This window comes from Streptomyces niveus (assembly GCF_001723055.1).
GTDB lineage: Bacteria > Actinomycetota > Actinomycetes > Streptomycetales > Streptomycetaceae > Streptomyces > Streptomyces niveus.
This window is the reverse complement of the sequence record NZ_MDCR01000138.1, coordinates 1-53,602: the sequence shown is the minus strand read 5'-3', so window position 1 is coordinate 53,602 and position 53,602 is coordinate 1. Positions and strand designations below refer to the sequence as shown.

The 53,602-nt window shown below is 70.2% G+C and carries 51 protein-coding genes and 3 pseudogenes; 18 read left to right on the top strand and 36 right to left on the bottom strand.

The features are described from left to right. Positions 1-1,083, bottom strand: a 1,083-nt coding sequence (locus BHU15_RS17660; protein WP_069628063.1) for an aldehyde dehydrogenase family protein, incomplete at its 3' end; no start/stop codon positions are given. Between the two features lie 222 nt (positions 1,084-1,305). Here BHU15_RS17660 and ybiA point away from each other — a divergent pair. After that, on the top strand, positions 1,306-1,866 hold the full coding sequence (gene ybiA / locus BHU15_RS17655) for a riboflavin biosynthesis intermediates N-glycosidase (protein WP_069628072.1): 561 nt from the start codon (positions 1,306-1,308) through the stop codon (positions 1,864-1,866). 30 nt (positions 1,867-1,896) lie between these two features. Here ybiA and BHU15_RS17650 read toward each other — a convergent pair whose 3' ends face one another. Further along, positions 1,897-2,649: a DUF4190 domain-containing protein gene (locus BHU15_RS17650; protein ID WP_069628062.1), complete on the bottom strand. Its 753-nt coding sequence runs from the start codon at positions 2,647-2,649 to the stop codon at positions 1,897-1,899. 161 nt (positions 2,650-2,810) lie between these two features. On the opposite strand from BHU15_RS17650, the gene BHU15_RS17645 reads away from it, so the two are divergent. Both BHU15_RS17645 and BHU15_RS17640 read left to right on the top strand, forming a co-directional pair. Next, positions 2,811-3,836: an adenosine deaminase gene (locus BHU15_RS17645; protein WP_069628061.1), complete on the top strand. Its 1,026-nt coding sequence runs from the start codon at positions 2,811-2,813 to the stop codon at positions 3,834-3,836. Further along, complete coding sequence (locus BHU15_RS17640) at positions 3,833-4,558, top strand: glycerophosphodiester phosphodiesterase (protein ID WP_069628060.1); 726 nt, start codon at positions 3,833-3,835, stop codon at positions 4,556-4,558. The genes BHU15_RS17645 and BHU15_RS17640 overlap by 4 nt, the downstream gene beginning before the upstream one ends. A 122-nt stretch (positions 4,559-4,680) precedes the next feature. On the opposite strand, the gene BHU15_RS17635 is transcribed toward BHU15_RS17640, so the two are convergent. Together BHU15_RS17635 and BHU15_RS17630 are read right to left on the bottom strand one after the other, a co-directional pair. Continuing rightward, positions 4,681-5,226: an HXXEE domain-containing protein gene (locus BHU15_RS17635; RefSeq protein WP_247748711.1), complete on the bottom strand. Its 546-nt coding sequence runs from the start codon at positions 5,224-5,226 to the stop codon at positions 4,681-4,683. A gap of 180 nt (positions 5,227-5,406) precedes the next feature. Further along, positions 5,407-6,855, bottom strand: a complete 1,449-nt coding sequence (locus BHU15_RS17630; RefSeq protein WP_023538334.1) for a gamma-aminobutyraldehyde dehydrogenase — start codon at positions 6,853-6,855, stop codon at positions 5,407-5,409. Positions 6,856-7,031: 176 nt separating this feature from the next. On the opposite strand from BHU15_RS17630, the gene BHU15_RS17625 reads away from it, so the two are divergent. From BHU15_RS17625 to BHU15_RS17605, 5 genes are all read left to right on the top strand, one after another. Then, a complete protein-coding gene (locus BHU15_RS17625; RefSeq protein WP_031229364.1) occupies positions 7,032-7,544 on the top strand; it encodes an Lrp/AsnC family transcriptional regulator in 513 nt (170 codons plus the stop codon). After that, on the top strand, positions 7,529-8,908 hold the full coding sequence (locus BHU15_RS17620; protein WP_079128207.1) for an aspartate aminotransferase family protein: 1,380 nt from the start codon (positions 7,529-7,531) through the stop codon (positions 8,906-8,908). The genes BHU15_RS17625 and BHU15_RS17620 overlap by 16 nt, the downstream gene beginning before the upstream one ends. Positions 8,909-9,167: 259 nt before the next feature. Next, the gene (locus tag BHU15_RS17615; protein ID WP_069628059.1) at positions 9,168-9,896 is read left to right on the top strand and encodes an ABC transporter ATP-binding protein; all 729 of its coding nucleotides are present in this window, start codon (positions 9,168-9,170) and stop codon (positions 9,894-9,896) included. Further along, positions 9,878-11,035: a hypothetical protein gene (locus tag BHU15_RS17610; RefSeq protein WP_069628058.1), complete on the top strand. Its 1,158-nt coding sequence runs from the start codon at positions 9,878-9,880 to the stop codon at positions 11,033-11,035. Before BHU15_RS17615 ends, BHU15_RS17610 begins: the two co-directional genes overlap by 19 nt. A gap of 58 nt (positions 11,036-11,093) precedes the next feature. Then, the gene (locus BHU15_RS17605) at positions 11,094-12,272 is read left to right on the top strand and encodes an LOG family protein (RefSeq protein ID WP_079128206.1); all 1,179 of its coding nucleotides are present in this window, start codon (positions 11,094-11,096) and stop codon (positions 12,270-12,272) included. Between the two features lie 30 nt (positions 12,273-12,302). Here BHU15_RS17605 and BHU15_RS17600 read toward each other — a convergent pair whose 3' ends face one another. The 9 genes from BHU15_RS17600 to rpsB all read right to left on the bottom strand — a co-directional run bounded on the left by BHU15_RS17600 (position 12,303) and on the right by rpsB (position 22,417). Next, positions 12,303-13,370, bottom strand: coding sequence for an ABC transporter ATP-binding protein (locus BHU15_RS17600; RefSeq protein ID WP_171908386.1), 1,068 nt, complete (start codon positions 13,368-13,370; stop codon positions 12,303-12,305). After that, positions 13,370-14,983 (bottom strand): ABC transporter permease, encoded by a 1,614-nt coding sequence (locus BHU15_RS17595; protein WP_069628057.1) that lies wholly within the window; start codon positions 14,981-14,983, stop codon positions 13,370-13,372. Before BHU15_RS17595 ends, BHU15_RS17600 begins: the two co-directional genes overlap by 1 nt. Before the next feature lie 143 nt (positions 14,984-15,126). Continuing rightward, positions 15,127-16,221: a thiamine ABC transporter substrate-binding protein gene (locus BHU15_RS17590; RefSeq protein ID WP_069628056.1), complete on the bottom strand. Its 1,095-nt coding sequence runs from the start codon at positions 16,219-16,221 to the stop codon at positions 15,127-15,129. Between the two features lie 257 nt (positions 16,222-16,478). Further along, a complete protein-coding gene (rlmN, locus tag BHU15_RS17585; protein WP_069628055.1) occupies positions 16,479-17,591 on the bottom strand; it encodes a dual-specificity RNA methyltransferase RlmN in 1,113 nt (370 codons plus the stop codon). A gap of 175 nt (positions 17,592-17,766) precedes the next feature. Beyond that, entirely contained in the window at positions 17,767-18,837 is a 1,071-nt protein-coding gene (locus tag BHU15_RS17580) for a phosphatidate cytidylyltransferase (protein WP_079128205.1), read from the bottom strand. Further along, the gene (gene frr / locus BHU15_RS17575) at positions 18,837-19,394 is read right to left on the bottom strand and encodes a ribosome recycling factor (protein ID WP_031229369.1); all 558 of its coding nucleotides are present in this window, start codon (positions 19,392-19,394) and stop codon (positions 18,837-18,839) included. Before frr ends, BHU15_RS17580 begins: the two co-directional genes overlap by 1 nt. A 127-nt stretch (positions 19,395-19,521) precedes the next feature. After that, positions 19,522-20,301: a UMP kinase gene (pyrH, locus tag BHU15_RS17570; RefSeq protein WP_023538346.1), complete on the bottom strand. Its 780-nt coding sequence runs from the start codon at positions 20,299-20,301 to the stop codon at positions 19,522-19,524. 199 nt (positions 20,302-20,500) lie between these two features. Continuing rightward, positions 20,501-21,361 (bottom strand): translation elongation factor Ts, encoded by an 861-nt coding sequence (tsf, locus tag BHU15_RS17565; RefSeq protein ID WP_023538347.1) that lies wholly within the window; start codon positions 21,359-21,361, stop codon positions 20,501-20,503. A gap of 87 nt (positions 21,362-21,448) precedes the next feature. Beyond that, a complete protein-coding gene (gene rpsB / locus BHU15_RS17560; protein WP_069628053.1) occupies positions 21,449-22,417 on the bottom strand; it encodes a 30S ribosomal protein S2 in 969 nt (322 codons plus the stop codon). A 222-nt stretch (positions 22,418-22,639) separates the two neighbouring features. Here rpsB and BHU15_RS38320 point away from each other — a divergent pair. Further along, positions 22,640-23,302, top strand: a pseudogene (locus tag BHU15_RS38320) (peptidoglycan DD-metalloendopeptidase family protein); the annotation flags it as partial. Between the two features lie 292 nt (positions 23,303-23,594). On the opposite strand, the gene BHU15_RS17555 reads toward BHU15_RS38320, so the two are convergent. The 21 genes and pseudogenes from BHU15_RS17555 to BHU15_RS17465 all read right to left on the bottom strand — a co-directional run bounded on the left by BHU15_RS17555 (position 23,595) and on the right by BHU15_RS17465 (position 40,645). Continuing rightward, positions 23,595-24,155, bottom strand: a complete 561-nt coding sequence (locus BHU15_RS17555; protein WP_069628052.1) for a TetR/AcrR family transcriptional regulator — start codon at positions 24,153-24,155, stop codon at positions 23,595-23,597. A 72-nt stretch (positions 24,156-24,227) separates the two neighbouring features. Continuing rightward, positions 24,228-25,076, bottom strand: a complete 849-nt coding sequence (gene whiG / locus BHU15_RS17550) for an RNA polymerase sigma factor WhiG (RefSeq protein ID WP_069628051.1) — start codon at positions 25,074-25,076, stop codon at positions 24,228-24,230. A 249-nt stretch (positions 25,077-25,325) separates the two neighbouring features. Beyond that, a complete protein-coding gene (gene dprA / locus BHU15_RS17545) occupies positions 25,326-26,495 on the bottom strand; it encodes a DNA-processing protein DprA (RefSeq protein ID WP_069628050.1) in 1,170 nt (389 codons plus the stop codon). Continuing rightward, a pseudogene (locus tag BHU15_RS17540) lies at positions 26,492-28,113 on the bottom strand (YifB family Mg chelatase-like AAA ATPase); the annotation flags it as partial. The gene dprA and the pseudogene BHU15_RS17540, both read right to left, overlap by 4 nt. Before the next feature lie 2 nt (positions 28,114-28,115). Next, on the bottom strand, positions 28,116-28,406 hold a 291-nt coding region (locus BHU15_RS38315), incomplete at its 3' end, for a YraN family protein (RefSeq protein ID WP_438284965.1). Beyond that, positions 28,364-30,661, bottom strand: coding sequence for a Cro/Cl family transcriptional regulator (locus BHU15_RS38310; RefSeq protein WP_079128204.1), 2,298 nt, complete (start codon positions 30,659-30,661; stop codon positions 28,364-28,366). The genes BHU15_RS38315 and BHU15_RS38310, both read right to left, overlap by 43 nt. Further along, entirely contained in the window at positions 30,658-30,984 is a 327-nt protein-coding gene (locus BHU15_RS17530) for a helix-turn-helix domain-containing protein (RefSeq protein WP_069628048.1), read from the bottom strand. The genes BHU15_RS38310 and BHU15_RS17530 overlap by 4 nt, the downstream gene beginning before the upstream one ends. A gap of 4 nt (positions 30,985-30,988) precedes the next feature. Beyond that, a complete protein-coding gene (locus tag BHU15_RS17525) occupies positions 30,989-32,008 on the bottom strand; it encodes a tyrosine-type recombinase/integrase (RefSeq protein ID WP_069628066.1) in 1,020 nt (339 codons plus the stop codon). 250 nt (positions 32,009-32,258) lie between these two features. Then, a pseudogene (locus BHU15_RS41375) lies at positions 32,259-32,394 on the bottom strand (YraN family protein); the annotation flags it as partial. Positions 32,395-32,574: 180 nt separating this feature from the next. Beyond that, positions 32,575-32,883, bottom strand: coding sequence for a DUF2469 domain-containing protein (locus BHU15_RS17520; RefSeq protein ID WP_003993268.1), 309 nt, complete (start codon positions 32,881-32,883; stop codon positions 32,575-32,577). 55 nt (positions 32,884-32,938) lie between these two features. Beyond that, positions 32,939-33,430, bottom strand: coding sequence for an NUDIX hydrolase (locus BHU15_RS17515; protein WP_069628047.1), 492 nt, complete (start codon positions 33,428-33,430; stop codon positions 32,939-32,941). Then, complete coding sequence (lepB, locus tag BHU15_RS17510) at positions 33,420-34,199, bottom strand: signal peptidase I (protein ID WP_069628046.1); 780 nt, start codon at positions 34,197-34,199, stop codon at positions 33,420-33,422. Before lepB (BHU15_RS17510) ends, BHU15_RS17515 begins: the two co-directional genes overlap by 11 nt. A gap of 60 nt (positions 34,200-34,259) precedes the next feature. Further along, positions 34,260-35,246 (bottom strand): signal peptidase I, encoded by a 987-nt coding sequence (lepB, locus tag BHU15_RS17505; RefSeq protein ID WP_069628045.1) that lies wholly within the window; start codon positions 35,244-35,246, stop codon positions 34,260-34,262. Next, positions 35,215-36,219 carry a signal peptidase I gene (gene lepB / locus BHU15_RS17500; protein ID WP_069628044.1) on the bottom strand — a complete coding sequence of 335 codons (1,005 nt, stop codon included), beginning with the start codon at positions 36,217-36,219 and terminating at the stop codon, positions 35,215-35,217. The genes lepB (BHU15_RS17505) and lepB (BHU15_RS17500) overlap by 32 nt, the downstream gene beginning before the upstream one ends. Continuing rightward, a complete protein-coding gene (gene lepB / locus BHU15_RS17495; protein WP_069628043.1) occupies positions 36,212-36,988 on the bottom strand; it encodes a signal peptidase I in 777 nt (258 codons plus the stop codon). The genes lepB (BHU15_RS17500) and lepB (BHU15_RS17495) overlap by 8 nt, the downstream gene beginning before the upstream one ends. A 58-nt stretch (positions 36,989-37,046) precedes the next feature. Continuing rightward, entirely contained in the window at positions 37,047-37,397 is a 351-nt protein-coding gene (rplS, locus tag BHU15_RS17490) for a 50S ribosomal protein L19 (RefSeq protein WP_023538359.1), read from the bottom strand. Positions 37,398-37,528: 131 nt separating this feature from the next. Beyond that, positions 37,529-38,350, bottom strand: coding sequence for a tRNA (guanosine(37)-N1)-methyltransferase TrmD (gene trmD / locus BHU15_RS17485; protein WP_069628065.1), 822 nt, complete (start codon positions 38,348-38,350; stop codon positions 37,529-37,531). A 14-nt stretch (positions 38,351-38,364) separates the two neighbouring features. Continuing rightward, positions 38,365-38,955 (bottom strand): ribosome maturation factor RimM, encoded by a 591-nt coding sequence (rimM, locus tag BHU15_RS17480; protein ID WP_069628042.1) that lies wholly within the window; start codon positions 38,953-38,955, stop codon positions 38,365-38,367. A gap of 168 nt (positions 38,956-39,123) precedes the next feature. Further along, positions 39,124-39,363 (bottom strand): RNA-binding protein, encoded by a 240-nt coding sequence (locus BHU15_RS17475; protein WP_003980229.1) that lies wholly within the window; start codon positions 39,361-39,363, stop codon positions 39,124-39,126. A 2-nt stretch (positions 39,364-39,365) separates the two neighbouring features. Further along, positions 39,366-39,812, bottom strand: a complete 447-nt coding sequence (rpsP, locus tag BHU15_RS17470; protein WP_023538362.1) for a 30S ribosomal protein S16 — start codon at positions 39,810-39,812, stop codon at positions 39,366-39,368. A 239-nt stretch (positions 39,813-40,051) separates the two neighbouring features. Then, positions 40,052-40,645 carry a hypothetical protein gene (locus tag BHU15_RS17465; RefSeq protein WP_023538363.1) on the bottom strand — a complete coding sequence of 198 codons (594 nt, stop codon included), beginning with the start codon at positions 40,643-40,645 and terminating at the stop codon, positions 40,052-40,054. Positions 40,646-41,416: 771 nt separating this feature from the next. On the opposite strand from BHU15_RS17465, the gene BHU15_RS17460 reads away from it, so the two are divergent. The 9 genes from BHU15_RS17460 (at position 41,417) to BHU15_RS17420 (ending at position 50,411) form a co-directional block, all read left to right on the top strand. Next, positions 41,417-42,364, top strand: a complete 948-nt coding sequence (locus tag BHU15_RS17460; protein ID WP_171908385.1) for a methyltransferase domain-containing protein — start codon at positions 41,417-41,419, stop codon at positions 42,362-42,364. Between the two features lie 164 nt (positions 42,365-42,528). Then, positions 42,529-43,467 (top strand): GntR family transcriptional regulator YhfZ, encoded by a 939-nt coding sequence (yhfZ, locus tag BHU15_RS17455; protein ID WP_069628040.1) that lies wholly within the window; start codon positions 42,529-42,531, stop codon positions 43,465-43,467. Between the two features lie 129 nt (positions 43,468-43,596). Further along, the gene (locus BHU15_RS17450; RefSeq protein WP_069628039.1) at positions 43,597-43,983 is read left to right on the top strand and encodes a transcriptional antiterminator; all 387 of its coding nucleotides are present in this window, start codon (positions 43,597-43,599) and stop codon (positions 43,981-43,983) included. A gap of 13 nt (positions 43,984-43,996) precedes the next feature. Beyond that, positions 43,997-44,353: a DUF2620 domain-containing protein gene (locus BHU15_RS17445; protein WP_023538367.1), complete on the top strand. Its 357-nt coding sequence runs from the start codon at positions 43,997-43,999 to the stop codon at positions 44,351-44,353. Between the two features lie 98 nt (positions 44,354-44,451). Further along, positions 44,452-45,831 (top strand): YhfT family protein, encoded by a 1,380-nt coding sequence (locus tag BHU15_RS17440; RefSeq protein ID WP_069628038.1) that lies wholly within the window; start codon positions 44,452-44,454, stop codon positions 45,829-45,831. 56 nt (positions 45,832-45,887) lie between these two features. After that, complete coding sequence (locus tag BHU15_RS17435; RefSeq protein WP_079128202.1) at positions 45,888-46,886, top strand: phosphotriesterase family protein; 999 nt, start codon at positions 45,888-45,890, stop codon at positions 46,884-46,886. A gap of 1 nt (position 46,887) precedes the next feature. Next, positions 46,888-47,991 (top strand): aminotransferase class V-fold PLP-dependent enzyme, encoded by a 1,104-nt coding sequence (locus BHU15_RS17430; RefSeq protein ID WP_069628037.1) that lies wholly within the window; start codon positions 46,888-46,890, stop codon positions 47,989-47,991. A 2-nt stretch (positions 47,992-47,993) separates the two neighbouring features. Next, positions 47,994-49,154 (top strand): alanine racemase, encoded by a 1,161-nt coding sequence (locus tag BHU15_RS17425; protein WP_069628036.1) that lies wholly within the window; start codon positions 47,994-47,996, stop codon positions 49,152-49,154. A 12-nt stretch (positions 49,155-49,166) separates the two neighbouring features. Then, positions 49,167-50,411 (top strand): phosphopentomutase, encoded by a 1,245-nt coding sequence (locus tag BHU15_RS17420; RefSeq protein ID WP_069628035.1) that lies wholly within the window; start codon positions 49,167-49,169, stop codon positions 50,409-50,411. A 42-nt stretch (positions 50,412-50,453) separates the two neighbouring features. On the opposite strand, the gene ffh is transcribed toward BHU15_RS17420, so the two are convergent. Further along, the gene (ffh, locus tag BHU15_RS17415) at positions 50,454-52,004 is read right to left on the bottom strand and encodes a signal recognition particle protein (RefSeq protein ID WP_023538373.1); all 1,551 of its coding nucleotides are present in this window, start codon (positions 52,002-52,004) and stop codon (positions 50,454-50,456) included. 180 nt (positions 52,005-52,184) lie between these two features. Next, positions 52,185-53,602: HD domain-containing protein (locus tag BHU15_RS17410; protein ID WP_141726834.1), on the bottom strand; the 1,418-nt coding region annotated here is incomplete at its 5' end.

The following is a 53,602-nucleotide window of genomic DNA, read 5'->3' as shown; positions in this document are numbered from 1 at the left end:
GCCGCCGGTGACGACGCGGGCGTAGCCCCGTGCCCGGTCGACGATGCCGGCGACCCGGTCGCGGTGGGCGTACGAGATCAGCGGCCCCATGTCCGTCGACGGGGCGAACGGGTCGCCGAGGCGCACCGTCTCCATCAGGGCGGCGACGGCGCTCACGAAGGCGTCGTAGAGCGGACGCTGGACGTAGGCGCGGGTGGCGGCCGTACAGTCCTGCCCCGTGTTGATGAGCGCGCCCGCGACGGCGCCCTGGACGGCCGCCTCCAGGTCGGCGTCGTCGAAGACCAGGAACGGGGCCTTGCCGCCGAGTTCCAGGTGCAGCCGCTTGACGGTGGCCGTGGCGATCTCGGCGACGCGCTTGCCCACGGCGGTGGAGCCGGTGAACGAGGTCATCACGACGTCGGGGTGGCCCACGAGGCGCTCGCCCGCGTCGGCGCCCGCGCCGTTGACGATGTTGATCACGCCGTCGGGGATGCCGGCCTCCTGCGCCGCCTGGGCGAACATCAGTGAGGTGAACGGCGTCAGTTCGGACGGCTTCAGCACGATCGTGTTGCCTGCCGCGACCGCCGGGAGGATCTTCCATGCGGCCATCTGGAGCGGATAGTTCCAGGGGGCGATGGAGCCGACCACGCCGATCGGTTCGCGGCGTACGTAGGAGGTGTGGTCGCCGCTGTACTCACCCGCCGACGCGCCTTCCAGATGACGCGCGGCGCCGGCGAAGAAGGCGGCGTTGTCGACGGTGCCCGGAACGTCGAACTCCGTGGACAGTTTGATCGGCTTCCCGCACTGGAGAGACTCCGCCGCCGCGAATTCCGCGGCCCGCTCGGCGAGTACGGCGGCGAAACGGTGCAGCGCGTCGGATCGCTCCCCCGGCGTCGCGCCCGCCCAGCCCGGGAACGCGGCGAGCGCCGCGGCCACGGCCGCGTCGACGTCGGCCGCCCCCGCCAGCTCGTACGTGAGCAGTTCGTCGCCCGTCGCCGGGTCGACCACGGCGTGCGTACGGCCCGAGGTGCCGGGACGGAGCCGGCCGTCGATGAACTGCGCACCGTCCGCGAAGCGATCCCGTGCGGGGAAGCGGTTGCCCATGGCGCCCTCCGTGTTGCCGGCTGTCGCCGCGGTTGATCCGAAGCCGGGAGTGTTGTTCTGGCTTGAATTGAGTGCCGATACTGACAGAGCACCGGGCGTCCAACAAGTGATTCCGTTGTTGCCTTTTGGTTACGCGACGGAATCGGTTGACCATGTGTCGCTGCATCGCCTGGATCGGCATACGGACTGTCAGTGGTGACTGGCAGACTCCCGTGCATGGGGATGATCACGGTTGCCGAGCTGATCGACCGTACGGGTCGTGGCGTGAAGGTCAAGTATCTGCACTTCTGGGGGCACACCCCGCGGCCGGACGGTGTCATCGGCGCGAGCTGTCTCAGCCAGTGGTGGCAGTCGCCGTTCACGGTCGACGGTGTCGAGTACGCGACGGCGGAGCACTGGATGATGGCCGCGAAGGCCCGGCTCTTCGACGACGAGGAGGCCGAGCGGAAGGCGCTGACCGCGTCAGGTCCGGCATTGGCCAAGAAGGCGGGCCGGCTGGTGCGAGGGTTCGACGAGACCGTCTGGGAGCGGGAGCGCTCCGGCATCGTCGTGGAAGGCAGCGTCCACAAGTTCCGGCAGGACAGCCGGCTGCGCGACTACCTGCTGGGCACGGGTGACCGGGTGCTCGTCGAGGCCAGCCCGATGGACCGGATATGGGGCATCGGACTGGCCGCGGACGACGAACGGGCGCAGGATCCCGCGCGCTGGCGCGGGCTCAATCTGCTGGGCTTCGCCCTCATGGAGGCGCGTGAGCGGCTCCGCGCGGAGGCGACAGGCGCCTGACGCCGCGCGCTCCGCAGGCTGTCCGCGGGTTCAGCGGTCGGCTTCCACGAGGAGCATGGCGGAGTAGCCGTCGGTGCCGCTGTCGTAGTCGAATTCGTTGTTGTCGTCGTTGTTGATGGCGTCGGTGATGCCCCAGATGAGGAGACCGATGACGACCGCGCCGACGACGATCCCGATGGTGCCCATGATGATCCCGGAGAGTGCCTGACCGCTGTTGGTGGCCTCACCCCGCTCGGCACGCTTCCTGCCGACGACGCCGAAGATCACGGCGAGGATGCCCAGGATGATGCCGACGACGCCGTACAGGCAGAAGAGACAGATCGAGAGAATGCCGAGCGTCATCGCGGCGACGCCCATGCCGTTCGCCGGGCCGGGCTGCCAGCCGGTCTGCCCGTATCCCGGGTAGCCGGGGTAGCCCGGGTATCCGGGATAGGACGCGCCGGGGTACGAGGACGCGGCCGGCGTGCCGGGATACGAGGATCCCGTCGGCGTGCCGGGATAGCCGTACGGACCGGAAGTGGTCGAGGCCGGTCCCCCGGGGGCTATCGGCGGTGGCGGTACGGCTCCGGAGGCCGGCCCGGCACCGGCGGAGCCCGGCTCCGGCTGCCCCACGCCGGGCATGGCCGTGACGGTCGACTGGTCGTGGACGGGCCAGGCGGGCGGCTGGTCCTGGACGGGCCCCGGCGGCTGCGCCGGCTTGTCCAACGGCACCCTGCGCTCCGGCGGCGCCCAGGGATCGTTCGGCTCGTGGGCGCTCGGCGGCTGCGCGCTGCTGTCTGACATGGTCCTCCCCCATCGTGATTCCGTCATGCTAAGGCCTCTGCCGAACGCGTTCTCCGCCCCGCCTACGATGGCCCCTGTCCGATAAAGCCCTGGGCAGGGGGACGTCCTGCCCGGCGGACGGCGACACCCTTTACGCCGCCGCTCAGCACGCGGAGGACCCGATGACCGACCTTCATCCCTTCATCGCAGGGCTGCCCAAGGCCGAGCTGCATGTCCATCACGTCGGCTCGGCCTCGCCCCGTATCGTGTCCGAGCTGGCCGCCAGGCACCCCAGCTCCAAGGTGCCGACCGACCCCGAAGCGCTGGCCGACTACTTCGACTTCACCGATTTCGCGCACTTCATCGACGTCTACCTCTCCGTCGTGGATCTGCTGCGCACCCCGGAGGACGTCCGACTGCTCACGTTCGAGATCGCCCGCGACATGGCCCGGCAGAACATCCGCTACGCCGAGCTGACGATCACCCCCTTCAGCTCGACCCGGCGCGGCATCCCCGAGGACGCCTTCATGGAGGCGATCGAGGACGCCCGTAAGTCGGCCGAGGCCGAGTTCGGGGTCGTACTGCGCTGGTGCTTCGACATCCCGGGCGAGGCCGGGATGGAGGCCGCGGACGAGACCTTGCGGCTCGCCGTGGATCTCCGGCCGGAGGGACTGGTGTCGTTCGGTCTCGGTGGGCCGGAGATCGGCGTACCGCGGCCGCAGTTCAAGCCGCACTTCGAACGGGCCGTCGCGGAAGGGCTGCATTCGGTGCCGCACGCGGGCGAGACGACCGGGCCCGGCACGGTGTGGGACGCGCTGAAGGAGCTGCGCGCCGAACGGATCGGGCACGGCATCAGCTCCGCCCAGGACGCGGAGTTGATGGCGTACCTCGCCGAGAACCGCATCCCCCTGGAGGTCTGCCCCACCTCCAACATCGCCACGCGGGCGGTCACCGACATCGAGCTGCACCCGATCAGGACGCTCGTGTCCGCGGGTGTGCTCGTGACGGTCAACAGCGACGACCCGCCGATGTTCGGGACCGATCTCAACAACGAGTACGCGGTGGCGGCGCGGCTGCTGGAGTTGGACGAGCGGGGGGTGGCGGGGCTCGCCAAGGGCGCCGTCGAGGCCTCGTTCCTCGACCAGGCGGGCAAGGACCGGCTGAACAACGAGATCGACACGTACACGGCTCAGTGGCTCGCCAAGTGACGGCCCTACGGGGCGCAGTCGTGGCCGTGGGGCACCGGGGCGATCCGTACCGCGTTCGCGAGAACACCCTTCCGTCGGTGCGCTCCGCCGTGGAACGGGGCGCCGACGCCGTGGAGATCGACGTACGCGTCACCCGTGACGGGGTGCCCGTCCTGCTTCACGACTCCTCGTTGGGTCGGCTGTGGGGGCACGACCGACAGGTCGCGAAGGTCACCCACGACGAGTTGAACACCTTGACGGGGGGCGGCGTGCCGACCCTCCGGGAGGTGCTGCTGGCGCCGGGGCCGGTGGCGGACACGCGCCTCATGGTCGATCTGCCGGACGCCGCGACGGAGACGGTGCGCACGGTGGTCGCGACGGTGCGCGAATGCGGCGCGGCGGATCGCGTGTACTACTGCGCGGGCGCCGACGCGATGCTCGCCGTACGCGCCTGCGATCCGAACGCCGAAATCGCCATGACGTGGCAGTCGTTGGCCCCGCCGCGCCCCTCGCTGCTCGAAGCGGTACGGCCCCGCTGGCTCAACTACCGCTTCGGTCTGGTGAGTCGGGAGCTGACGGAGCGGGTCCACCGGGACGGTCTGCTGGTCTCCGCCTGGACGGCCGACACCGCGCGGAGCATGCGGCGGCTGGTCGGTGCGGGGGTGGACTCGATCACCACCAACCGCATCGACGTGCTGGCGACTCTGCTCCGCGACGACCGGCCGGGCGAGCCGCAGGCGTAGGGAAGGCCATACGGAGCGGGGCCGTACAGGGCGGGGCGAGTCGGCCACGACGGGACCGGCCCTCCGGCGCCGCCGCAAGGCCCGGGGGCCCGCCCCCCAACTGCCATGTACGGTGCCGGAGTTCAGCGGCTTCCGACGACCCTGCGCGCGACCGCGTGGGAGACGGTGGTGGCGCCCGCGGCCACGGCCAGCCCCATCGCGACGTCGCGCGCCCGCGCCGGCTTCAGCACCCCCGCCTTCCGCAACCGCCCCCGCGCCCACAGCGTGAACGGCACGACGACGAGCGGCGACGTGACGGACCCGGGGGTGTATCCACGTACGGCGGCGGCCTGGGCGAGATGCACCAGGCCGTGCAGTCCGAACCCGTCCAGCGCGCCCTGGTAGAAGCCGGACCGGCCCCCCGTACGGTGCCCCGCGACGGCGGCGCAGCCGACGAACGTGGCCATCACCCCGACGGCCACGGCGAACTCTCGCGGCTCGACGACTTCCATGGCATCCCACACCGGCTCCGGTACACCGGGGAACCGCTCACGCAGGGTCGGCAGATTCTCGCTGATCCAGCGGGGTCCGGTGGCCAGCTCCTCGGCATCGTGCAGCGCCCAGGCCACCAGCAGCCCCAGAGTCACGGCAGGGCCCACCCGGTCGCCACGTACCCCCATGTCCGTCATGGCTCCGACCCTCTCAGACGCGCACCACGACGGACGGGGCGGGGCACGGACACCTGGCGTGTCCGTGCCCCGCCCTGGGGAGAGCAACTCAGGCGGCATAGTCGCGAGTTGGCGAGCCCATCGCACAGCCGCGACGCCAACGACGCGACTCGCCCGAGCGGCCGGCGCGCCCGCCGTACCTCACGCGTCGAGCGACGTCATCACGTGCTTGATACGCGTGTAGTCGTCGAAGCCGTACGCGGACAGATCCTTGCCGTAGCCCGACTTCTTGAAGCCGCCGTGCGGCATCTCGGCCACCAGCGGGATGTGCGTGTTGATCCACACGCAGCCGAAGTCCAGGTTCTTGGACATGCGCATCGCACGCCCGTGGTCCTTCGTCCACACCGAGGAGGCGAGCGCGAACTCGACCCCGTTCGCGTACTCCAGCGCCTGCGCCTCGTCCGTGAACGACTGCACCGTGATGACGGGCCCGAACACCTCGTTCTGGATGATCTCGTCGTCCTGCTTGAGACCCGAGACGACGGTCGGCGCGTAGAAGTACCCCTTGTCGCCGACCCGGTGACCACCCGCCTCGACCTTGGCGTGGGCCGGCAGCCGCTCGATGAAGCCCGAGACGTGCTTCAGCTGGTTGGCGTTGTTCAGCGGCCCGTACAGCACGTCCTCGTCGTCCGGACCACCGGTCTTGGTGTCGGCGGCGGCCTTGGCCAGCTCGGCCACGAACTCGTCGTGGATCGACTCGTGCACCAGGACGCGGCACGCCGCCGTACAGTCCTGCCCCGCGTTGAAGAAACCCGCCACCGAGATGTCCTCGACGGCCTTGGCGATCGCCTCGCTGTCGAGATCCTCGAAGACCACGACGGGCGCCTTGCCCCCCAGCTCCAGGTGGACGCGCTTGACGTCCTTGGAGGCGGACTCGGCGACCTGCATTCCGGCCCGCACGGAGCCCGTGATCGAGACCATCGCCGGCGTCGCGTGCTCCACCATGGCGCGCCCGCTGTCGCGGTCGCCGCAGATGACGTTGAAGACGCCCTTGGGTGCGATCGCGCCGATGATCTCCGCCATCAGCACCGTGGAGGCGGGGGTCGTGTCCGACGGCTTCAGTACGACGGTGTTGCCCGCCGCGAGCGCCGGGGCGAACTTCCACACGGCCATCATCATCGGGTAGTTCCACGGCGCGACCTGCGCGCAGACGCCCACCGGTTCACGCCGCACGATGGAGGTGAATCCGTCCATGTACTCGCCGGCCGACCGGCCTTCGAGCATGCGCGCCGCACCGGCGAAGAACCGGATCTGATCCACCATCGGCGGGATCTCTTCGGTGCGGGTCAGCTCCAGCGGCTTGCCGGTGTTCTCCGACTCGGCGGCGATCAGGTCCTCGGCACGCTCCTCGAACGCGTCCGCGATCTTGAGCATCACCTTCTGACGCTCGGCCGGCGTGGTGTCGCGCCAGGCGGGGAACGCCGCGGCGGCGGCCTCCATGGCGGCGTCGACGTCGGCCTGGCCGGACAGCGGGGACGTGGCGTAGGCCTCGCCCGTGGCCGGGTTGACCACCTCGATGGTCCGCCCGTCGGCGGCGTCCTGGAACTCCCCGTTGATGTAGTTACGCAGACGGCGCAGCTCGGTGGTCACTGCCACCCCTCCTTACAGAAGTCATGCCGGATGTGTCCGATGGGTGAGACACCCACCCTAAGCGTTCAGCCGACGCTTTCGACAGACCTACCCTCTCTCAACTTCGGATTCAGTCAAATTCCGACCCGCTCACAACGAATTTCATCGCTTCAGGGTTGCGAGACAGACGAGTCACGGTGCACAGTGAGGCGGTGGCCAGTCGCAGCGCAGACCCCAGGAACGGGCACGGGAACGGATCGTCACCGACGATCGACGCCGTGTCCCTCGCGATCATCGAACAGCTTCAGGAGGATGGCCGGCGCCCCTACGCCGCGATCGGCAAGGCCGTCGGCCTCTCCGAGGCGGCCGTGCGCCAGCGCGTCCAGAAGCTGCTCGACCAGGGGGTCATGCAGATCGTGGCCGTGACCGACCCGCTGACCGTCGGTTTCCGGCGCCAGGCGATGGTCGGCATCAACGTCGAGGGCGACCTCGACTCCGTGGCCGAGGCGCTGACGGAAATGGCCGAGTGCGAGTACGTGGTGATGACCGCGGGCTCCTTCGACCTGATGGTGGAGGTCGTCTGCGAGGACGACGACCACCTGCTGGACGTCATCAACAAACGGATCCGCGCGCTCCCCGGCGTGCGCTCCACCGAGAGCTTCGTCTACCTCAAGTTGAAGAAGCAGACCTACATGTGGGGAACCCGATAGCCGTGAGCAAGGACCTCTCCAAAACCGCTTACGACCACCTGTGGATGCATTTCACCCGCATGTCGTCGTACGAGAACGCACCCGTGCCCACCATCGTGCGTGGTGAGGGCACCTACATCTACGACGACCAGGGCAAGCGTTACCTGGACGGCCTCTCCGGCCTGTTCGTGGTCAACGCGGGCCACGGGCGCCACGAGTTGGCCGAGACCGCCTACAAGCAGGCTCAGGAACTCGCCTTCTTCCCCGTGTGGTCCTACGCCCACCCGAAGGCAGTCGAACTGGCCGAGCGGCTGGCGCACTACGCGCCCGGGGACCTCAACAAGGTCTTCTTCACCACCGGCGGCGGCGAGGCCGTCGAGACCGCGTGGAAGCTCGCCAAGCAGTACTTCAAGCTGACGGGCAAGCCCGGCAAGTACAAGGTCATCTCACGCGCCGTCGCCTACCACGGCACGCCGCAGGGGGCACTGTCCATCACCGGACTGCCGGCGCTGAAGGCCCCGTTCGAGCCGCTGGTCCCCGGCGCGCACAAGGTGCCGAACACGAACATCTACCGCGCCCCGCTCCACGGCGACGACCCGGAGGCCTTCGGCCGCTGGGCCGCCGACCAGATCGAGCAGCAGATCCTCTTCGAGGGCCCGGACACGGTCGCCGCCGTCTTCCTGGAGCCCGTACAGAACGCGGGCGGCTGTTTCCCGCCTCCGCCCGGCTACTTCCAGCGGGTGCGTGAGATCTGCGACCAGTACGACGTGCTGCTCGTCTCGGACGAGGTCATCTGCGCCTTCGGCCGGCTGGGCACGATGTTCGGCTGCGACAAGTTCGGCTACGTACCGGACATGATCACCTGCGCCAAGGGCATGACGTCGGGCTACTCGCCGATCGGCGCCTGCATCATCTCCGACCGCCTCGCCGCGCCCTTCTACGAAGGCAACAACACCTTCCTGCACGGCTACACCTTCGGGGGCCACCCCGTCTCGGCCGCCGTGGGTCTCACCAACCTCGACATCTTCGAGCGCGAGGGCCTCAACCAGCACGTGCTGGACAACGAGGACGCCTTCTTCTCGACCCTGCGCAAGCTCCACGACCTGCCGATAGTGGGCGACGTACGGGGCAACGGCTTCTTCTACGGCATCGAACTGGTCAAGGACAAGGCCACCAAGGAGTCGTTCACGGACGAGGAGACGGAGCGCGTCCTGTACGGCTTCCTCTCCAAGGCTCTGTACGAGAACGGCCTCTACTGCCGCGCCGACGACCGCGGCGACCCGGTCGTACAGCTGGCGCCGCCGCTGATCTCCGACCAGTCGACGTTCGACGAGATCGAGCAGATCCTGCGCACCGTCCTGACGGAGGCCTGGACGAAGCTCTGACCACCGCGGCGTACGGGGCGGCGGACAGCGGCGTACGGGGCCGTACGCCGCCCCCGTAGCCCCGCCGCGTACGTCATCCGCATGACGGCCCGGATGCCCCCGTTCGAGTGCAAAGGGAGCATCCGGGCCGCGTGCTGTCCGACCACCTCGTTATAGATCCTTACGGTGCAGTGGCCGATCGGCTTCGCTCTTGTTCCCCCCGGACGGGGCGCGGTACGTCAGCGCAGAACCGAGCCCGATCCGAACCGAGGTGTACGCCATGGTTGCCCCGCCGGACAACGACGTGCTCTGGGCGCGTTCCCTGCACCACTCCCACAACGGCTCGCCCGCCCTCAGTGGCGTCTCGCTCGGTGTGCGCGAGGGCGAGATCCTCGCCGTCAGCGGCGCGCGGGGCAGCGGCAAGACGACCCTGCTGCGCTGTCTCGCGGGTCAGCTCGTCCCGGAAAAGGGCGAGGTCTGGTTCAACAGCACCGCCGTGCACACGATGCCCCCTGCGCTGCGTGAACGGCTCCGACGCGACCGTTTCGGGTGGATCGACTCCGATCCGGTCCTGGTCCCGGAACTCAACGCCTGGGAGAACGCCGCCCTGCCGCTGCTCCTGCGCGGCTCCTCCCGCCGTGCGGCGAAGGCCGCGGCCGTGGAGTGGCTGGAGCGGCTCGACATCGGTATGTGCGCCCGCAAGCGTCCGCACGCCCTGCTCCAGTCGCAACGCCAGCGTGTCGCCGTGGCCCGCGCCCTGGTCAGCACGCCGGCCGTGCTCTTCGCCGACGAGCCGACGGCGCCGTTGTACGCCGCGGACCGCGCCCAGGTCCTGCGCACGATGACGACCGCCGCTCGCTCGCACCGCATCACCGTCGTACTCGCCACGCTTGACGACGAAGTCGCGACGCTCGCCGACCGCACCGTCGTACTGGTCGACGGCCGTCGTGTGGGCGCCCTGCGGCCGTCCGAGGCGGAGGGCCAGGCAGCGTGCTCGCTCTCCGTCTAGCCCGCGGCAGTCATTCCCTGGTCCTGCTGCGCAGGCTGCTCGTCGCCGCGGCGTCGGCGGGCGTCGGCTTCCTCCTGCTGTGCACGCTGGGCTGGGCCATGAACCATCCCGAGGGATCACTGCTGCGCCTGCTGTGGTGCCTGCTGCCGCTCGCCGCCACGGTGCAGTTCGCGGTAGCGGTGGCCCGTACGGACCCGAGCACCCGGCCCCGTCCCGGCCTCTCGGCGGTCGGCCTCGGCCCGGCACAACTCACCGCCCTGGCCGCCGCGTCGACCACTGTGTCCTGCACGCTCGGCAGTGTGGTGGCGCTGTTGTTCTTCTTTCATCTGCGCGGTGACCTCACGGGGCTGCCCTTCGACGGCGCCGCGTCCGATCTCCTCGGCGCCGGACAGCCGTTGCCGCTGGCCGCCGTCCTCACGCTGCTCGCCGTCGTGCCGGTCCTCGCCACCGTGGCCACCGGACTCGCCCTGCGTCCGCGCAAGACGGGGCCCGGCGAGCAGAGCGATCCCGAGCGCCCCGCGACGCCCAAGCCCGCCCCGTCGGGGCTGCCTTGGGGCGTGGCGCTCACCGCGGCCGGGCTCGCCGTGGAGACCTACGCGAGCCGGGGCGGCTCGGGCGCGCCGCTGCCGCTGCCGGGACGTTTCGAGGGCAGCCCCGCGGGTGTCCTGGCCGGCTGGTCGCTGACGGCGCTCGGCCTGGCCCTGGCGGGCCCCGGTATCGCCCATCTCTGCGGCCGGCTGCTCCAGATGCTGCGCCCCGGCGCCACCCGGCTGCTCGCGGGGCGCGTCCTGATGGACGAGGCGGTGCGGATCGGCCGCCCGCTGGGCGTGGTCTGCGCGGTGATCTCCGGCGGATTCGCCGCCGCCGCGCTGTACGGCCCAGGTGACCCGCGTCCGTTCGGACCGCTCACCGGCCTCGGGGCCACGCTCGTCGTGGGCTGCACCGTCGCGACGCTGCTGACGGCGGTGCTGGAGGCCAAGCACGCCCGTACCGACACAACGGCGGCGCTCGTACGCGTCGGCGCCCCCACGGGGCTCCTGCGCACCGCTGCCGCGCTGCGGGCCGGCGCACTGCTCGCCGTTTTCGGACCGCTGACGTGGGCGATCGCGGCCCTGGCCGCCGTACCGCTCGCCGGCTGAGCCGTCCGCCTTCCCGGACTCCCGTTCCCCTCCCGTACGCGGGGCCTATCGTGTCCGCATGGCGTACGGCGAGGGACACGACGGACATGAAGCACAACAAGCGGCGGCGCGGGGCCCCCAGGGGCCTTGGGAGCACCGGGCGGACGGCCTGGACCGCGAGATCGAGACCCTCGACGAGTTCGACCAGGTGATCCTGGGCGGGACGCTCAGCGGCTTCCGGGTCCAGTCGGTCGACCTGACGGGCCGTACGCTCGCTCTGCTGTCCACCGACACCTCCGAAACCGTCTTCCTCGGCTGCCCGATGGCACCGGACGCCGCGGCGAAGATACGGGCGGACGGGGCCCTGGTCTTCCCTCCCGTCCCGCACCTCCCCTTCGACCCGTACCGGGGCCTGCTCTACACGCCCGAGCAGCTCTTCGAAGGGCTGGACGAGGGCGGGTACGAGGTGACGCCGGACGCCCTCGCCTACGACTGGTTCCAGCGAACCCAGGCCGACGGCGACATACTCAGCTCGATGCTGAGGTCGGTCCACGACGACGCGATCTCGGACGCTCTGGACGAACTCCTCGTCGGCGCACAGGTCGTCGGCGTCATGGGCGGCCACGCCATGGCACGTGGCACCCACGCCTACGCGGGGGCGGCTCGCCTCGGCCGCGATCTGGCCCGTACGGGGCTGACAGTCGCGACGGGCGGCGGCCCGGGCGCCATGGAGGCCGCCAACCTCGGCGCGTACGCCGCCCCGCACCCCGACGAGATGCTGGACGAGGCCCTCGAAATCCTCGCCAAGACACCGTCGTTCAGCCCCTCGATCTCCGACTGGGCGCGCGCCGCCTTCGAGGTACGGGGCCGCTGGCCCGGGGGCGCCAGGTCGGTCGGAATCCCCACGTGGTTCTACGGCCACGAACCGCCGAACGCGTTCGCCGGACACATCGCCAAGTACTTCGCCAACGCCACCCGCGAGGACGGCCTGCTCGCCCGCTGCAACGCCGGCGTCGTCTTCCTGCCCGGCGCCGCGGGCACCGTCCAGGAAGTCTTCGACAACGCGACGCCGAACTACTACGAGTCGCGCGGCGAACCGACGCCCATGGTCCTGGTCGACCGCGAGCACTGGACGCGGAAGCTGCCCGCCTGGCCGCTGCTCACGGCGCTGGCGCGCGAGCGCTCGATGGAATCCCGGATCGCCCTCGTCGACTCGGTGGCCGAGGCTCCGGAAGCCCTGGCCCGGCTCTCGGGCTGACCTGTAGGGCGCGGGGCGGGCGACGTCCCGTCAGTCCGCCCCGTTGCCGCCTGTTGGAGCCGCGGCCTCTTCGGTTTCGGCCAGGACCACCACGTCCTCGGCCGCGAAGGAGATCCCGACCGTCGCGCCCTCGTCGGGGACGTCGCGGAGTGCGCATTCCGCTTCCACCTCGGGACCGTCGGTGGGGCGCAGCAGGACGGCGACGTGGCTGCCGCGGAACGTGCGCGCCCCGACGGTGCACCGCAGCCCGTCCTCAGGGGCGCCGAGCCGTACCCCCGCAGGACGCACCAGCAACGTACGCGGTCCCTGGGGCGAGTCGGCGGGCACCGGAACCTTGCCCCAGGGCGTATCGGCGACGTCGCCGCGCACGGTGGCCGGCACGACGTTGTCGAAGCCCAGGAAGCGCGCCACGAACGCGGAGGCCGGGCGCTGCCAGACCTCCACCGGTGTGCCGGTCTGGGCGACGCGTCCGTCACGCATCACCACGACCCGGTCGGCGAGTGCGAAGGCTTCGCCCTGGTCGTGGGTGACGGCGAGCACCGTCGTACCCAACTGCGCGAACACGCCGCGCAGTTCCACGACCAGGCGCTCGCGCAGACTCCGGTCCAGCTGGCCGAGTGGTTCGTCGAGCATGAGCAACCGGGGCCGGGGGGCGAGCGCCCGGGCCAGTGCCACACGCTGCTGCTCGCCGCCGGACAGCGCGGCGACGGCACGGCGTTCGGCACCTGGCAGGCCGACGAGGTCGAGCAACTCGGTGACACGTCGCCGCTGTTCGCCTCGCGACTCACCGCGGATGCGCAGGCCGAAGGCGACGTTGCCACCGACGTCACGCTGCGGAAAGAGCTGATGATCCTGGAACATCAGTCCGACCCCGCGCCGGTGCACCGGTATCCCCGCCTGGTCGGCGTCCTCCAGCAACACCCGCCCCGAGTCGGGCGGTTGCAGGCCGGCGACGACGCGCAGCAAGGTGGACTTGCCGCTGCCGCTCGGCCCCAGGACACAGACGATCTCGTGCTCGGCGATCCGCAGATCCACCGCGTCGAGCGCCGCCCGCCGCCCGAATCGTACGGTCACGTCCTCAAGAGTGAGCAGGGCCATCAGAACTCTCCGGAACGGTCGGTACGGATACGTTCGAGCACCAGCAGCGATACGGCGCACACCACCATCAGCACCGTGCTCAGTGCCATCGCCTGCCCGTAGTTGAGGTCACCCGGGCGCCCCAGCAACCGTGCGACGGCCACCGGCAGCGTCGGCCGGTCCGGCCTCGCGATGAAGACCGTGGCACCGAACTCGCCGAGCGAGACGGCGAAGGCGAATCCGGCGGCCACCAGCACCGCTCGCCGCACCATCGGCAGATCCACCTCCCGCCACGCACGCAACGGCGAGGCCCCGAGAACAGCGGCTGCCTCACGCAGCCGCCCGTCGACGGCGCGCAGTACGGGAAGCATGATCCGTACGACGAACGGAACCCCCACCAACGCCTGGGCGAGCGGCACCAGGATCCATGACGCCCGCAGGTCCAGCGGCGGCTCGTCCAACGTGATCAGGAACCCGAAGCCGACGGTCACCGCCGAGACGCCCAGCGGGAGCATCAGCAGGGCGTCGAAGCCTCGTACGAGGCGCCCCGCCCGGCGGGTGAGCGCCGCAGCCGCCAGCCCGCCCACGACCAGGGCGATGACCGTCGCCGTCAGGGCGTAGCGCAGGGAGTTCCAGACCGCTTCCAGCGGCGGTACGAGGAACGTGCCGCCGCTCGCCTCCACCGAACGGAGCGCCCGGTAGTAGTCGAAGCCGTAACCGGCGGGACCGTCGAGCGATCGCTCGATCAGCACCCCGAGGGGCAGCAGAATCAGCAGAACAACGGTGCCGAGCACGCCGACGAGCAGCGTCCACTGACCCGCTCCGCGCGGTCGGCGCACCGTCTGCGCGGGGTCGACCAGTTTCAGAGCGGTCTCCCGCCTCCGTACGGTCCAGGCGTGTAGCGCCAGGATCGCGCCGACGGCGCCGAATTGCACCATCGTCAGAACGGCTGCGGTGGGCAGGTCGAGCAGTTGCGCGGTCTGCCGGTAGATCTCCACCTCCAGGGTGGAGTAGGCCGGACCACCGAGGATCTGCACGATGCCGAAGGAGGTGAAGGTGAACAGGAAGACCATCAACGCCGCGGCGGCGACGGCGGGGCCGAGGGCGGGCAGAGTGACCCGCCACCACGCCGCGAACCGCCCGGCGCCGAGCACCCGGGCGGCCTCCTCCTGGCGTGGGTCGAGCTGGGCCCAGAGCCCACCCACGGTGCGGACGACCACCGCGTAGTTGAAAAAGACATGCGCGAGGAGGATCGCCCACACCGTCGTGTCCGCCCGCACGCCCCACAGTTCGTCGAGCAGCCCGCCCCGCCCGAGCAGCGCGAGGAACGCCGTGCCGACGACGACGGTGGGCAGGACGAACGGCACCGTCACGACCGCGCGCAGGAGCTGTTTGCCCGGGAACTCGAAGCGTGCGAAGACATACGCGCCGGGCAGCGCGATCAACAGTGTGAGGGCGGTGGAGACCGCGGCCTGCCATGTCGTGAACCACAGCACCTGTCCGATGTCGGGCCGGCTCAGCACGTCGCCGAACCTGCCCCAGTGCCAGGAGCCGCCCGCCTTCAGCCCGCGGCCGACGATCGCGGCGACGGGGTAGGCGAAGAAGATCGCGAAGAAGGCGACGGGCACGGCCATGAGGCAGAGCCGTACGGCGCTCGCCCGACGCCGTACGACGCGCGCCGCACATCCCGGTCCCCCGCCCCGTCCCTCGGCGACCGGACCGGCGCCGGCCGCTCCCGTACGCGTGGACGTCTCGCTCTTCCGGGCGCCCTCAGTGCCTACTTGACGACGAGTGAGGACCACGACTGGATCCACTCGTCACGGTTCTTGGCTATCTTCTCCGGCGCCACGGTCTCCGGGTTGTCCACGACGGCGCCGTGGTCGGTGAAGAGCGCGGGCAGCTTCGCGCCGTCGACGACCGGATTGACGAACATGTTGAGCGGCATGTCCTCCTGGAAGGTCTTGCTCACCAGGAAGTCAAGCAGGGCCTTGCCGCCCGCCTCGTTCTTCGCCCCCTGGAGCAGGCCGGCGAACTCGATCTGCCGGAAGCAGGTGCCCGCGGCGACGCCGGTCGGCGCCTCTTTGGGCTGCGGGTCGGCGTACAGGACCTCGACGGGCGGACTCGAGGCGTACGAGACGACGAGCGGACGCTCCGCCTTCGCCTTCTTGCCGCCCGCGGAGCCGGAGAACTCCTCGTTGTAAGCCTGCTCCCAGCTGTCCACGACCTGGACGCCGTTGGCCTTGAGCTGCTTCCAGTAGTCCTGCCAGCCGTCGTCCCCGTACGCGGCGACGGTGCCGAGCAGGAAACCGAGACCCGGCGAGGACTGCTCGGCGTTCTCGACGACGAGGAGGTCCTTGTAGGCGGGCTTCGCCAGGTCGGCGAAGGACTCCGGCGGGGCCAGCTTCTTGTCTGTGAAGTACTTCTTGTCGTAGTTGACGCAGATGTCGCCGGTGTCGACGGGGGTGACGCGGTGCTCGGCGTCGTCGAGCCGTACGTCGGCGCGGATCTGGTCGAGGCCCTTGGCCTCGTACGGCGTGAACAGGTCGTTGTCGAGGGCGCGGGAGAGCAGGGTGTTGTCGACGCCGAAGAAGACGTCGCCCTGTGGCGAACCCTTGGTGAGGATCTCCTTGTTGAGCGCGGCGCCGGCTTCGCCGCTCTTGAGCACCTTGACGGTGTAGCCCGTCTGCTTGGTGAACTCCTTCAGCACGGAGCCCGAGGCGGCGAACGAGTCGTGGGCGACGAGCGTCACGCTCTTCGATTCGGCCCCGTCCGACGCCGCGGAGTCCTGCGACCCACCGCCGCACGCCGCGAGCGTGGAGACTCCGAGGGCGGCGGCGACGGCGCCGACCGCCAATTTCTTCGTGGTACGCACTGAATTCCTCCTGGGATGTCCAGGAGAAGACGCGGCCCTGCCCCGCACCGGCGGACCGGAGCAGGGCAGGGCGCAACAGCTTGAGTGATGACCGAACTTCCTACCCAGAATGACCTGGGCAAGGTTCAGAGGGTCTGCGACCGTGAGGCTCTTCTCAAGCCTCTGCCGCACTCTCAGCGCTGTGGCGCTCCCCTGTCGGAATATGTAATTCGTTCGAACTCAGCGTACATGGGCCCCGTCGGGGCCCTTCGCCGCGCTCAGCGCTCCGTCGCCGCCAGTTGACCGCACGCCCCGTCGATCTCCTGGCCTCGGGTGTCGCGCACCGTCACCGGCACTCCGTGGGACGCGACCGCCTCGACGAAGGCCTTCTCGTCCTCGGGCCGGGAGGCCGTCCACTTGGAGCCGGGCGTCGGGTTGAGCGGGATCAGATTGACGTGCACCCGCTTGCCCTTGAGCAGCCGGCCCAGCAGATCGCCCCGCCACGCCTGGTCGTTGATGTCGCGGATCATGGCGTACTCGATGGAGATCCGGCGGCCCGACTTCTCCGCGTACTCCCAGGCGGCGTCCAGCACCTCTCGCACCTTCCAACGGGTGTTGACCGGCACGAGGGTGTCGCGCAATTCGTCGTCGGGCGCGTGCAGCGACACGGCGAGGCGGCACTTGAAGCCCTCGTCGGCGAATCGCAGCATCGCGGGCACCAGGCCCACCGTCGAGACGGTGATGCCACGCTGCGAGAGGCCGAGACCGTCGGGTTCGGGGTCGGTCAGCCGGCGGATCGCCCCGACGACGCGCCGGTAGTTGGCGAGCGGTTCGCCCATGCCCATGAAGACGATGTTGGACAGCCGGGCGGGGCCGCCGGGGACCTCGCCGTCGCGCAGCGCGCGCATGCCGTCCACGATCTGGTGCACGATCTCGGCCGTGGACAGGTTGCGGTCGAGACCGGCCTGCCCCGTGGCACAGAACGGGCAGTTCATGCCGCAGCCCGCCTGCGAGGAGATGCACATGGTGACCCGGTCCGGGTACCGCATCAGGACGGACTCGACGAGCGTGCCGTCATGGAGCCGCCACAGCGTCTTACGGGTGGTGTCGTCGTCGCAGGAGATGTGGCGCACCACGGACATCAGGTCGGGCAGCAGCCCCGTGGCGAGCTTCTCGCGCGCCCCGGCCGGGATGTCCGTCCACTGCGCGGGGTCGTGCGCGTATCGCGCGAAGTAGTGCTGCGACAGCTGCTTGGCGCGAAACGCCTTCTCGCCCAGTGCCGCGACGGCCTCGCGGCGTTCCTCTGGTGTGAGGTCGGCAAGGTGCCTCGGCGGCTTCTTGGCGCCACGGGGCGCGACAAACGTGAGCTCTCCGGGATTGGGCGGTGCCATGAGCTGTTTTCTCCTCGGTACGACGAGGCCGGTGTTCCCCGCCGGCTGCGGGAAGGACATGGGCACACTGCCGGTGCCAGGAGACCTCATGTGACGGGCCCCGCGACCGCGGAGCGCAGTAAGGCCCGCCGTACGGGACGGCGGGCCTTACCAGGGTAACCGGTACGGATACGGCTCAGCCCGAGCCGACGAACACCACCAGCAGCAGCCACACCACCGGGGCCGTCGGCAGGAGCGAGTCGAGGCGGTCCATGATGCCGCCGTGACCGGGCAGCAGCGTGCCCATGTCCTTGATCCCGAGATCCCGCTTGATCATCGACTCGCCCAGGTCGCCGAGAGTGGCACTGGCCGCCACGGCGAGACCGAGCAGCAGACCCTGCCACCAGGTGCCGTCGTCGATGAGGAACTGCATGCACAGCGCGCCCGCGACCATGGCGAATCCCACGGCGCCGAACAGGCCCTCGCGGGTCTTGCCGGGGCTGATGCGCGGCGCCAGCTTGTGGCTGCCGAAGCGCCAGCCGATCGCGTACGCACCGGTGTCGCTGACGATGGTCAGCACCAGGAAGGTGAGCACGCGCTGCGCGCCGTCGTCCGCCGTGAGCATCATCGCGACGAACGTCGCCAGGAAGGGCACGTAGAACGTCGCGAAGACGCCCGCCGTCACGTCCTTGAGATAGCCCTCCGGCCGCTCCGTCATGCGCCAGGCGAGCACGGCGAGCGCGGTGAGCGCGGTGGCGACCCAGGCGCCTTCCGCGCCCCGTACGTACCCGGCGACGACCATCGCGGCGCCACCGACGGCGAGCGGGACGAGCGGCGCCTTGATGCCCTTCTTCTCGTCCAGCCGGGAGGTCAACTCCCAGAGCCCGACGACGACCGCGACCACTATCACGCCGATGAAGACGGCCTTCACGATGAAGAGGGACGCCACGATCACCGCGCCGAGCCCCACACCGACCCCTATGGCCGCACGGAGGTCGCGGCCTGCCCGCTTCTTCGGCGGAGGTGGCGGAGGGGCGGACATGGGCTCCTGCGGCGTTTCGTCACGGAACAGGGGGCCGCCCGGCCGAGCAGCCCCCCGGTCGTCATCCTGGGCCCCGCCGCTCGCGGGTACGTCGGGCACGATGGGCATGGGCCGAGTCTGCTGTGCGTCAAGCTCATCGTATGCGGGACCCGCCGGGGCAGCCCCCTGGTCAGGCGGTCCCCAGTAGCCGGCGGTCGGCGGGGCCCCCCAGGAAGAGTCGTTCATCAGACCTCGAGCAGCTCGGCTTCCTTGTGCTTGAGCAGCTCGTCGACCTGGGCGACGTACTTCGCCGTGGTGTCGTCGAGCTCTTTCTCGGCGCGGCGGCCCTCGTCCTCGCCGACCTCGCCGTCCTTGATCAACTTGTCGATCGTCTCCTTGGCCTTGCGGCGCACGGAGCGGATCGAGATCTTCGAGTCCTCCGCCTTGGTCTTGGCGACCTTGATGAACTCCTTGCGGCGGTCCTGCGTGAGCTCGGGGAACACCACGCGGATGATGTTTCCGTCGTTGCTCGGGTTCACTCCGAGGTCGGAGTCGCGGATGGCCTGCTCGATGTTGCGCAGCGCGCTCTTGTCGAACGGGGTCACCACGGCCATGCGCGGCTCGGGCACCGAGAACGAGGCCAACTGGTTGATCGGGGTCAGGGCACCGTAGTAGTCCGCCACGATCTTGTTGAACATCGCCGGGTGCGCACGACCGGTGCGGATCGCGGCGAAGTCGTCCTTGGCGACCAGGACGGCCTTCTCCATCTTCTCCTCTGCTTCGAGGAGGGTCTCTTCGATCACCACTTGCTCCTGCGTGTCTTGAGTGGGCCCGGTGCTAACAGGGCCGGCGGAACCTGCGTCGCGTCTTCTTCCTGCACGGTGTCCGACCGGCAGGGCTTTGTCCATCCCCGTGCGGGGCAGCCCGAGTTCAGGCCCGGGTGCCCTGGTCGCTCACGAGCGTGCCGATCTTCTCACCCTTGACGGCGCGCGCGATATTGCCCTCCGTGAGGAGTTCGAAGACCAGGATCGGCAGCGCGTTGTCGCGGCAGAGAGTGACGGCGGTGGCGTCGGCGACCTTGAGGTTGCGGGTGATCACCTCGCCGTACTCCAGCGCGTCGAACTTCACCGCGTCGGGGTTGGTCTTGGGGTCGGAGTCGTAGACCCCGTCCACACCGTTCTTGCCCATCAGCAGCGCTTCGGCGTCGATCTCCAGAGCGCGCTGGGCGGCGGTGGTGTCGGTGGAGAAGTACGGCATCCCCATGCCGGCGCCGAAGATGACGACGCGGCCCTTCTCCAGGTGCCGTACGGCGCGCAGCGGGATGTACGGCTCGGCGACCTGCCCCATCGTGATGGCCGTCTGGACGCGGGAGTCGATGCCCTCCTTCTCCAGGAAGTCCTGGAGTGCCAGGCAGTTCATGACCGTACCGAGCATGCCCATGTAGTCGGAGCGGGCCCGGTCCATGCCGCGCTGCTGCAGTTCGGCGCCGCGGAAGAAGTTGCCTCCGCCGATGACGATGGCGATCTGCGCCCCGTCCCGTACGACGGCGGCGATCTCGCGGGCGATGGCGTGTACGACGTCGGGGTCGACGCCGAGCCCTCCCCCGCCGGCGAACGCCTCACCGGACAGTTTCAGCATGAAGCGCCCGGCCTTCTTGCCAGGGTCGCCGTTGTCGTCGGTGGACTGGGTGGCGTCCGCGCCCTTGTTCATGGGGATCTCCTCGTGCACATACGAAGAAGGCCATTGCCGGTGGGGTCTGTGTCCCTAGCGGCAATGGCCTCCTCGTCAGATCTGCGGCCGTCCGGCGCGTGTTCGGCAGGCGGCTGCAGTAGACCCTAGCCGGGTCCACCGTCGATCGCGTACGACTGCGCTGTCCCGGGTGCTCGGTCCCGGGGCGTTGTCCGGAACGTCAGGCGCCGACGCGGATGCGCGCGAAGCGCTTCAGCGTGACACCGGCCTCGTCCAGGACCTTCTTGACGGACTTCTTGTTGTCCTTCGCGAACGGCTGGTCGAGGAGGGTGACCTCCTTGAAGAAGCCGTTGACACGACCCTCGACGATCTTGGGCAGCGCGGCCTCGGGCTTGCCCTCCTCGCGAGAGGTGGCCTCGGCGACGCGGCGCTCGTTCTCGACGACGTCGGCCGGGACGTCCTCACGGGTGAGGTACTTCGGCGCGAAGGCGGCGATGTGCTGCGCGACGTCCTTGGCGACCGCGGCGGCCGTGGCGTCGTCGGCGCTGCCCTTCTCCAGCTCGACCAGGACACCGACCTGCGGCGGGAGGTCGGGCATGGTGCGGTGCATGTACGTGCCGACGAAGCTGCCGTCGCCCTGGAACTGCGCGAAGCGGTCCAGGACGATCTTCTCACCGAGGTTGGCGTTGGCCTCGTCGACGAATGCCTGGACGGTCTTGCCGGGCTCGATCTCCGAGGCACGCAGCACGTCGATGTCGGCGGGGCTGGTCGACGCCACGTGCGCGGCGAGCGCGTTGGCGGCGGCCAGGAACTTGTCGCCCTTGGCGACGAAGTCCGTCTCGCACTTCAGCTCCAGCAGAACACCGGAGGTGTTGTCGTCGGAGACGAGGGAGACGACAGCGCCGTTCTCCGCGCTGCGGCTCTCGCGCTTGGCGACGCCCTTCTGGCCCTTGACGCGAAGTACCTCGACGGCCTTGTCGACATCGCCGTCGGCCTCGACCAAGGCCTTCTTGCAGTCCATCATGCCGGCGCCGGTGAGCTCACGGAGCTTCTTGACGTCAGCGGCGGTGTAGTTCGCCATGTCTCTAAGTCTCTCTAGGAAGTCGAAGATCTACGGGTTGACGGCGGGGGCCCGTGGCCCCCGCCGTCAGCAACCGAACCTTTGAGGTCAGGCCTTGTCGGCGTCCGCGGCCGGAGCCTCGGCGGCCGGAGCCTCAGCGACCTCGGCAGCGGGGGCCTCGGCCGGAGCGGCGGCCTCGTCGGCCTGCTCGGCGTCGGCGACCTTCGCCGTCTCGGCGGAGGTCTGGACGTCGGCAGGCGCCTCGGCGGCGTCCGCGGGCTTCTCGGCGTCGCTCTTCTTGTCGCCTTCGAGGAGGTCACGCTCCCACTCGGCGAGAGGTTCGCCGACGGCCTTCTCGCCCGGCTTGGAGTCGCCGGTCGCGGCGCCGGAGCGGGCGATGAGGCCCTCGGCGACGGCGTCGGCGATCACGCGGGTGAGCAGGGTGACGGAGCGGATCGCGTCGTCGTTGCCCGGGATCTTGTAGTCGACCTCGTCGGGGTCGCAGTTGGTGTCGAGGATCGCGACGACCGGGATGTGGAGCTTGCGCGCCTCACCGACGGCGATGTGCTCCTTCTTGGTGTCGACGATCCAGACGGCGCTGGGCACCTTCTGCATCTCGCGGATACCACCGAGGGTCTTCTCCAGCTTGGCCTTCTCGCGCGAGAGAACCAGGAGCTCCTTCTTGGTGAGGCCGGAGGCGGCCACGTCCTCGAAGTCGATCTGCTCAAGCTCCTTGAGACGCTGGAGACGCTTGTAGACGGTGGAGAAGTTGGTGAGCATGCCGCCCAGCCAGCGCTGGTTGACATACGGCATGCCAACGCGCGTCGCCTGCTCGGCGATGGCCTCCTGGGCCTGCTTCTTCGTACCCACGAACATGATGGAGCCGCCGTGGGCGACGGTCTCCTTGACGAACTCGTAGGCGCGGTCGATGTACGACAGCGACTGGAGCAGGTCGATGATGTAGATGCCGTTGCGCTCCGTGAAGATGAAGCGCTTCATCTTCGGGTTCCAGCGACGGGTCTGGTGACCGAAGTGGACGCCGCTTTCCAGCAGCTCCCGCATCGTGACGACGGCCATGGCCGTACTCCTTGAGGTACTCGGTTGTCGTGTCCGCCGGACGGCGGACGCGCCTGACGCCCCGGAACGCTTTGCCACGAGGGACCGAGAAGCGCGAACACCGGCGAAGAGGCCGGTGGCGGGGCGTGCGAAGTCGATCCGGTGACCCGGATCGCCACAGGAAGTGTACGGGACCCGCACAGTGCCCGGCGACGGAGTGCGGGGGTGACGGAGTTATACACAATGGGCCGGTTATCCACAGGATCCGAGCATGATCCACATGAATTCGCGAACTGCGGCAGCGTGAACGACATGATCACTGTCCACGAACTGCACATTCACACCTCCGCCCGACCGGTCCGCCGTGGCCGGCGGGGGATCCTTTCTCTGTGCCTCTCCGCCGGCGTCGCCGCGCTCGCGGGGGTGGTGGCCGCCGTTCTGTTCGGCCCATCGTCCGAAGCGCGCGCCAGCGGCCACGAGGAGGCGAGCGCGGGCGCCGACACATCCGCGGACGCGTCCGCGGCCACTCCGGGCGGCGACACCGGCGCCGCGGCCGATCCCGCCACGGACGCCGCGACCCACACCGGTGTGAGCGGCGACCGGGCCTGGCCTGTCGGGCCACGACCGGTCCTCCTACGAGCGTGGGACCCGCCCGCATCGCCGTACGGCCCCGGCCACCGGGGCGTCGACCTCGCCGCGCCCCCGGGCACGCTCGTCCGCGCGGCGGCTCCCGGCCGCGTGTCCTTCACCGGCATGGTGGCGGGCCGCGGCGTCCTGTCGATCACGCTGACCGGCACCGGGCAGCCACCCCTGCGGACCACCTACGAACCGGTGACCGCGGTCGTCGCCGAGGGGGACGAGGTGACGGCGGGCCAGGTCGTGGCCGTCCTGGGGCCGGGACCGTTCCACTGCGCGGGCGGATGTCTGCACTGGGGTCTGCTGCGGGGCGAGACCTATCTCGACCCGTTGTCCCTGCTGCCCGACGACCTGCTCGACCGCGGCCCGGCCCGTCTGCTGCCGGTGTTCGGGGTCCCCGAGCCGGCCGCCGCGCATGCGCCGCCCGGATCCCCGTCGCCCTTGCCGCCGGACGACGTGGTGATCATGACCGAGGAGACCGCCGCCACGGCGGGGGACGCTCTGCACGCCGCGGCCCTGCTCGCGGCTGCCGCGTGGGTGCGCCGGCGCAGTCGTACGGGGGTCAGTTACCGCGTACGCCTGTCAGCACCATGGACACCGCCGCCTCGGCGATCACCACGGGGTCCTCGGCCGCGCCCAACTCGATCCGCCGCACGGCGGCGTCCACGACGCCCTGAAGCAGCATCGCGGCCAGCCGCGGCTGCTCGTGGCCCAGTTCCGAAAGGGCGTCGACGATCATCGCGATGAGCCCGCCGTGCGCCGCGCGGATCTTCTCGCGGGCACCCGCGTCGAGTTCGCTCGCGGAGATGGCGACCACCGCACGGTGACGGCGGTCGCCCACCAGGCTCAACTGCCTGCGTACATACGCTTCGATCTTGGTCTCGGCGGTCGTCGCCTCCGCCATGGCGAACTCGATCTCGGCTGCCCAGACAGGGAAGTCGACGGCGCAGAGCTCTTCGACGACGGCCGCACGCGAGCGGAAGTACTCGTAGACCGACGACCTGGCGAGCCCCGTGCGCTCGGCGAGGGCGGGGAAGGTCAGCGCCTCCGTGCCGCCTTCGGACAGGAGGGAGCGTGCGGCGTCCAGCAGGGCGCCTCGCTGCATGGTCCGGTGCTCGGCCACGGAGGCCGCTCGAATCCTGGGCACGAGCCCACTGTACGGCGGAGACCGCTCGCGCAGGGGGGCAGTGACGATTCAGCGTCCCGCGTCGGCGAGTTTCGCGCGGAGCTGGAGCACGGACTTCGTGTGGATCTGGCTGACGCGGCTCTCGGTGACACCGAGGACGTTGCCGATCTCCGCCAGCGTGAGCCCCTCGTAGTAGTAGAGGGTGACCACGGTCTTCTCCCGCTCGGGAAGGGTGTTGATGGCCCGGGCGAGCAGCCGGCGCAGCTCCCGGTCCTCGGCGACCTCGACGGGATCGTCGGCCGCCGTGTCCTCCAGCGTGTCCATCAGGCTGAGCCGGTCGCCCCCCTCCCCGCCGACATGCAGCAACTCCTCCAGCGCCACGACGTTCGCCAGCGACAACTGACTGAAGACGGCGTGCAGTTCCTCGACGGCGATGCCCATCTCGGCGGCCACCTCGCTCTCCGAAGGGGTACGCCGCAGCTGCGCCTCCAGCGTGGCGTACGCGCGCTCGACGGCCCTGGCCTTCTGGCGTACGGAGCGCGGGATCCAGTCCAGCGCGCGCAGTTCGTCGATCATCGCGCCGCGGATGCGCGTGATGGCGTAGGTCTCGAACTTGATCGACCGCTCGATGTCGAACTTCTCGATCGCGTCGATGAGTCCGAAGACCCCGGAGGAGACGAAGTCCGCCTGCTCGACGTTGGACGGCAGCCCGACACTCACCCGGCCGGCGACGTACTTCACCAACGGCGAGTAGTGCAGGATCAACTGCTCACGCAGCCGCTCGTTACCCGTGGTCTTGTACGACCGCCACAAGGTGTCGAGCGCCGTGGGGGCGGAGGGTCGCACTTCGCCGCGGGCCGCTGGGGGCACCACGGGGGGCGCCGCCGCACGGTCGGACCCGGAGGTGTGCTGGGGCATGCGTTGCCTTGAGCCGTTCTGCCGTGAAGTGAGGGGAGATATGTCTGGGCCGGATTCCTGGTGAGCGTAGCGTGACAAGGTGGTCGCGGTGCGCGAGGAGGGTGAGGCTATCGCCTGTCCGGACAGGCGATGTCGGCCGCCGCCGAGATTCCGCGATCCGGCGCCGACACCGCGCGTATCGGCCGCAGTGGCGCCGCCGGGTGGACTGCGAAGGTCATCTGCCTCACCTTTTCACCCGAATGCCCCAGGTCAAGGACCGGCTCGCCGCGTGCCGCCGTCGCGTGTCGTCCGTGGCGTCAACTGCCAGCCTTCACCGTGCCGTTCGACGAACCCGAGGGAGTGAAGTTCGTACAGCTTGCCGAGAGCCTCGTCTGCCGTCGTCGCGCTCTCCCGTGCGATCTCCCGCCCACCGAGGGCCGCTCGGGCGGGCAGTGCGTCAAGGATCCGTCTGCCGAGGGGATCGAGCAGATCCCTGGCCAGGACGGGGCCGCGCCTGGCAGGTGCGAGGTCACCCATGTCTCCCACCAGCTCGACCACTTCGGCGGCGTCCGTGACCAGCACGCCTTCCCCTCGCAGCAGTTCGTGCACCCCGGCGGAGAGCCCGCTCGTCGCGGGCCCCGGCACCCCCATGGTGAACCGCCCGAGCCGCTGCGCGCTGCGCGCGGTGACCAGTGAGCCGCTGCGGTACTCGGCCTCCACCACGACCGTCCCCCGGGTGAGGGCCGCGATCACACGGTTACGCAGGATGAACCTGCTGCGGGTCGGATGATCACCGGGCGCCAGCTCCCCCACCACCAGTCCCTGTTCGGCGATGCGCCGGACCAGTTCCGCGTGTCCGGGCGGATAGACGACGTCGACGCCGCAGGCCAGAACGGCGACGGTCGCGCCGTCGGAGGCGAGTGCTCCCCGGTGGGTGGCTCCGTCGACCCCGTACGCCGCCCCCGATGTCACCACCCAGCCCCGCTCGGCCAGCCCCGACGCGATGCTCCCCGCCATGTGCGCTCCGTAGGGCGTGCAGGCCCTGGCTCCGACGACGGCCACGGAGCGCAGGGCCCAGAGCCTCAGGTCGGGCCTGCCACGCACCCACAGCCCGATGGGACGCGACGTGCCCAGGTCGTCGAGCTGGGTCGGCCACTCCTGATCGCCGGGGCAGACGAACCGGCCGCCGACCGCGGCGATGGCCGCCAGGTCGCGTTCGGGCGCGGCCGCCGCGGCGCGCGCCCGCAGGCCGCGGATGCGGCGTGGACCGACTTCGCACAGGGTTTCTTCGTCGGTCCCCTCGGGGGAGGTGAGGAACTCCATCAGCCCTCGGGCGCCGAACTTGTGCAGCCACCGCCCGCCGTTCTCGTCGCCCGGCTCGATCACCCGTGTCAGGGCGGCCCTCGCCAGCCTCTCGTCCGCCCCGTATCCCGTGGTCATGACACACCGCCGATCGTGGCCCCGGCGCCGCGTGCGATGCCGGTGCGTAGCTCCAGCGCCAGACCTACGTCTCGTCCGTCGGGACGGTCCCGCCCGGCGAGGTCCGCGATCGTCCACGCGACTCGCAGCACCCGGTCCAGCCCTCGGGCCGTGAGGAGCCCCCGTTCGAGGTCGCGCTCGGCGGCGTCGAGTGCACCGGGCGCGGTGAGCCACCGGGTACGCAGTTCGTGACCGGGCACTTCGCTGTTGACCGTCCACGGCGTCCCCGCCAGGCGCTCCGCCGACCGCAGCCGGGCCTCCTTGATCCGTTCGGCGACGGCTGCCGTGGTCTCACCCCGGCTGCCCTGGCCCATGAGATCGGCGCGGTGCACCGGCTGCACCTCCACCCGCAGATCAACCCGGTCGAGCAGGGGACCGGACAGACGCGACTGGTAGCGGCGGATCGCGGAGGGCGGGCACTCGCACCCCGCGCCGTGCAGGGTGTGCCGCCCGCAGGGACAGGGGTTGGCGGCGAGCACCATCAGAAAGCGGGCGGGCAGCCGTACGACTCCGGCGCTGCGCGCGATGACGACCTGCCCCGATTCGAGGGGCTGGCGCAGCGCGTCCAGCGCCTTGCCCGAGAATTCCGGCGCCTCGTCCAAAAAGAGCACCCCCTTGTGTGCCAGGGACACCGCTCCCGGCCTCGCCAGTCCGTTGCCGCCTCCGACGAGGGACTGCATGGTCGCCGAGTGATGCGGGGCGCAGTAGGGCGCCGTGCGGACGAGCGGTTCGCCGGGTGGCAGGATCCCGGCGACCGAGTGCACCGCCGTGACCTCCACGGACTCCTGTCGCGTCAGCGGTGGCAGCAGTGCCGGCAGCCGCTCGGCCAGCATCGTCTTGCCCGCTCCGGGCGGCCCCTGCAAGAGCAGGTGGTGTCCGCCCGCCGCGGTGACCTCCAGGGCCGTACGCGCCGCCTGCTGCCCCGCCACGTCGGCGAGGTCCGGGCAGTGCGCATCGCGCTGCCCGAAGCCGGGAGCCAGGCCCGTCCCCACTCCGGCGCCGGGGACCAGCAGACCGGCGAGCATGGGATCGGGGCGGCCCTCCTCGGTGACCGTCGGCTCCTCGGGCACCGGTTCGTCGGTCAGTACGGCGATGAGCTGGCGCAGGCTCCGTACGCCGAGCACGGACACGCCCGGCACGAGCGATGCCTCCCCCGCCGTCTGTTCCGGCACGACCACCTGGCGATAGCCGGCCTCGGCCGCCGCGAGGACGGCCGGGAGAATGCCTCGTACAGGACGGACCCTGCCGTCGAGGCCCAGTTCCCCGATCAGCACCAGATCGGCGATGGCGCGCGGCTCGATACGCTCGGCCGCCCCCAGCACCGATACCGCGACTGCGAGATCGAAACCGGATCCGCTCTTGGGCACGGAGGCCGGGCTGAGCCCCACCGTGAGCTTCTTCTGCGGCCACTCCGCGCCGGAATTCACGACGGCCGCCCTGACCCGGTCCCGGCTCTCCGACAGGCTCTTGTCGGGCAGTCCGACGAGGGTGAAGGCGGCCACACCTGGTTCGAGATCCGCCTGAACCTCCACCACCACGCCCTCGACGCCCACCAGCGCGACCGAACACGCACGCGCGANNTCGCGCGTGCTCGACCAGGGGAGCGCCGCGTCTGGGCAGCACCACCCCGATCAGGTCGATCCGCACGCCGCCCGGGGGCGGTCCGCCGAACGCGTCCAGCCAGCAGGCCGCGAGCCGCCTCAGCCGGTCCACCTTCACCGGCGTGACGGCGGCCATCGGATGCTCGAAAGAGCCCTGCCTGCGGGTCTTCACCTCACAGACGACCAGCACGTCCCCGACTGGGGAAATGTCAGTGTTCCGACCCTGCGCTATTCCTCGGGTTCCGCGCAGGCAGCGAGGTACTCGGCCCAGCTGTTCTGTGCGTACTGGGCCCACCGGTGAGTGGTGGAAGGACTCATCCCGATGAGGTCGCTGACCACGATCGGAGGAAGCTCCATGACCATTTCGATCATGGCCGTGTTGCGGGCGCTGATGGTCGGCAGGCCGTGCTTCTTCATCAGCCGCTGGATGGAAGCCGGGTTTTGAGGCTTGCTTGCTGGCTGGCCGGGCAGCAGGAATCGTGTCCCGTCGGCGGCCTTGTGGAACACCGAGCGACTTCCCGGGCCGTTGATCTGCTGCTCGATGAGGCGGGCCAGTTTCGGCGGCAGGAGCACGGGATGACGGTCGATCGTGAGGTAGGCGTCGTCCTGTTCCCGATGGAAGCGATCGGTCGTCAGCGCGACGATGCGGATGGTCGGCAATCCGTAGAGCCTGGTCAGTGCCCCTGCGATGCGTGCCGGGAGAGGTATCGATTCGTCGTTGAGGCAGCGCTTGAGCTGGTCAAGGTGCTCGTCCTCGGGGATGAACTGGGATGGGAGCGCAACTGGTTGACGGGCGAGGTCGAGTTTGCCGGTGAGCCGGCGGGCAGAGGTCCATCGGATGAAGGCGTGCAGACCTCGTCGGCGGGTTGGGTGCGCGGTCACCCAGCGGTCGAGATCGTCCTGTGTCAGAGAACCGAGAGTCAGGCCCTGTTCATCGAGCCAGGTCATGAACTCGATGGTGACTCGTATGTCCATCCTGTCGGCGGTAGCGGACCCCGTCGTGTAGCGGCCCCGGTCCGCGCGGCGACGGGCGTCACGGACGACATGCCATTCGGCGAACGGGCGGATGATCCGCTGGTGATGTGGTGAAAGCTGGTCGAGGTTCTCTTTCACCCAGAGCTGGAGCTGGGCGAATGCCTCCTGCCTGCGCGGCAGGACACCGGTGGTGACCAGCACTTCACGGATGTGGTTCGTGGCATGGCCGCGGGGCAGCGCGTCCAGATGTTCGTGCGTGAGTTCCGGATGATCTCTGGTGAGCTGGGCCAGGAGCTTTGCACTGGGCCCGCGATCAATCCAGCCCCTCACCGAATACGGGCGGCGAGCGCTCGTGAGCGCGTCGGCGAGAGGCTTCAGGGGGCCGGGTATGACGCCGTCCTCGTCACCGAGGAGATCATGGACTCGGTCACTGACGATGCATCGGATGCAGAGTCCGCCAGAGTAGGGTTCGCCGGTCGAATCGCAGCGACGGCATCGGTACTCGAAGCCGTCGGCCCCAGCACACGGCCCGCAGACGTCATTGCCGTGCTCTGATCGACCGACCAGAACCGCAGTCGATCCGCAGTCGGCGCAGGTTCCGGGTCGACGTCTGCGGCGTGAGTAGCACGGGTGGCAGACCGGGCCGAGCGGCCAGATGGCCTGCGGTATCACTTGTTCTCCACAACTGCCGCAAGCCTTGGTCGAGCGGGGTGCGCAGGGGAAACAGCGGAACTCTTTGCCCTCGATCTTGTAGCCGGGGCGGATCCGGGCGCAGGACGAGCACTCGGCGGAAAGGGCAGCCTTGTAGCAGTGCGTGCAGAAGGAGGGGCGTCCGCCGGTGCCCCGGACGGCGACCGGACGGACTTCACCGCACGCGCCGCAGGTCCGCGCGGCGGTGTCGTAGCAGGACCGGCAGATCGGCCCTTCGTCTCGGTTGGCCCAAATCGGGGCGACGGCTCCGCACTGGGCGCACTCCCGCTTGGGCTTGGGAGCACACGCGTTGCAGAGGACCGTGCCGTCGTCGCAGCGGGTGTTGGGTGCAACGTGCCGTCCGCACTGCGCGCAGGTCTTGAAGGTCAGCGGATCAACGCGGTAGCAGATCCGGCATATGGGTCCCTCGTCACGGGTCGTGACAATGTGTCCCTGCTGGTGACAGCGGGCGCACTCCTTGAGCTCGTCGCGGTGGACGCACCATGGGCAGCATCGGCCGTCGGGCGCCATGCGGCGCAAGTCCAGGTCGGTGCGGCCGCAGCGTGCGCAGCCGAGCAGCGTGATGGCCTCGCCGTGGCCAGCGTCGCGCAGGAGGCGAAGGAGCCGGGGCAGGGACAACGGGCAGAACGACGACGGAGCGGTCAGGGCGTCCGGGTGCTCGGTGATGTACCGGTCCAGAACGCGGGCGTTGGTTGGGAGCCATGCCTTGGCCTGTTCCAGGAAGGACTGGGCCGCCGCGGCATCCAGGTCCGGGCCGACCGTCTTCTCCAGCAGCGCGAGGAGTCGTGCCCGGATCTCGGCGAGCTCGGCGGCCCTCTTGCGGACGTGCCACTTGGTCACGACTGTCCTGGGCGGCGGATGACGGTCCGGCGCCGTTCGACAGACACCGGGCCCTCGTCGCCGTCAGCGGTCTTGCGGAGGGGGACGTTGACGATCTCGGGCTTGATCAGGTCGTTTGGTGTGCATTCGAGGATGTCGCAGAGCGCGACGAGGGTGTCCATGCTCATCCGCTGCGGGGGCTGGGTCACCAGCCGGTAGACCTGCTCGCGTGAGAGCTTCACGCCTCGCTCGGCCAGCAGCGGCACCAGGTCGGACGTCTGGAACATCTGACGCTCGGCCATCAGCTGCCGCAACTGCCACTGGTAGCCCATTTTCTTGATCACGCTGTCACGTCCAGTCGTTGCCGAGCCGGGCCTTCATCGAGACCTCCAGCAGCTTGTTGCGGTACTCGTTCGAGACTCCCATGTAGATGGCCGTGGTCGCGGCGTGGGAGTGACCGACCTGTTCCTGTACGAACCTGGCCGGATAGCCGAATTCAGTCAGATGGGTGATGTAGCTGTGCCGGAGACAGTGCAGGTCGAGGTCTTCGTCCAGGCCGGCGGCCTCACGGGCGGCGACGAAAGCGGCGTTGATCGAACGCGGTGACAGGCGCCCGACCCGCTCGGTCACCCAGAGCGCGGGGTGGCGGCCGGGCGAGAAGTGCGGGCGTATCTCGGTTATCCACTCCTGGATGACGTCGACAGCCCAGTCCATCTCGGGCACCATCAGCACCGTCCGGCGCTTGGGCGGGGCGCCATTCTTCGACTTGCCGTAGCGGACCATGAGGTTGCCGCAGGTGCCGAACTGCGGGGCCTTGCGGTTGCGCCGTAGGTCGACCAGGTCCAGCTTTGACGACTCGGTGCGTCGCGTCCCGTAGGCGTAGACAGCCTTGATGACGGCCGCGTCACGCAGGGCGGCGAGAGCACCCTTGCGGCCCTGCTCACGGATCTTGCGGGGACGGGCGTCCGCCGCGTCGAACAGGGCCTGAACCTCGTCGTAGGTCAGCGGCCGTCGGCGGGGATCGGCTTCGTACTCGACGGTGTGTAGAACCGAGTTGCCCTCGTGGAAGATCTCCTGGGGTGCCTCACCGAACCGCTCGGCGCAGACGTGGGCCCACTCGTATCGGCCGTCCATGACGTACTCCATGAACAGGCCGATGATCACCTCGTACGTCCGCGCGGTGGACATCTGGATCGGCGACTTGCCGCTTCGCAAGTCGGCGATGAATGCCTCTCCCTCGGCGGGAGTCCACTGCCACGGGTACTGCCCGGTGAACTCCCAGAACCGCTCGATCAGCCGCACCCGCGGATTGATGGTCGTCGACTTCAGGAACCGCGCCGACTGCTGCCTTGCCCAGCCCTCCTTCATCGCCTCGAACACCGCCGGCGCGGGATCGAGATGGATGACGTTGTCCGCCAGGACAAGCCGGGCAGACCCGGGTGCTTTCACGCTCACCAGGATGTTGTATCAGATGCATCATTGATGAGTTAGCGTGCTAGTGTGCAGGTCAGTGACCTAACGGGCTTCCCGAGGCTGACGCCTCGGGAAGCCCGCGACCAGCCGAAACGGCGGCGCGGCCACTGCGCGCAATGTTGTATCAAATGCAATACATCCCGTTTGTCGCGGGCGACGATGTCGATCTCGCCCGTCCTGCCGCACCGCCAGTTGCGGTCCAGCACAGTCATTCCCGCCGCCGCCAGCCGTCGCGCGGCCAGCCCTTCGCCGTACCGCCCGAGTGCCCCCGTCGCGTTCATGTCGGCACCACCTCCGGCACCGACTCTGGGGCGAAGACTCCCAGCGAGTGGATCTTGGTGGACAACTCACCGGTTGTGGATAACTCCGTCACCCACCAGCGCCCCAGGAATCACAGACGCCTCAGGAGCCACAACAACACCACGGTCCCCGCCTCAGCCCCTTCAGTCGCTTCAGTCGCTTCAGCCGCTCGGGAGCTCCAGGTCGCTCTTGTTCAGCTCCTCGATGTTCACGTCCTTGAACGTGAGTACTCTCACCTGCTTGACGAACCTGGCCGGCCGGTACATGTCCCAGACCCACGCGTCCGCCATCGAGACCTCGAAGAAGACCTCGCCCTGCACCGAGTGCACCTGCATCTCGTAGTCATTGGTGAGATAGAAGCGTCGTTCGGTCTCGATCACGTATTTGAAAAGACCGACGACATCGCGGTACTCCCGGTAGAGCTTCAGCTCCATCTCGGTCTCGTACTTCTCGAGGTCCTCGGCGCTCATGGCATGTTCCCCTTCAGCCGTACGTCCCCCTATTGTGCTCCGGCCCCGTGCGCCCCTAGACGATTTCAGAGGCGAGAAGCACCGGCGCACCCGGAGGACCCTCGTCGAGCAGCGTGCGCAGCAGCCCGGCGAGCCTGGTCGGATACACCGTCTCACGCGCCGTCGACAGTTCGGCGGAGGTCCACCACCTCAGCTCCGCGACACTGCGCCGCTCCAGCTCGGTCAGCCCCTCGACGGTCGTCTCCGTCTGCGCGGTACGTGCCAGGAAGTACCACTCGTCCTGGTCCCAGCGCCGCCCGTCGAACGGAAAGGAGCAGGTACGACGCCAGAGAACCGGCCCGAGCTCAACCTCTGTGATGCCGGTCTCCTCGGCCAGCTCGCGCAGCGCGGCCTCCTGCCGCGTCTCGTCGCCCTCCAGGCCGCCACCGGGCGTGAACCACCAGTCGTTCGCGGGATCGCCGGGCTCGTACCCGCGCATCAGCAGAATGCGGTCGTCCGGGTCGAGCAGCACGATCCGTGAGACCTTCCTCAGCGCGTCACTGGACACCGGGCGTCACCTCCCCGTCGGTCCGCCCCGTCGGCTCTGCCCGCCCCGTACGCCGCGGCCCGCCCAGCCGCCGTACGACCGGCCCGTACGCCGCCCCGCCCAGAATCAGCAGCGCCCCGAGCACCACGGAGCCCACCACCAGCGTGACGGGCCCCGGATCCGACACCCCGCCGGGCAGCGCCGCGAACCCGCGCGGGCGCTCGACCAGGCCGCCCAGCGGCCAGGCCACGGCGTCGATCCGCGCGGTCACCGTCGAACGGGGCACCGACCCCTGTCCCTGCTCCTGAAGATGGACCCGTGAGTCCAGCGACCCGCTGCGTTCGTCGCCGAGGAGGAACAGCTGTCCCTTCGGGACCGTGGCCCCGAAGCCGGTGGTCGACGCGAGACCGCCGGGCATCCGCTGGACGTACGGTTCCTCGATCGCCTTCCCGTTCACCGTCAGGCGCCCCTCGGAGTCGCAGCAGGCGACCTCGTCACCCCCCACGCCGACGACCCGCTTCACCATCGGCATGTCGCCCCACTGCGCGTCCTTGAAGACCACGACGTCGCCGCGCCGTACCTGATCGCCGGATATCCGCTGCGCCAGCACCCGGTCGCCGGCCTTCACCGTGGGGTCCATCGAGTCCGTCGGCACGGTGTACGGCTGGTACTCCACCGCTCCCCAGACGAACCCGCCGAGGAAGAGCACACAGCCGACGGCCACGACCAGCCCCGACAACACATTGCCGAGGCGGCCGTGGCCGCCGTCTCCACGTCCTGTTCCGCTCATCCCAGCCGTCCCCCGTCCCGGAGAATGATCATCGCCGGATCGGCGATCTGGGACGGCACCCTACCCGGCGGTACGTCCCCCGGTCAGCCTCCGCCTGCGCCAGAACACCAGCGGTACGGCGCCGGCGAGGCCGAGGGCGGCGGGGGCCCCGGCCGTCGCCAGAGCCGCCGCGTTGAGACCCTTCTGGTCGAACGTGTCGGGCACAGGCAGCGTCGAGAGCCGGTCGAGCGGCCAGGCGATGACGATCGCGCGGCCGACGACCTCGTCCGTGGAGACGGTGCCGTGACCCGGCAGTTCCTGGTGGTAACGGGAGTCGAGAGAGTTCTGCCGGTGGTCGCCCATCACCCAGATCCGGCCGTCGGGCACCGTGATCGGCCCGAACGGTTCGTCGTCACAGGCGGTGTTTCCGGGGAAGATGTACGACTTCTCGTCCAGCGTCTTCCCGTTGACCTGGACGCTGCCGCCCTTCTTGCACTCCACCGTGTCGCCGCCGACCGCGATGACCCTCTTGATGAGGTCCTTCTCCTCGGAGGACGGCATGAGGCCGATGAAGCTGAGGAACTTCTGCGCCACGTTGGGCTCGGGGGCCTCCGTGCTGTCGAGCCAGCCGCCCGGGTCGTGGAAGACCACGACCTCGCCGCGCTCGGGCTCGGCGCCGAACCACGGCGTGAGCTTGTCGACGAGCACGCGGTCCCCGCGCTGGAGGGTGTCCTGCATCGAGTCCGAGGGGATCGAGAACGCCTGCACCAGGAAGGTCTTGATCAGCAGCGCGAGCAACAGCGCGATACCGATCAGAAGAGGCAGTTCCTTCCAGAACGAGCGCGGCTTCTTCACGTCCGAAGCCCCGTAGCCCTCCGAATCGCTGTCCTCGGGGCCGCCGCCCTCGGGCCCACCGCCCCGCCGCTGCGCCGCCTCGTCGTTCGTCTCCGCGTACGCGCCCGCGGACGGGGTCTCCGCGGCGGAACCGGCGGAACCGGCGGAAGGCTCGGCGAGCTGCTCGGGCCTGTCCTCGGACTCACCGTGCCCGGATCGTGCGCCGACGGCCAAATCCCCCACATCCACTCCTCAGTCCGTACAACCGCCCGCTCCGGAGACGGAGCAGGCCCACTACTCCCATAACGAGCGGGAGTTCCGCAGGGGTCGGGAGCAGGATCATTCCGTTCGGATCCTGAGAGGACACACTATTCGACGGGCCGTGCGCCGTGGTCGGTGCGGCGCGCGCGTCCGGTACGGAGGCGTACGTTCCGCGCTCCTCCAGTCGCCGCCAGTGACCGAGCGGCCAGGCGATGACGACGGCCCGTCCGACGACCTCGTCCTCGGACACGGTGCCGCGGAACTCCTCGTCGAGATGGAAGCGCGAGTCGGCGGAGTTGGACCGGTGATCGCCCATCACGAAGATCCGCCCCGTCGGCACCTTCACCTCGAAATCGAGCTTCGACGGCGGATTGCCGGGATTCAGATACGGCTCCGTCAGCGGTACGCCGTTGACGACGATGCGCCCGTCCTTGTCGCAACACTTCACGGTGTCGCCGCCCACGGCGACGACACGCTTGATCAGGTCCTGCTCGTCGGCGGACGGCAGCAGTCCGATGAAGGTGAGGACCTGCTTGACCTGTTTGACGACGACCGGGTCGTCCGCGGGCGGCTCGGTCTCCTCCTGGAGCCAGCCGCCGGGGTCCTTGAACACGACGACGTCGCCGCGCTCGGGGCGGGAGCCGAACCAGGGGGTCAGCTTGTCCACGAGCACCCGGTCGTCGATCCGGATCGTCTGCTCCATGGAGCCGGAGGGGATCACGAACGCCTGGACGAGGAAGGTCTTGAGGACGAGCGCGATCAGCAGCGCGACGGTGATCAGCAGCGGGATCTCGGTCATCGCCGAGCGGCGTCGGCGCCGTTTCACCTTGCGGGCGAGCCTGCGCCGCTCCGCGCGCCCCGGCAGGGCGCGTCCCGTGGTGGGTCTGGTGCCGGTCGGCAGCCGCGTGTCGGAGCGGTGGCCCCCGGGCCGTCCTCGGTTACCCATGGGCGCCGTCCGGGCCGGTTACGTGCCTGAAGGCGTCGGTGCCCTCCAGCGCGGTCCAGCGGCCCAGCGGCCAGCCGATCCAGTCCACCCGCCCGATGACCTTGTCGACAGGCACCGCGCCGCCGCCGGGGCGGCCCAAGTGGTCACGTGAGTCGCGGGAGTTGCTGCGGTGGTCGCCCATCACCCAGAGGGTGCCGGAGGGTACGACGATGTCGAAGGGCGCGCTGGACGGCGCGTCGCCGAAGTACAGGTACCGCTCGTCGACGGCCCGGCCGTTGACCTCGACCTTGCCCTCCTCGTCGCAGCAGACCACCCGGTCTCCTCCCACGCCGATCACGCGCTTCACGAAATCGGTCTCGGCGGGCTCGGCGAGACCGAGGGCCGCCGCCGCCCCGTGGGTGAACCCGGTGAGGGGGTTCTCCCGCGCGGGCTCCTCGACGAAGGACCCGGTGCCGTCGAAGACGACCACATCCCCGCGCCGCGGCTCGGTACCGAAACGGTACGCCAACTTGTTGACCAGCACCCGGTCCCCGACCTGGAGGCCGGGCTCCATCGACCCGCTGGGGATCAGGAAGGGCTGCACGACGAAGGCGCTGAACAGCAGGAGAGAGGCCGTGACCAGGACACCCAGTCCTGCGGCCCTGCGCCATGACAGCCCTCGTAGATGTCCCAGGAGCCCGGACATACGCACGGAGCGCGACCCCTCTTCCTTCCCTGTGGCGGGTGCGGAAGAGGGGTCGCGCTCCAGGTGCTGTGGTTCGGTGTCCATCGGGCTCAGAGCTTATCCGGCCGTCCGACGGGCACCGTGCGCGAGTTCGAGCCTGGGCTCAGTTGTCGCGCTTCTCCTTGATCTTCGCGGCCTTGCCGCGCAGCTCACGGAGGTAGTAGAGCTTGGCGCGACGTACGTCACCACGGCTGACGAGCTCGATCTTCTCGAAGATCGGGCTGTGCACCGGGAAGGTGCGCTCGACGCCGACGGAGAAGGAGACCTTGCGGACCGTGAAGGTCTCGCGGACGCCCGAGCCCTGTCGGCGGATGACCACGCCCTTGAACTGCTGGATACGGGAGCGGTTGCCTTCGATGACACGTACGTGGACGTTCACGGTGTCGCCGGGGCGGAAGGCGGGGAGGTCGCTGCGCAGTGACGCCGCGTCGACGGTGTCGAGCAGGTGAGCCATGATCGTCTGCTTCCTCGCTGATGCCACAGGTCATCAACGGAATGTCGAAAGGAAAATTCGGAGCGCCGTTCTCGTCGGATGGGCGTCGTTCCCCCTGTGGCAGGGGCGCGCACCGGACGTACGGCAGCGGCTCATTCTTCCATGGCCTCGGGCCTGCGCCAAAATCGGCCACCGGGCTCGGGGGCCCAGCCCATGATCGAGAGCATCTCGCGGTCCTTCTTGTCGAAGGCCGCCGCGTCACAACGCTCGATCATGTCGGGCCTGTTGAGCGCCGTACGGCGGAATGCCTCGTCCCGCCGCCACCGCGCGATCTTGCTGTGATGGCCGCTGAGGAGGACGTCCGGAATCACACGCCCGCGCCACTCCGGGGGCTTCGTGTAGACCGGTCCTTCCAGCAGGTCGGCCATCGCGCCGGGGGCGAAGGAGTCGTCGCGGTGGGACTCGGCGTTGCCGAGGACGCCGGGCAGCAGCCGCGCGACGGCCTCCATGATGACCAGGACGGCCGCCTCGCCGCCGGCCAGGACGTAGTCGCCGATGGACACCTCGTACACCGGCATCCGCGTCCCGTACTCGTCGACGACGCGGCGGTCGATGCCCTCGTACCGGGCCGGCGCGAAGAGGAGCCAGGGCCGCTCGGAGAGCTCGACGGCGAGTTCCTGGGTGAAGGGGCGGCCACTGGGCGTGGGAACGACCAGGACGGGGCGGTGCGCGCCCGCCTCGTAGCCGTCCGCGATGGCCTCGTCGAGGGCGTCGCCCCAGGGGCCGGTCTTCATCACCATGCCGGGGCCGCCGCCGTAGGGAGTGTCGTCGACCGTGTTGTGCCGGTCGTACGTCCACTCCCGGAGGTCGTGCACGCCCACGTCCAGGCGGCCACGCGCGCGCGCCTTGCCGACGAGGGAGACGTTCAGCGGTTCGAGGTACTCCGGGAAGATCGTGATCACGTCGGCCCGCAGGGTGGCGGCGGACGTCATGACGGCTCGCCCTTCCGCGCACCGTCGGGGCGGGTTCCGTCACCCTCGTCGTCATCGGAGCCGGCGGCGACGACCGCGTTGTCGTCGATGAGCCCGGGCGGCGGGTCGATCACGGCCCGCTGCTCCACCAGGTCGATCTCGGTCACGATCTCCTCGACGAAGGGGATCATGACCTCGGTGCCGTCGGGCCGCTCCACGATGAACAGGTCCTGCGACGGAAGGTGGGTGATCTCGGTGATCCGCCCGACCTCCGTGCCGTCCGCCAGGACGACGTCCAGGTCCATGAGCTGGTGGTCGTAGTACTCGTCCGGGTCCTCCGGCATGTCCTGCGGGTCCACCTCGGCGATGAGCAGGGTGTTGCGCAGCGCCTCGGCGCCCGTACGGTCGCCGACTCCGGCGAAACGCAGTAGCAGCCTGCCGCTGTGCACCCGGCCGGTCTCGACCGTCAGGGGGCCCGTGGAGGCCGGTTCGGTGGCGAGTACGGCTCCGGGGCCGAGCCGCAGCTCGGGCTCGTCCGTACGGACCTCGACGGTGACCTCGCCCTTGATGCCGTGGGCACGGCCGATCCGCGCGACTACCAACTGCACTTGCACACGCCCCTGTTCCTCAACTTCTGCGACGTCTACCGCTTTTGCGGCTTCTCCGGCCCGGGTGGCGGCGGAGCGACGCCGCGGTGATCCATGTCCGCGCCGCGAAGACGACAAAGACCGGGGAGGGCGTTGGCCCTCCCCGGCCCGTGCCGGTTCACAACTCTGTCAGCGGACCTGATCCACGTCGACGAGGTCGACGCGGATACCACGGCCGCCGATCGCGCCCACGACGGTGCGCAGGGCGCGTGCGGTGCGGCCGTTGCGGCCGATCACCTTACCGAGGTCGTCGGGGTGGACCCGTACCTCGAGCACACGGCCACGGCGCAGGGTGCGCGAGGCGACCTGCACATCGTCCGGGTTGTCGACGATGCCCTTCACGAGGTGCTCGAGAGCCTCCTCGAGCATGCTCAGGCCTCGGTCGGCTCAGCGGCGGGCGCCGAGGCAGCGGCGTCGGCCTCGTCCGCCTTCTTGTCGGCCTTCTTCGCCTTGGGGGTGATGGCGTCACCCTTGGGCTCGTCGCCGTCCTTGGACAGGGCCTCGAAGAGGGCGCGCTTGTCGGCCTTCGGCTCCGGCTGGAGCAGCGGCGCCGGCGCGGGCAGGCCCTTGTGCGCCTGCCAGTCGCCCGTGAGCTTGAGGATCGCGAGCACCGGCTCGGTCGGCTGGGCGCCGACGGACAGCCAGTAACGCGCGCGGTCCGAGTCGACCTCGATACGCGACGGGTTCTGCACCGGGTGGTACAGGCCGATCTCCTCGATGGCCCGGCCGTCACGGCGGGTGCGGGAGTCGGCGACGATGATGCGGTAGTGAGGCGAACGGATCTTGCCCAGACGCTTCAGCTTGATCTTGACTGCCACGGAAGTGGTCTCTCCTGGATCTTGACGTGGTTGGGCACATCGACATGCCGCGTGGGGTTGCGGTACTCGTGTGCCCGATGGACGCGTCAGCCGGAGGAGAGAGGGGTCCTGTGCGACTGTCGAGTACAGCTGGTCATTGTGCCACACGCCTCGGGCGCGCCGCGCCCCGCCCGACCTGAGCGGCTCGCTCCCGCTCCTTGCGCGGGACGGCTCCGGGGCCGGGCGGGCGGCGGTGGTGCTCAGCTCGCAGCGGCGACCGCTTCCGGAATGCGGAACGGCTTGCCGCAGCCGCCGCAGACGATCGGGGCCTGGGCGAGGACCGACGGGACGACGCGCACGTTACGGCCGCAGTCGCAGACCGCCTTCACGCGCACCCCGCCGCCCGACGAGCCGTGCCGCGCGGCGGGGCCGCGGAAGCTGCGCTCGGTGTCGGACGTCGTCGCGACCGTGTGCGCCGCGAGGGCGCGCTGGAGCCGCTCGATGGTGGGGCGATAGCGCCGTCTGGCCTCCGGGTTGAGTGAGACCAGCGAGAAGCCGCTGCTGGGATGCGGCTCGTCGGAATGGTCCAGGCCCAACTCCTCGGCGATCGCGAGGAATCGGCGGTTGTGGTAGCGGCCGGCCCGGGAGGTGTCACGGACACCCCGGGCGGCGGCGATGCCGTGGACTGCCTCATGAAGCAGTCGCTCGAAGGAGAGCTCGGCGCCGCAGGCGGACGACGACTCTCCGATCAGGGACTCTGGCGCGGCAAGATCGGGCAGCTCGGTGTGGTGCCGCTGAATCTCGGCCCACGCCTGCGCCAGTTCTGCGGCGAGGACAGGTGGTGTCGTGCTCACGTCGTGAACAACGAGCCTGGACCCTCCCGGGTTCCATTCCGGGGCATCCCAAATAATTTGCACGTACCCGTCAGTTGCCATTGATGCGTCCTGACGAGGGCGGGTGCGTAGATCTGTAGAGAAGCCTCGCTTCTCACCACAAGGCGGTACGTAGTACCGGCTACGTCTGGACGCGTAGGAGAAATACGTACACCAGATCGAGCCTTCGCCCGGCCTCGGCCTTGGGGCAGCCGTGCCGACGCCCCTGCCGCCCGGCCCCGTGGGCTGTGGTCTGCGGCCTGTGTGGTCCGTAGTACGGGCGGCGCGGGGCCACAAGAACGACATTAACGGCCGCCCCGCCGATCCCAGGCATCGGCCCCGCCCGGGGCAGGCACCGCGGATTCGTCCGATACCGGCGCGGCCGATGGGGAGTTGGGAGAACGCACCCCGACGCCGTCATCCTTTCGGCGCAACCTCGGCCGACGCCCGTGAACGACCCTCGTACGCCGTTCCGCCTTGCCCGTACGGGCTGCGCGCACGGGTGGAGCGGCGGCGCACGGGGCGCGGCCAGTGACGTTTCGACGGAGGCTCGCACCGTAGGGCGACAACGTCCGGTGAGAGCGATTTTCCGTGCGCCGGGGCGCACAACCGGAGCACACAAGGATTGCCCGCGAACCACTGGACGCGGGCACGGATGCGGAGTTCCCTGACATACGGGGGACGAAGGCGCGCACGTACACGGGGGCTGTCAATCAGGGCACAAGGACCTCTCGCCGGATTGGGGCGCTATCCATGACTCGTACGCTCGTCCAGCACCGCCAGCAGCAGGTGAACGCGGCCTCGACAGATCCTTCTACGGAGCCCAGTCACGGGCGCGCCCGTGACTGGGCCGAGATCCAGGAACGGATGCTGGTGCCGCTCTACGAGGCGGTGTACGAGCGTCTGGAGGTCGGTCCGGGCACCCGGCTGCTCGGGCTCGGCTGCGGCTCCGGACTGGCGCTGCTGATCGCCACCGCCAGGGGCGCCCAGGTCACCGGGGTGGACGCCGACCAGGACCGTGTGGCGCTGGCCCGTGAGCGGCTCGTCCACGACGCGCGCCCCATGGCGCACGCGGCGCCGCCGGCGCCGCCCGGAAGGGCTGTGGCCGCCCCGTCGGGGCGGTTCGGCGTACGGGCCCGAGCGCGCGTACTGACGGGTGGCACGACCGCCGTCGCGGAGGCCGGGCGCCCTTCGGTGGAGCCGCGGCGGTCTTCCTACGACGTGATCACGGCTTTCCAGCCCATCGGTGTCGCCTCCGGCGACTCGGACGGACTCGGACCCGCGCTGGCGGAGGCGGTTCCGCTGGCGGACCGCGGCACCCCCGTGGTGCTCGCCGGCTGGGGCCCGCCGGAGCGGTGCGCGACGTCGGGGGTCCTGCGGGTGGCGGGGCGGCTGACGGAGCGGCTGCGCAAAGGCGGTGGCTACCGTCCGCCGCTCAGGGACGACCTGGAGGACGTGGCGGCGCGGGCGGGGCTGAAGCCTGACGGTTCGGGGCGGGTGTCCTGCCCGTTCGGCTACGCGGGGATGGAGAGCGCCCTGCGCGGGTTGCTGTCGACGGGGGTGTTCGACGCGGCGGTGCGTGCGACGGATCAGCGGCAGGTGGAGAAGGAGATAACGGAGGCCCTTCACCCGCATGTCCGGCGCGACGGCACCGTATGGATGCCCAACGTCTTCCGCTACCTGATCGCACGCACGCCCTGACAACGCCGCCGCACGTGATGACGTGAGGGCGGGGGCCACCCCGCCGCCGGACTGTACGGCGGTCGGGTGGCCCCTGCGCCGCAGTTCCGGGCGCAGAGTTCCACGACGAACCGCGAGCGAAGAGACTCTTGTCAGTATCCAGAATCCTGGTTACTGTCCCTTCTGTGACCGGCTTCGATGAACGCTTCCTGACCCGCAACGGCCTCGCCGCCCAGCAGCTCGCCGTCCTGCTGCTCAATCACGAACCGGACACCCGACTGCCCCGCGTCCGCGACTTCGCCGAGGAACTGGGCGTCGGCAACGGCACCGTCCAGGCCGCCCTCCAGCTCCTGGAGACGGCCGGCGCGATCCGCACGACCGCGCGCGGCCACCTCGGCACGTTCCTCGTGGACTCCGACCGCTCCGTCCTCTGGCGACTGTCGGGGCTCGGCACCCTCCTGGCAGCGATGCCGCTGCCGTACTCGCACCGGTACGAGGGACTGGCCACCGGGCTGCGCGCCGCGTTCGAGCAGGCCGGGGCGCCTTTCGCGATCACCTTCATGCGTGGCGCCGGGACCCGCACCACCGCGCTGATCGAGGGCAAGGTCGACCTGGTGGTCCTCTCGCGCTTCGCCGCCGACCGGCTGATCGAGGAGCGCCCCGTCGAGCTGGTCGCGGACCTCGGCCCCGGGACGTACGTCGGGGCGCACGGGCTGCTGCTGCGGCACGGCGCGAGCCTGGAGACCGACGGGTTGCGGGTCGCCGTCGACCACGCCTCCGAGGACCAGCGCATACTCGCGGAGCGCGTCTTCGCCGGACGCGCGGACATCAGGTGGGTCGAGGCGTCGTACATGCAGCTGCGCGACCTGTTCGCGCACGACCGGGTCGACGCCACCCTGTGGAACCTCGACGAGGTCCAGGACCGGCTCGGCGAGGGCGTGGACGTGCTGCCGTTGGGCGACGAGGTCACCCGCGATCTGTCCTCGCGCAACTCCAGCGCCGCGATCATCGGCAGGACCGAGGGGGCGAAGGCGCTCGGCGCCGTACGTGACTCCCTTGACCTGTCGCTCGTCACCACCTGCCAGGCAGAGGTACTGCGAGGTGAGCGCGCCCCGTCGTACTGACCATCCGGCCCGCACCGACGGGGCGGGGACGGAGCGGCCTCGCCCCGTCGAGAAAAAGAAAGAAGAAGACGAGCCTCTGCTCAAAATCCAAAATCCTGGTTACTGTCGTATTGAAGGAGGGGACCCACCATGGACGACCGGCTCGCCCTGCGTATCCAGCTGTTCCGCGAAGGCGGTCAAGTCCGCCCTGAGGCCGCCGAGTTCGTGACGGCGGAGCTGGACGCCCTGGCCGCCGAGGGCCGCACCGTCACCGAGGAGACGGCCGGAACGCTCACCAGTCACCTCATGATGGCGCTCACGAGGCTGCTCGACGGCCAACCGATCGCGGAGTTCCCCACCGACTCCGAGATCACCGCCGAACTCGCCGGACATCCGAGGGCGGTGGCACGGGCCCGCGCCGTCTCCGCACGCGCGGCGTCGGAACTCGGCGCTCCCCTACCCGACTCCGAGATCAACTTCCTCGGACTGCACCTCGCCCTGCTCGACCAGAACTCGCCCCCACGGCACGAGACATGAGAAGGAACCAGCCATGACGAAGATCCTCACCGGCGGCGTCGGCAAGGCCGAGGTCACCGAGACCGTCAAGAAGCTCGGCCTCGACGGCATCGAGGTCACGGTCTCCAACGACATGGACGCCGCGATGAAACTCCGCGGCGGCCAGGCCGACTACTTCCTCGGCACCTGCCACACCGGCGCCGGCGCCTCCCTCGGCGTACTCGTCGGACTGCTCGGTAAATCCGCGTGCCACACGTTCGGCCGCTCCGTGCCCACGGAGGACGAGGTGAACGCCCTGCTCGCGGAGGGCAAGAAGGTCTTCGGCTTCGCCATCGACCAGATCGACGTGATCGCCCCGCTCATGGCCCGCGCCATCGCCGCGCGCGGCTGACAGCCCCGTACCCCCCGTACGAACCCGAAAGGGCTCGCCGGACCTCGTAAGACCCCGCGCCGGGCCAGGCCCCCGCCGGGCACTGAGGAGTGAATCCCGTGAACAGCGTCCTCGCAGCGAGTTCGACCGATCTCGACCTCTCGCTGGCACAGCAACTGACCGTGATAGCGCTGTGTGCGCTGACCGCGTTCATCTCCCACATGGCACTGGCCGTCTTCAACGACGGTGTGCGCCCCTTCATGCTCGACTTCATCCAGGGGCGGACCACGCGCAACGCGACGACCGCCGTGGCCTTCGGTCTCTCCGCCGGCTTCATCTTCGGTCTCGGCGCCCCGATGGCGCTGTCCACCGGTGTGCTCAACCCGTGGCTGGTCTTCCTGCCGACCGACATCCTGGGCATCCTGTCGCCCAAGAAGTGGATCGCGCCGCTGCTCGGCGGCGCGTGGGGCGCCGTGGTGGTGTTCGGCCTCAACGGGGCCAACAGCCTCGCCCACGATCTGCCCGTCGACTTCCTGACGGCACTCCAGCAGATGTCGACGCCGATCCTGTTCCTGTTCACGCTCTTTCCGGTGCTCGCCATCACCAAGCAGTTCGGGCGGCTACGGGGCGCGATAGCCGCGGTCGTCGAGCTGGCGCTCGTCGTGATGACGATGAAGGTCTGGCCCGACATCTTCCCCGGCTCCATCGCGATGGCCGTCGGAGTCCTGACGCTCATCGGCTTCGCCGTCAACAAGGACATGACGCAGCGGAAGTTGGACCGCGCCGAGGCGGCGAAGGCAGCGGCGGCGGGCGACTTCGCCCAGGAGGGGAAGGACGGGACGGCGGACGCCGCGGAGGATCCGATGGCCTCGCTCTTCAGCGCGAGCGCGCTACGCCTACGCCGCCATCTGCCACTGTTCATGCTGCTCGGGGCCGGCGTCTGCGTGCTGGCGCAGTCACATGTGTTCGGCGGCGGTGAGGCGACGAGTTTCCTGATCGCCAAGGGCGACTACGCGGAGGCCGCGCAGGTCGACTTCTACCGGGCGTTCGGCTTCGTACCGCTGATCGCGACGACGGCGCTCGCCTCCGGCGCGTACGGCATCGCGGGCTTCACCTTCGTCTACCCCATCGGCTACCTCATGCCGAACCCGTTCGTCGCCGCGATCGTCGGCGCGGCGGTCTTCGCCATCGAGGTGCTGGCGCTCTCCGCCATCGGCAAGGTCCTCGGGAAGCTGCCCAGCGTCCGTGACTCCTCCGAGCATCTGCGCAGCGCGATCGGCGACGCTCTGGGGCTCGCCATCCTCTTCGGTTCGCTGATGGCCGCCAACGTCATGGGTGGAGGGCTCGGCATCCTCATCGTGGGCGGGCTCTACCTGCTCAACGAGTCGATGGGCCGCCCCGTGGTGCGGATGGCGGCGGCGCCCGCGGCGGTCATCGTGGGCGGAGTGCTGCTGAACGTCCTCTACTGGCTGGACCTGTTCACTCCGATCAAGGGGTAGGGGCGTCACGGGACGCGCCGCAGCGAACACGCACCACACAGGAAGGCCCCCGCACCATGCAGCACGCCGACTCCGGCACCGCGCCTCGCACCGGTGACGACGTATGCCCGCCGCGCCATCTGCGCACCGTCACCGGCCCGTTGCCCGTCTCCGCCGTACGCGGCCCCGCGCTCGCCCACGAGCACCTGGTCCTCGATCTCGACCGCGCCGGGGAGGGTGCGGCGGTGCTGGACGCGGACCGGCACGGGGCCGCCGTCGTCGCGGAACTGGCGGCCCTGCGTGAGGAGTACGGGCTCGGCCTGGTCGTCGAGCTGACCTGCCGCGGCATGGGCCGCCACCCGCAGGCACTGGCACGGATCTCCGCGCAGTCCGGGGTGCCGGTGGTGGCCGCGACCGGGTGGTACTACGAGCCGTTCCACCCGGCAGAGCTGGACGGTGCCTCCGTCGAGGAGCTGACCGCGACCCTCGTGAAGGAGATCGACGACGGCTTCGGCGACACCGGAATCCGCCCCGGCGTACTCGGCGAGATCGGCAGCCACGGCGACACACCGACCGAGCCCGAGACCCGCGCACTGCTGGCCTCGGCGCACGCCGCCGTCGCCACGGGGCTGTCGGTCGCCACCCACGCCCAGCTCGGCCGTGGCGCTCTCGCCCAGTTGGAACTGCTCACCGGCGCCGGTCTCTCGCCCCACCGGATCTCGTTGGGCCACCAGGACCTGCTCGACGCCCCGCCCGTGCACCGTGAGCTGGCGGCGAGCGGCGCGTACGTCGCCTTCGACACGGTCGGCAAGGAGAGCTACCAGAGCGACACGACGCGACTGCGCCTCCTGCTGGCGCTGGTGGAGGCAGGCCACGCCGACCGCATCCTGCTCAGCTGCGACATCTCCCGGCACGCCTACCTGCTGTCGGAGGGTGGTCAGGGGTACGGGTATCTCTTCCGGTCCTTCCTGCCCCGGGTACGGGCGGCCGGCGTGGGCGAGGACCTGATCGATCTGATGACTCGGCGCAATCCGCTCCGGTTCCTGACCGGCGCGGACACGAAGGAGAACCACTGAGATGTCCGTACAACTGCCGCGGACCTTCCCCCTGGCGACGATCCCGCTGGACGACGCGGTCCGGAAGCAGTTCCGGCTGCTGGAGTGCGTCGCCGCCCGGTTCGAGGGCCAGCAGCTCTTCGAGGCGGACGCGGGTGTGGTGCCGGACCTGGGCCGGCCCCGTACCACCGCGCGGGTCGAGTCGGTGCTGGCCGACTTCTTCGGCGCCGAGGACGCCGCGCTGGTGCAGGGCGCCGGTACGGGCGCCATCCGGGCCGCGCTCCAGGGCGCCGTCGGGGCCGGTGACCCGCTGCTGATCCACCGGGCACCCGTCTACCGCACCACCGCGGTGACGCTGCGCGGACTCGGAGTCCGCACCGTCGAGGCGGACTTCAACGACGCCACGGCGCTGCGCGAGGCCCTGGAATCGGGTGAGTTCGGGTGGGCGTACGTCCAGCACAGCCGGCAGCGGCTCGCCGACTCGTACGACATGGGGGACATCCTCGCGGCCTGCCGCGCCGCCGGGGTGCGCACGATCGTGGACGACAACTACGCGGTAATGCGCGCCCCGTCGTGCGGAGTTGAGCTGGGCGCCGACGCCTCGTGCTTCTCGCTCTTCAAACTGCACGGGCCGGAAGGGGTCGGCGCCGTCGTCGGGGCGGCCGACGTCGTGGAGCGCGTACGCGCCGACAACTACTCGGGCGGTGGTCAGGTGCAGGGCCACCAGGCGCTCGACGCGCTGCGCGCTCTCACGCACGTCCCCGTCATGTGGGCCGTGCAGTCGCAGGTCGGGGCTGAGATCGCGGACCGGCTCGCCGCCGGTGAGGTGCCCGGTGTGGCGGAGGTACGGATCGCCAACGCGCAGGACCGCTGTCTGCTCGTACGCCTGGACCGGCCCGTCGCGCGTGAACTGCCTGCGGCGGCGGCGCGGCACGGCGCCGCGCCGTACCCCGTAGGCTCCAACTCCCGCTACGAGATCGCCCCGCTCTTCTACCGGATGTCCAGCTCGTCCCTCGACGACGCTCCGGAACTCGCCGACCGGACCGTGCGGATCAACCCCATGCGGGCCGGCGCCGATCTGGTGATCGAGATTCTCCGCCGTTCGCTGCACGACCTGAAGGACTGACCGTGTTCCTGGACGCCGTCCTGGCCCGCAACCCCGAACTCGTCGATGTGGCGGTCTCGCTGCACCGCTCCGGCGCCGTTCCGCCCGACACGTACGTGATCGACGCCGACACCATGGAGGCCAACGCCGCGCTGCTGGCCGGCGAGGCCGAACGGCTCGGCCTCTCACTCTGGTTCGTGGTCAAGCAGATCGGCCGCAATCCGACGCTGATCCGGGCGATCGCCCGGCACATCCCCCGGTTCGCGGCGATTGATCCGTACGAGGCGCGGCTGCTGCACGAGGCGGGGGCACGCGCCGGCAACCTCGGCCACCTCGTACAGATCCCGCCCCGTCAGCTGCCCGAGATGCTCGGCTGGCGGCCGGAGACGGTGACCGTCTTCGACCTGGCCAACGCCCGCGCCGTCTCGGACGCCGCCCGGCGGCTCGGCCTCGTCCAGGACGTCCTCGTACGGCTGGAGGGCACCGACAAGGTCTATCCGGGGCAGGAGGGCGGCGTACCGCTCGCCGGGCTCGACGACTTCGCGGCGGCGGCCGAGTCGCTGCCGGGCATCCGGATCGCGGGTGTCACGGCGTTCCCCTGTGTCCTGTGCGATCCGTTGACCGGGGCGCCGACCGCCACGCAGAATTTCCAACTGGCGATCACGGCGCGCGAGTTGCTGACCGCACGCGGGCACGAAGGGCTGAAGCTCAGCGCCCCGAGTGCCACCTCCATGGCCACGCTCCCCCTGCTCGCCGAGCTGGGCGCCACGCACGGCGAACCGGGTCACGCCCTGACCGGGACGACCCCGCTGCACGCGGTCGATCACCAGCAGCCGGAGCGGCCCGCCTACGTGTACGTCAGCGAGGTCGCCCACACCCTCGCCGACGGACGGCCCGCGCTCCACGGCGGCGGCTTCTACCCTCGCGCCCACATCCGCGACGCCCTGCTGCCACGTACCGGGCTGCGCCTGCCCGTACAGGACGCTCCGGCGGAGAACATCGACTACTACCGACTGCTCCAACGCCCCACTCATGCCGCGGACGTTGAGGTCGGGGACACCGCCGTGCTCGCCTTCCGCACCCAGATCTTCGTCACCCGCTCGACCGTCGCGGTCGTCGCCGGGCTCTCCACCGGAGAACCCAGGCTGACCGGCCTGTACGACGCCCAGGGCCGGGCCCGGTAAGGAGCCAGAGCCATGAGCACGACCGTGATCGTCGTCATCGACGGGTTCGGTGTCGGTGCGATGCCGGACGCGGGAGCCCTGCGCCCCGGCGATCTCACCGCCGACACCTGCGGGCATGTCCTCGACCACTGCCGCGCGTCGCTGGGCCGGCCACTCCGGCTGCCCGCGCTCGGGGCGCTGGGTCTCGGCCTGGTCCATCCGCACCCTGATCTGGCCCGCCGGACCAGCCGCCCCGTCGCCGTCGGCCGGGCCGCCCTCGGCTACCCCGGGGCGGACACGTTCGCCGGGCATCAGACCATGATGGGCGCGGACTTCAGCCGGGTCACGGTGGCCCCGCTCGGCGGACATCTCGACGAGGTGAGCGGCGCGCTGAAGTCGGCGGGGCACCTGGTCGAGCCCCTGCCGGGGCAGCCGCTCCTGCTCGTCGACGGCGCCGTGCTGGTCCACGACAACCTGGAGGCCGACCCAGGCATCAACTGGAACGCCTCCGCGCGTCTCGACGACATGTCCTTCGACCGCATCGTCTCCATCGCCCGTACGGTGCGCGCGGTGGCCCCAGTCGCCCGGGTCATCGCCGTCGGCGGCCACGCGGACGGGGCGCTGGCCACGTACGTACGTGACGGGGACGGCGGCACCGTCGGGCTGGACACGCCGGCCACCGGCTTCTACCGCAACGGTGGGCTCCAGGTGCGGCATCTGGGCGTGGATCTCGACCACACCGGGCAACTGCCCGACATCGCCGCCCGTGCGGGCCTCCCCGTCACCCTCGTCGGCAAGGCGGCTGACATCCTGGCGTGCGAGGCCGCCGTACGGCGCCCCGCGGTCGCGACGGCGGAGGTGCTGGAACACACACTGGCGGCCGTACGAGGCGGACGGGGCGGGCAGGGCGGTCTCGTCGTCGCGAACGTCCAGGAGAGCGATCTCGCGGGCCACCAGCAGGACACGGGGCGCTACGGCAGCGTCCTGGAGCAGGTCGACGTGGGGCTCACGGAGCTGATGGGGCTGCTCACCGCACCGGGCGACCGCCTCGTCGTCACGGCCGACCACGGCAACGACCCGACGATCGGCCACGCGTACCACACCCGCGAGTACGTACCCGTCCTGATCCACCGCCCGGAGGCCGCGGGGATCGAACTCCTGCCGGACGCCGCCACGTTGGCGGACGTCGGGGCGACAGCCGCCGCGGCCCTCGGCCTGGACGTGGCCGCCCTCACGACGGGGGCGTCGCTGCTCGGCCGGGGGCGCGGAGCGCCGTAGGGACGGCGCCGGGGCGCGATCCGCCCCGGCCGAGCCCTGGCCTCAGCCCATGAACTTCTTGAACTCGTCGGGCAGTTCGAAGTTCTTGTCCGCCTCGGCGGCCGGGAGGCCGAACGCGCCACCCGCCTGCGCCGCCTCCTCGCGCCGCGCGGCGGCGGCCTGCTCCTCCTGCTTGCGCTTCATCGGGTTGCCGGAGCGCCGCTTGCCCTTGGCCTGCTTCTGCTGCTTCTTCTGCCGACCGGGACCGCCGCCCGAGCCAGGGGCGCCCGGCATGCCCGGCATCCCCCCGCCCTGCGCCATCTTCGACATCATCTTGCGGGCCTCGAAGAACCGCTCCACCAGATTCTTCACGGCGCTGACCTCGACGCCGGAGCCCTTGGCGATACGCGCCCGGCGTGAGCCGTTGATGATCGTCGGCTCGTGCCGCTCGCCCGGCGTCATGGACTTGATGATCGCGGCCGTACGGTCGACGTCCCGCTCGTCGAGGTTGCTGATCTGGTCCTTCATCTGCCCCATGCCGGGCAGCATCCCGAGCAGCTTCGAGATGGAGCCCATCTTCCGGACCTGTTCCATCTGCGCCAGGAAGTCGTCGAGCGTGAACTCCTTGGGCCCCTTCGCCAGCTTCTGGGCCATCTTCTCGGCCTCGGCCTGGCTGAAGGTCTGCTCGGCCTTCTCGATGAGGCTGAGCATGTCGCCCATGTCGAGGATGCGGGACGCCATGCGGTCCGGGTGGAACGCGTCGAACTCGTCCAGCTTCTCGCCGTTGGAGGCGAACATGATCTGCTTGCCGGTGACGTGCGCGATGGAGAGCGCGGCGCCGCCACGGGCGTCGCCGTCGAGCTTGGACAGCACGACGCCGTCGAAGCCGACGCCGTCGCGGAACGCCTCGGCGGTGTTGACCGCGTCCTGTCCGATCATCGCGTCGACGACGAACAGGACCTCGTCGGGGCTGACGGCGTCGCGGATGTCCGCGGCCTGCCGCATCAGTTCCTCGTCGATGCCGAGACGGCCGGCGGTGTCGACGATGACAACGTCGTGGACCCGGTCCTTCGCGTACTTGATGGAGTCCTTGGCGACCTTGACCGGGTCACCGACGCCGTTGCCGGGCTCGGGCGCGTACACCGAGACGCCGGCGCGTTCGGCGACGACGGCGAGCTGGTTCACGGCGTTGGGGCGCTGGAGGTCACAGGCGACCAGCAGCGGGGAGTGGCCCTGGCCCTTGAGCCAGAGGCCCAGCTTGCCCGCGAGGGTCGTCTTGCCCGCGCCCTGGAGACCCGCGAGCATGATCACGGTGGGCGGCTGCTTGGCGAAGCGCAGGCGCCGCGTCTCGCCGCCGAGGATGCCTACGAGTTCCTCGTTGACGATCTTGATGATCTGCTGGCTGGGGTTGAGCGCCCGCGACACCTCCTCGCCGCGCGACCGCTCCTTGACCTTCGCGGTGAAGTCGCGGACCACGGGGAGCGCGACGTCCGCCTCAAGGAGCGCGATGCGGATCTCGCGTGCGGTGGCGTCGATGTCCGCCTCGGACAGCCGCCCCTTGCCGCGGAGGGTTTTGAACGTCGCTGAGAGGCGATCGGAGAGGGTATCGAACACGGCGCTCGTAGGTCCTCAGGGGTCGGGGGCAGAGTGGATTGCTCTCCAGGGTATCCGGCCGGGCGAACACGGGGGGCCCTGCCCGGTGTGAATGCCTGTACGGGGCCCTCGGCGACGGCGTCGCGCCGCCCCGTAGGACGGCATCGCGCGCCCCGTACCGCAGGCCGCCCGGCCGCCCGGTCAGCCGCGCAGGGCCTCCTCCACCATCTTCGCGACCGTCGACGCCTCGCCCTCCGTAAGAAGGGCCCCGTCGGCGCGGGTGACGTACACGGTGTCCACCACGTTCGCGCCCAGCGTGGACACGTGCGCGCTGCGGACCCGTACCGCCGCCTCCTCCAGCGCCCGCCCGATGCGGTGCAGCAGACCGGGGGCGTCCTGGGCGCGGACTTCGATGACGGTGGCGAGTTCGGAACTGCCCGGCACCACCGTCACACGGGGCGGCGGAGCCTGGGTGCCACGCCGCCGGGGATACGCGGCCTCGCGTTCCGCGAGCCGGGACCGGATGTCCAGCGAACCGTCCAGCGCGCGTACGAGGTCGGCGCGCAGCCGCGTCGCCTGGGGCAGGGAGCCGTACGCCGCCGCGACCCGCCAGCTCAGCAGCAGGACGTCGCAGGCCTCGCCGAGCGCGGTGGGCAGTTCGACGATGCGCAGGTCGGCCGCCCGCACGGTGAGACGGTGCAGCGCGAGGACGCCGGCGGCGGCCGGCAGGACACCGGGGCGGTCGGGCAGGGCGATGAGCAGTTCGACGCCGATCGGCTCGGGCTCGTCGTCCTCCTGAGGAGGCTGCGGCTGGGCGTGGAGGGACAGGACGGGGCCGCCGGTGCGCAGCGCCTCGACTGCCAGGCGTTCCTGCTCGGCGCTGGTCACGACGGGGCGCGGCGCGGCCGGCGTCTTGCCCGCGAGAGCGGCGGCGACACGGCCGACGAGGTCGGTGACGAGTGATCCGCGCCACGCGGACCAGGCGGCGGGCCCGGTGGCGAGCGCGTCGGCCTCGGTGAGCGCGTGGAGCAGTTCGAGGGTCGAGAGGGATTCGACCTTCTCGGCGACGGAGCTGACGGTGGCGGGGTCGTCGAGGTCCCGCCGTGTGGCCGTCTCGACGAGCAGCAGGTGGTGGCGTACGAGCGCGGCGACGACGTCCGCGTCGGCCCGGTCGAAGCCGATCCGCAGCGCGACGGTGCGCGCGACGGGCGCCCCGGCCTCGGAGTGGTCACCGGGCAGGCCCTTGCCGATGTCGTGGAGCAGGGCGGCGACCAGGAGCAGGTCGGGGCGGCTCACCCGCCGGGTCAGCGCGGACGCCGCGACCGCCGTCTCGACGAGGTGGCGGTCGACGGTCCAGGTGTGCACGGCGTTGCGCTGGGGCCGGCAACGGACGCGCTCCCACTCGGGGATGAGGCGGGTGATGAGCCCTTCGGCCTCGAACGCCTCCCAGACGTCGACGGTGGACTCTCCCGCGCCGAGCAGGGTGACGAACTCCTCGCGCGCCGCCGCGGGCCACGGCGTGGGCAGCGGGTGCGCGGCGGCGAGTCGCCGGACGACGTACGGGGAGATCGGCAGCCCGGACTGGGCGGCGGCGGCAGCGGCGCGCAGCGGCAGTACGG

Coding starts and splice junctions, on each gene's coding strand:
- ybiA (WP_069628072.1), top strand. CDS start 1,306: ATGATCACGGTTGCCGAGCTGATCGACCGTACGGGTCGTGGCGTGAAG.
- BHU15_RS17650 (WP_069628062.1), bottom strand. CDS start 2,649: ATGTCAGACAGCAGCGCGCAGCCGCCGAGCGCCCACGAGCCGAACGAT.
- BHU15_RS17645 (WP_069628061.1), top strand. CDS start 2,811: ATGACCGACCTTCATCCCTTCATCGCAGGGCTGCCCAAGGCCGAGCTG.
- BHU15_RS17635 (WP_247748711.1), bottom strand. CDS start 5,226: ATGACGGACATGGGGGTACGTGGCGACCGGGTGGGCCCTGCCGTGACT.
- BHU15_RS17615 (WP_069628059.1), top strand. CDS start 9,168: ATGGTTGCCCCGCCGGACAACGACGTGCTCTGGGCGCGTTCCCTGCAC.
- BHU15_RS17605 (WP_079128206.1), top strand. CDS start 11,094: ATGGCGTACGGCGAGGGACACGACGGACATGAAGCACAACAAGCGGCG.
- BHU15_RS17600 (WP_171908386.1), bottom strand. CDS start 13,370: ATGGCCCTGCTCACTCTTGAGGACGTGACCGTACGATTCGGGCGGCGG.
- BHU15_RS17595 (WP_069628057.1), bottom strand. CDS start 14,983: ATGGCCGTGCCCGTCGCCTTCTTCGCGATCTTCTTCGCCTACCCCGTC.
- rlmN (WP_069628055.1), bottom strand. CDS start 17,591: ATGGCACCGCCCAATCCCGGAGAGCTCACGTTTGTCGCGCCCCGTGGC.
- BHU15_RS17580 (WP_079128205.1), bottom strand. CDS start 18,837: ATGAACGACTCTTCCTGGGGGGCCCCGCCGACCGCCGGCTACTGGGGA.
- pyrH (WP_023538346.1), bottom strand. CDS start 20,301: ATGAACAAGGGCGCGGACGCCACCCAGTCCACCGACGACAACGGCGAC.
- tsf (WP_023538347.1), bottom strand. CDS start 21,361: ATGGCGAACTACACCGCCGCTGACGTCAAGAAGCTCCGTGAGCTCACC.
- rpsB (WP_069628053.1), bottom strand. CDS start 22,417: ATGGCCGTCGTCACGATGCGGGAGCTGCTGGAAAGCGGCGTCCACTTC.
- whiG (WP_069628051.1), bottom strand. CDS start 25,076: ATGCCCCAGCACACCTCCGGGTCCGACCGTGCGGCGGCGCCCCCCGTG.
- dprA (WP_069628050.1), bottom strand. CDS start 26,495: ATGACCACGGGATACGGGGCGGACGAGAGGCTGGCGAGGGCCGCCCTG.
- BHU15_RS17525 (WP_069628066.1), bottom strand. CDS start 32,008: ATGAAGGAGGGCTGGGCAAGGCAGCAGTCGGCGCGGTTCCTGAAGTCG.
- BHU15_RS17520 (WP_003993268.1), bottom strand. CDS start 32,883: ATGAGCGCCGAGGACCTCGAGAAGTACGAGACCGAGATGGAGCTGAAG.
- lepB (WP_069628046.1), bottom strand. CDS start 34,199: ATGAGCGGAACAGGACGTGGAGACGGCGGCCACGGCCGCCTCGGCAAT.
- lepB (WP_069628044.1), bottom strand. CDS start 36,219: ATGGGTAACCGAGGACGGCCCGGGGGCCACCGCTCCGACACGCGGCTG.
- lepB (WP_069628043.1), bottom strand. CDS start 36,988: ATGGACACCGAACCACAGCACCTGGAGCGCGACCCCTCTTCCGCACCC.
- rplS (WP_023538359.1), bottom strand. CDS start 37,397: ATGGCTCACCTGCTCGACACCGTCGACGCGGCGTCACTGCGCAGCGAC.
- BHU15_RS17475 (WP_003980229.1), bottom strand. CDS start 39,363: ATGCTCGAGGAGGCTCTCGAGCACCTCGTGAAGGGCATCGTCGACAAC.
- BHU15_RS17460 (WP_171908385.1), top strand. CDS start 41,417: ATGACTCGTACGCTCGTCCAGCACCGCCAGCAGCAGGTGAACGCGGCC.
- BHU15_RS17450 (WP_069628039.1), top strand. CDS start 43,597: ATGGACGACCGGCTCGCCCTGCGTATCCAGCTGTTCCGCGAAGGCGGT.
- BHU15_RS17445 (WP_023538367.1), top strand. CDS start 43,997: ATGACGAAGATCCTCACCGGCGGCGTCGGCAAGGCCGAGGTCACCGAG.
- BHU15_RS17435 (WP_079128202.1), top strand. CDS start 45,888: ATGCAGCACGCCGACTCCGGCACCGCGCCTCGCACCGGTGACGACGTA.
- BHU15_RS17430 (WP_069628037.1), top strand. CDS start 46,888: ATGTCCGTACAACTGCCGCGGACCTTCCCCCTGGCGACGATCCCGCTG.
- BHU15_RS17420 (WP_069628035.1), top strand. CDS start 49,167: ATGAGCACGACCGTGATCGTCGTCATCGACGGGTTCGGTGTCGGTGCG.